59 protein-coding genes, 1 tRNA gene and 1 pseudogene (2 of these 61 running past the window's edge) are annotated in these 55142 nt (G+C 63.0%); 30 read left to right on the forward strand and 31 right to left on the reverse strand.

Translation table 11 applies throughout. The annotated features are described in order from the left end of the window. From AC1DUR_RS13360 to AC1DUR_RS13375, 4 genes are all read left to right on the forward strand, one after another. Nucleotide 1: a 1-nt sliver of a cytochrome oxidase small assembly protein gene (locus AC1DUR_RS13360; RefSeq protein WP_232291500.1), read on the forward strand. The gene continues 110 nt to the left of window position 1, outside the view; a 1-nt sliver of its 111-nt coding sequence is all that appears in the window; its start codon lies off the left edge, out of view; the stop codon is cut by the window's left edge — 1 of its three bases falls inside, at nt 1. Nucleotides 2-34: 33 nt separating this feature from the next. Then, on the forward strand, nt 35-646 hold the full coding sequence (locus AC1DUR_RS13365; protein WP_477719459.1) for a cytochrome c oxidase assembly protein: 612 nt from the start codon (nt 35-37) through the stop codon (nt 644-646). Continuing rightward, nucleotides 643-852, forward strand: a complete 210-nt coding sequence (locus tag AC1DUR_RS13370; RefSeq protein ID WP_477719460.1) for a DUF2970 domain-containing protein — start codon at nt 643-645, stop codon at nt 850-852. The genes AC1DUR_RS13365 and AC1DUR_RS13370 overlap by 4 nt, the downstream gene beginning before the upstream one ends. A gap of 76 nt (nt 853-928) precedes the next feature. Next, complete coding sequence (locus tag AC1DUR_RS13375; RefSeq protein ID WP_477719461.1) at nt 929-1810, forward strand: cytochrome c oxidase subunit 3; 882 nt, start codon at nt 929-931, stop codon at nt 1808-1810. Nucleotides 1811-1974: 164 nt separating this feature from the next. Here AC1DUR_RS13375 and AC1DUR_RS13380 read toward each other — a convergent pair whose 3' ends face one another. Next, nucleotides 1975-2196: a twin transmembrane helix small protein gene (locus AC1DUR_RS13380; protein ID WP_477719462.1), complete on the reverse strand. Its 222-nt coding sequence runs from the start codon at nt 2194-2196 to the stop codon at nt 1975-1977. A gap of 18 nt (nt 2197-2214) precedes the next feature. Between AC1DUR_RS13380 and AC1DUR_RS13385 the strand changes: the two genes are divergently transcribed. From AC1DUR_RS13385 to AC1DUR_RS13405, 5 genes are all read left to right on the forward strand, one after another. Next, the gene (locus AC1DUR_RS13385) at nt 2215-2955 is read left to right on the forward strand and encodes an SURF1 family protein (protein ID WP_477719463.1); all 741 of its coding nucleotides are present in this window, start codon (nt 2215-2217) and stop codon (nt 2953-2955) included. Nucleotides 2956-3059: 104 nt separating this feature from the next. Further along, nucleotides 3060-3692 (forward strand): hypothetical protein, encoded by a 633-nt coding sequence (locus AC1DUR_RS13390; protein WP_477719544.1) that lies wholly within the window; start codon nt 3060-3062, stop codon nt 3690-3692. A gap of 178 nt (nt 3693-3870) precedes the next feature. Beyond that, on the forward strand, nt 3871-5022 hold the full coding sequence (locus AC1DUR_RS13395; protein ID WP_477719464.1) for a COX15/CtaA family protein: 1152 nt from the start codon (nt 3871-3873) through the stop codon (nt 5020-5022). Further along, nucleotides 5019-5933, forward strand: coding sequence for a heme o synthase (gene cyoE, locus AC1DUR_RS13400; protein WP_477719465.1), 915 nt, complete (start codon nt 5019-5021; stop codon nt 5931-5933). Before AC1DUR_RS13395 ends, cyoE begins: the two co-directional genes overlap by 4 nt. Continuing rightward, nucleotides 5930-6559, forward strand: a complete 630-nt coding sequence (locus AC1DUR_RS13405) for an SCO family protein (protein ID WP_477719466.1) — start codon at nt 5930-5932, stop codon at nt 6557-6559. Before cyoE ends, AC1DUR_RS13405 begins: the two co-directional genes overlap by 4 nt. A 128-nt stretch (nt 6560-6687) precedes the next feature. Here the strand turns inward: AC1DUR_RS13405 and rpoH are convergent, their stop codons facing one another. Next, nucleotides 6688-7629: an RNA polymerase sigma factor RpoH gene (gene rpoH / locus AC1DUR_RS13410; RefSeq protein ID WP_477719545.1), complete on the reverse strand. Its 942-nt coding sequence runs from the start codon at nt 7627-7629 to the stop codon at nt 6688-6690. 497 nt (nt 7630-8126) lie between these two features. Between rpoH and AC1DUR_RS13415 the strand changes: the two genes are divergently transcribed. From AC1DUR_RS13415 to AC1DUR_RS13450, 8 genes are all read left to right on the forward strand, one after another. Continuing rightward, the gene (locus tag AC1DUR_RS13415) at nt 8127-9101 is read left to right on the forward strand and encodes a type IV toxin-antitoxin system AbiEi family antitoxin (RefSeq protein ID WP_477719467.1); all 975 of its coding nucleotides are present in this window, start codon (nt 8127-8129) and stop codon (nt 9099-9101) included. Then, a complete protein-coding gene (locus AC1DUR_RS13420; protein WP_477719468.1) occupies nt 9064-9924 on the forward strand; it encodes a nucleotidyl transferase AbiEii/AbiGii toxin family protein in 861 nt (286 codons plus the stop codon). Before AC1DUR_RS13415 ends, AC1DUR_RS13420 begins: the two co-directional genes overlap by 38 nt. 142 nt (nt 9925-10066) lie before the next feature. Further along, complete coding sequence (locus AC1DUR_RS13425; RefSeq protein WP_477721665.1) at nt 10067-10273, forward strand: hypothetical protein; 207 nt, start codon at nt 10067-10069, stop codon at nt 10271-10273. Between the two features lie 217 nt (nt 10274-10490). Beyond that, on the forward strand, nt 10491-11564 hold the full coding sequence (locus AC1DUR_RS13430; RefSeq protein WP_477719470.1) for an ABC transporter ATP-binding protein: 1074 nt from the start codon (nt 10491-10493) through the stop codon (nt 11562-11564). Between the two features lie 59 nt (nt 11565-11623). Continuing rightward, nucleotides 11624-12952 carry an ABC transporter substrate-binding protein gene (locus AC1DUR_RS13435; protein ID WP_477719471.1) on the forward strand — a complete coding sequence of 443 codons (1329 nt, stop codon included), beginning with the start codon at nt 11624-11626 and terminating at the stop codon, nt 12950-12952. Nucleotides 12953-13084: 132 nt separating this feature from the next. After that, on the forward strand, nt 13085-13987 hold the full coding sequence (locus tag AC1DUR_RS13440) for a carbohydrate ABC transporter permease (protein WP_477719472.1): 903 nt from the start codon (nt 13085-13087) through the stop codon (nt 13985-13987). Further along, a complete protein-coding gene (locus AC1DUR_RS13445) occupies nt 13984-14859 on the forward strand; it encodes a carbohydrate ABC transporter permease (RefSeq protein WP_477719473.1) in 876 nt (291 codons plus the stop codon). The genes AC1DUR_RS13440 and AC1DUR_RS13445 overlap by 4 nt, the downstream gene beginning before the upstream one ends. A 272-nt stretch (nt 14860-15131) precedes the next feature. Further along, nucleotides 15132-15263: a hypothetical protein gene (locus AC1DUR_RS13450; protein WP_477719474.1), complete on the forward strand. Its 132-nt coding sequence runs from the start codon at nt 15132-15134 to the stop codon at nt 15261-15263. A 566-nt stretch (nt 15264-15829) separates the two neighbouring features. Here AC1DUR_RS13450 and AC1DUR_RS13455 read toward each other — a convergent pair. The 11 genes from AC1DUR_RS13455 to AC1DUR_RS13505 all read right to left on the reverse strand — a co-directional run bounded on the left by AC1DUR_RS13455 (nt 15830) and on the right by AC1DUR_RS13505 (nt 26769). Further along, entirely contained in the window at nt 15830-16447 is a 618-nt protein-coding gene (locus tag AC1DUR_RS13455) for a hypothetical protein (RefSeq protein ID WP_477719475.1), read from the reverse strand. Then, on the reverse strand, nt 16444-17133 hold the full coding sequence (locus AC1DUR_RS13460) for an SCO family protein (RefSeq protein ID WP_477719476.1): 690 nt from the start codon (nt 17131-17133) through the stop codon (nt 16444-16446). The genes AC1DUR_RS13455 and AC1DUR_RS13460 overlap by 4 nt, the downstream gene beginning before the upstream one ends. Continuing rightward, entirely contained in the window at nt 17133-17747 is a 615-nt protein-coding gene (locus AC1DUR_RS13465; RefSeq protein ID WP_477719477.1) for a c-type cytochrome, read from the reverse strand. Before AC1DUR_RS13465 ends, AC1DUR_RS13460 begins: the two co-directional genes overlap by 1 nt. A gap of 19 nt (nt 17748-17766) precedes the next feature. Beyond that, entirely contained in the window at nt 17767-18366 is a 600-nt protein-coding gene (locus AC1DUR_RS13470; RefSeq protein ID WP_477719478.1) for a cbb3-type cytochrome c oxidase subunit II, read from the reverse strand. Next, a complete protein-coding gene (locus AC1DUR_RS13475) occupies nt 18356-19999 on the reverse strand; it encodes a cbb3-type cytochrome c oxidase subunit I (protein ID WP_477719479.1) in 1644 nt (547 codons plus the stop codon). The genes AC1DUR_RS13470 and AC1DUR_RS13475 overlap by 11 nt, the downstream gene beginning before the upstream one ends. A gap of 320 nt (nt 20000-20319) precedes the next feature. Then, entirely contained in the window at nt 20320-21090 is a 771-nt protein-coding gene (locus AC1DUR_RS13480) for an ABC transporter ATP-binding protein (RefSeq protein ID WP_477719546.1), read from the reverse strand. Between the two features lie 2 nt (nt 21091-21092). Further along, nucleotides 21093-21968 carry an ABC transporter ATP-binding protein gene (locus tag AC1DUR_RS13485; protein WP_477719480.1) on the reverse strand — a complete coding sequence of 292 codons (876 nt, stop codon included), beginning with the start codon at nt 21966-21968 and terminating at the stop codon, nt 21093-21095. Between the two features lie 11 nt (nt 21969-21979). After that, entirely contained in the window at nt 21980-22879 is a 900-nt protein-coding gene (locus tag AC1DUR_RS13490) for an ABC transporter permease (RefSeq protein WP_477719481.1), read from the reverse strand. Next, nucleotides 22876-23907: an ABC transporter permease gene (locus AC1DUR_RS13495; protein WP_477719482.1), complete on the reverse strand. Its 1032-nt coding sequence runs from the start codon at nt 23905-23907 to the stop codon at nt 22876-22878. Before AC1DUR_RS13495 ends, AC1DUR_RS13490 begins: the two co-directional genes overlap by 4 nt. A gap of 42 nt (nt 23908-23949) precedes the next feature. Beyond that, nucleotides 23950-25557 carry an ABC transporter substrate-binding protein gene (locus AC1DUR_RS13500; protein WP_477719483.1) on the reverse strand — a complete coding sequence of 536 codons (1608 nt, stop codon included), beginning with the start codon at nt 25555-25557 and terminating at the stop codon, nt 23950-23952. A 57-nt stretch (nt 25558-25614) separates the two neighbouring features. Beyond that, nucleotides 25615-26769 (reverse strand): mandelate racemase family protein, encoded by a 1155-nt coding sequence (locus AC1DUR_RS13505; RefSeq protein WP_477719484.1) that lies wholly within the window; start codon nt 26767-26769, stop codon nt 25615-25617. A gap of 185 nt (nt 26770-26954) precedes the next feature. Here AC1DUR_RS13505 and AC1DUR_RS13510 point away from each other — a divergent pair, with 185 nt between their 5' ends. Both AC1DUR_RS13510 and AC1DUR_RS13515 read left to right on the forward strand, forming a co-directional pair. Then, on the forward strand, nt 26955-27734 hold the full coding sequence (locus tag AC1DUR_RS13510) for a FadR/GntR family transcriptional regulator (protein ID WP_477719485.1): 780 nt from the start codon (nt 26955-26957) through the stop codon (nt 27732-27734). Between the two features lie 235 nt (nt 27735-27969). Beyond that, nucleotides 27970-29025 (forward strand): porin, encoded by a 1056-nt coding sequence (locus tag AC1DUR_RS13515; RefSeq protein ID WP_477719486.1) that lies wholly within the window; start codon nt 27970-27972, stop codon nt 29023-29025. 44 nt (nt 29026-29069) lie between these two features. Here the strand turns inward: AC1DUR_RS13515 and AC1DUR_RS13520 are convergent, their stop codons facing one another. The 8 genes from AC1DUR_RS13520 to AC1DUR_RS13555 all read right to left on the reverse strand — a co-directional run bounded on the left by AC1DUR_RS13520 (nt 29070) and on the right by AC1DUR_RS13555 (nt 35765). Further along, the gene (locus tag AC1DUR_RS13520; RefSeq protein ID WP_477719487.1) at nt 29070-30068 is read right to left on the reverse strand and encodes a D-2-hydroxyacid dehydrogenase family protein; all 999 of its coding nucleotides are present in this window, start codon (nt 30066-30068) and stop codon (nt 29070-29072) included. Further along, complete coding sequence (locus AC1DUR_RS13525) at nt 30065-31456, reverse strand: MmgE/PrpD family protein (RefSeq protein WP_477719488.1); 1392 nt, start codon at nt 31454-31456, stop codon at nt 30065-30067. Before AC1DUR_RS13525 ends, AC1DUR_RS13520 begins: the two co-directional genes overlap by 4 nt. A 114-nt stretch (nt 31457-31570) precedes the next feature. Then, a complete protein-coding gene (locus tag AC1DUR_RS13530; protein ID WP_477719489.1) occupies nt 31571-32542 on the reverse strand; it encodes a Bug family tripartite tricarboxylate transporter substrate binding protein in 972 nt (323 codons plus the stop codon). A gap of 38 nt (nt 32543-32580) precedes the next feature. Continuing rightward, a complete protein-coding gene (locus tag AC1DUR_RS13535; RefSeq protein WP_477719490.1) occupies nt 32581-33312 on the reverse strand; it encodes a GntR family transcriptional regulator in 732 nt (243 codons plus the stop codon). Nucleotides 33313-33656: 344 nt separating this feature from the next. Then, entirely contained in the window at nt 33657-33956 is a 300-nt protein-coding gene (locus AC1DUR_RS13540; RefSeq protein WP_477719491.1) for a hypothetical protein, read from the reverse strand. A 113-nt stretch (nt 33957-34069) separates the two neighbouring features. After that, nucleotides 34070-34537, reverse strand: a complete 468-nt coding sequence (locus AC1DUR_RS13545; protein WP_477719492.1) for an Mpo1 family 2-hydroxy fatty acid dioxygenase — start codon at nt 34535-34537, stop codon at nt 34070-34072. 366 nt (nt 34538-34903) lie between these two features. Then, nucleotides 34904-35203, reverse strand: a complete 300-nt coding sequence (locus AC1DUR_RS13550) for a hypothetical protein (RefSeq protein ID WP_477719493.1) — start codon at nt 35201-35203, stop codon at nt 34904-34906. A 154-nt stretch (nt 35204-35357) separates the two neighbouring features. After that, entirely contained in the window at nt 35358-35765 is a 408-nt protein-coding gene (locus AC1DUR_RS13555) for a hypothetical protein (protein ID WP_477719494.1), read from the reverse strand. Nucleotides 35766-36129: 364 nt separating this feature from the next. On the opposite strand from AC1DUR_RS13555, the gene AC1DUR_RS13560 reads away from it, so the two are divergent. The 4 genes from AC1DUR_RS13560 to AC1DUR_RS13575 all read left to right on the forward strand — a co-directional run bounded on the left by AC1DUR_RS13560 (nt 36130) and on the right by AC1DUR_RS13575 (nt 40008). Beyond that, on the forward strand, nt 36130-37287 hold the full coding sequence (locus tag AC1DUR_RS13560) for a helix-turn-helix transcriptional regulator (protein WP_477719495.1): 1158 nt from the start codon (nt 36130-36132) through the stop codon (nt 37285-37287). 326 nt (nt 37288-37613) lie between these two features. Next, on the forward strand, nt 37614-38528 hold the full coding sequence (locus tag AC1DUR_RS13565) for an RNA polymerase sigma-70 factor (RefSeq protein ID WP_477719547.1): 915 nt from the start codon (nt 37614-37616) through the stop codon (nt 38526-38528). Nucleotides 38529-38564: 36 nt separating this feature from the next. After that, nucleotides 38565-39023 carry a carboxymuconolactone decarboxylase family protein gene (locus AC1DUR_RS13570; protein ID WP_477719496.1) on the forward strand — a complete coding sequence of 153 codons (459 nt, stop codon included), beginning with the start codon at nt 38565-38567 and terminating at the stop codon, nt 39021-39023. A 229-nt stretch (nt 39024-39252) separates the two neighbouring features. Continuing rightward, nucleotides 39253-40008, forward strand: a complete 756-nt coding sequence (locus AC1DUR_RS13575; RefSeq protein ID WP_477719497.1) for an SDR family oxidoreductase — start codon at nt 39253-39255, stop codon at nt 40006-40008. A 62-nt stretch (nt 40009-40070) separates the two neighbouring features. On the opposite strand, the pseudogene AC1DUR_RS13580 reads toward AC1DUR_RS13575, so the two are convergent. The 3 genes and pseudogenes from AC1DUR_RS13580 to ftsY form a co-directional block, all read right to left on the reverse strand. Then, nucleotides 40071-40205, reverse strand: a pseudogene (locus tag AC1DUR_RS13580) (pseudouridine-5'-phosphate glycosidase); the annotation flags it as partial. A 77-nt stretch (nt 40206-40282) separates the two neighbouring features. Continuing rightward, complete coding sequence (locus AC1DUR_RS13585; protein ID WP_477719498.1) at nt 40283-40921, reverse strand: LysE family translocator; 639 nt, start codon at nt 40919-40921, stop codon at nt 40283-40285. Between the two features lie 213 nt (nt 40922-41134). Beyond that, the gene (gene ftsY / locus AC1DUR_RS13590; RefSeq protein ID WP_477719499.1) at nt 41135-42268 is read right to left on the reverse strand and encodes a signal recognition particle-docking protein FtsY; all 1134 of its coding nucleotides are present in this window, start codon (nt 42266-42268) and stop codon (nt 41135-41137) included. Nucleotides 42269-42296: 28 nt separating this feature from the next. On the opposite strand from ftsY, the gene AC1DUR_RS13595 reads away from it, so the two are divergent. The 5 genes from AC1DUR_RS13595 (at nt 42297) to AC1DUR_RS13615 (ending at nt 46828) form a co-directional block, all read left to right on the forward strand. Further along, on the forward strand, nt 42297-43802 hold the full coding sequence (locus AC1DUR_RS13595; protein ID WP_477719500.1) for a M16 family metallopeptidase: 1506 nt from the start codon (nt 42297-42299) through the stop codon (nt 43800-43802). A gap of 35 nt (nt 43803-43837) precedes the next feature. Next, on the forward strand, nt 43838-45298 hold the full coding sequence (locus tag AC1DUR_RS13600; RefSeq protein WP_477719501.1) for a M16 family metallopeptidase: 1461 nt from the start codon (nt 43838-43840) through the stop codon (nt 45296-45298). Next, nucleotides 45295-45948, forward strand: coding sequence for a 16S rRNA (guanine(966)-N(2))-methyltransferase RsmD (rsmD, locus tag AC1DUR_RS13605; protein ID WP_477719502.1), 654 nt, complete (start codon nt 45295-45297; stop codon nt 45946-45948). The genes AC1DUR_RS13600 and rsmD overlap by 4 nt, the downstream gene beginning before the upstream one ends. Nucleotides 45949-46037: 89 nt before the next feature. Beyond that, complete coding sequence (gene coaD / locus AC1DUR_RS13610) at nt 46038-46556, forward strand: pantetheine-phosphate adenylyltransferase (RefSeq protein ID WP_477719503.1); 519 nt, start codon at nt 46038-46040, stop codon at nt 46554-46556. A gap of 2 nt (nt 46557-46558) precedes the next feature. Continuing rightward, complete coding sequence (locus AC1DUR_RS13615; RefSeq protein WP_477719504.1) at nt 46559-46828, forward strand: YfhL family 4Fe-4S dicluster ferredoxin; 270 nt, start codon at nt 46559-46561, stop codon at nt 46826-46828. A gap of 151 nt (nt 46829-46979) precedes the next feature. Here the strand turns inward: AC1DUR_RS13615 and pth are convergent, their stop codons facing one another. From pth to AC1DUR_RS13650, 7 genes are all read right to left on the reverse strand, one after another. Then, a complete protein-coding gene (gene pth / locus AC1DUR_RS13620) occupies nt 46980-47594 on the reverse strand; it encodes an aminoacyl-tRNA hydrolase (RefSeq protein ID WP_477719505.1) in 615 nt (204 codons plus the stop codon). 143 nt (nt 47595-47737) lie between these two features. Further along, nucleotides 47738-48421 (reverse strand): 50S ribosomal protein L25/general stress protein Ctc, encoded by a 684-nt coding sequence (locus tag AC1DUR_RS13625; RefSeq protein WP_477719506.1) that lies wholly within the window; start codon nt 48419-48421, stop codon nt 47738-47740. 96 nt (nt 48422-48517) lie between these two features. After that, nucleotides 48518-49492, reverse strand: a complete 975-nt coding sequence (locus AC1DUR_RS13630; RefSeq protein ID WP_477719507.1) for a ribose-phosphate pyrophosphokinase — start codon at nt 49490-49492, stop codon at nt 48518-48520. A 263-nt stretch (nt 49493-49755) separates the two neighbouring features. Further along, nucleotides 49756-49832: transfer RNA gene (locus tag AC1DUR_RS13635), tRNA-Gln, on the reverse strand. A gap of 124 nt (nt 49833-49956) precedes the next feature. Beyond that, on the reverse strand, nt 49957-50883 hold the full coding sequence (gene ispE / locus AC1DUR_RS13640; protein ID WP_477719548.1) for a 4-(cytidine 5'-diphospho)-2-C-methyl-D-erythritol kinase: 927 nt from the start codon (nt 50881-50883) through the stop codon (nt 49957-49959). 108 nt (nt 50884-50991) lie between these two features. Continuing rightward, the gene (locus AC1DUR_RS13645; protein ID WP_477719508.1) at nt 50992-51516 is read right to left on the reverse strand and encodes a lipoprotein insertase outer membrane protein LolB; all 525 of its coding nucleotides are present in this window, start codon (nt 51514-51516) and stop codon (nt 50992-50994) included. A gap of 16 nt (nt 51517-51532) precedes the next feature. Next, nucleotides 51533-53308, reverse strand: a complete 1776-nt coding sequence (locus tag AC1DUR_RS13650; protein ID WP_477719509.1) for a tetratricopeptide repeat protein — start codon at nt 53306-53308, stop codon at nt 51533-51535. A 96-nt stretch (nt 53309-53404) separates the two neighbouring features. Between AC1DUR_RS13650 and mutM the strand changes: the two genes are divergently transcribed. Continuing rightward, nucleotides 53405-54220, forward strand: coding sequence for a bifunctional DNA-formamidopyrimidine glycosylase/DNA-(apurinic or apyrimidinic site) lyase (mutM, locus tag AC1DUR_RS13655; RefSeq protein ID WP_477719510.1), 816 nt, complete (start codon nt 53405-53407; stop codon nt 54218-54220). Nucleotides 54221-54296: 76 nt separating this feature from the next. Continuing rightward, nucleotides 54297-55142 carry the 5' end (the start) of a dynamin family protein gene (locus AC1DUR_RS13660; protein WP_477719511.1) on the forward strand. Its footprint extends 1134 nt past the window's final position, so the window shows 846 of its 1980 coding nt (coding positions 1-846); its start codon is at nt 54297-54299; its stop codon lies beyond the right edge, outside the window.

The following is a 55142-nucleotide window of genomic DNA, read 5'->3' on the forward strand; positions in this document are numbered from 1 at the left end:
AGCCAGTCAACGCTAGTCAACAGGCACAACTTTGATGCGGCTCAAGAGCGAGAATTTCAAGATGGTGGGCAAGCTGGGCGTTATCGTGCTCGGCATGTTCGCTTTCGGCTATGCGCTGGTGCCCATCTACAAGGCCATTTGCGAGATGACCGGCATCAATGTGCTGGCCCTGTCTGACCGGCAAATTCCCGGTGCCACATCGCAGCTGCCGGCCAACACGCAGGTGGACCGCACCCGGACCATCACGGTGGAGTTTGATGCCAACTCGCGTGGCCCCTGGCATTTCAAGCCGGCCCAGAACACGCTGCAGGTGCACCCTGGTGAATTGACCACGGTGATGTACGAGTTTCAGAATGTGCAGGACCGCACCATGTCGGCCCAGGCCATTCCCAGCTATGCCCCGGCCCAGGCGGCCGCTCATTTCAACAAGCTGGAGTGTTTCTGCTTTAGCCAGTACACGCTGGCGCCCGGCGAGAAGAAGCAGTGGCCTGTGGCTTTCGTGATCGATCCCAAGTTGTCCAGGGACGTCAGCACCATCACGCTGTCGTACACCTTTTTCGAAGTAGGCGGCAAGACGCCCGCTGCGCCCGCTACCTCCGGCGCAGCCACGGCTGCGGCGGTACCCGGCGTGCGGGCTGGTGCATGAGCATGGCCGCCGGTTCTTCGAAAAAATCCATCTGGCGCACGGCCAAAGCGGTCGCGTGGTCTTTTGTGGGCTTGCGGGCGCGCGGTGACTATGAAGAGGACATCAAGAATTTGAGCCCTGTCCACATCATTGTGGTGGGCCTGGTGGGTGTTTTTGTATTTGTGGCGGCCTTGGTGCTGCTGGTGAACTGGGTGGTTGCGCGCTAGGGCCTTGGCGCGCAGCAAGCCTTCACGGTTTTGAATCAGAAAATTATTGGAAATTCGAGAGAACAGGAGTCGAGCGATGTCATCAGCAACCCATGCGGGAACCCCCCACTACTTTGTGCCCAGCCCTTCCCGGCATCCGGTAATGGCGTCCATTGGCCTGTTTTTTGTGATCCTTGGCGCCAGCCAGTGGGTCAATGGCGCAGGTTGGGGCGCCTGGTCGGTAGCCTTCGGCCTGGTGTGGTGGCTTGGCACCCTTTTCCAGTGGTTCCGTGACGCCATTGCCGAAAGTGAAAGCGGTCTGTACGGCCGCAAGATCGACCTGTCATTCCGCTGGAGCATGAGCTGGTTCATTTTTTCCGAAGTGATGTTCTTCGGTGCCTTCTTCACGGCGCTCTGGTGGGCCCGCGCGCATTCCGTGCCGGCCCTCGGCAGCCTGGACAACGCGCTGCTGTGGCCTGACTTCAAGGCTGTCTGGCCCAGCATTGCAGCCGGCGCCACCGCTTCGCCTGCCGACATCATCGAGCCGTTCACCACCATGACGCCGTTCTGGTTGCCCACCATCAACACCGCGCTGCTGCTGAGCTCGGGTGTGACGCTGACCATTGCCCACCACGCCCTGCGTGACAACCTTCGCGGCCGGACCATTGCCTTCATGTGGATGACCGTACTGCTGGGTATCGTGTTCCTGTGTGTCCAGGGCTACGAGTACGCGCACGCCTATTCCGAGTTGAACCTCAAACTCACATCGGGCGTGTATGGCTCCACCTTTTACATGCTGACCGGTTTTCACGGCTTTCACGTGTTTGTCGGCATGCTGATGCTGCTGTTCATCACCCTGCGCCTGCAAAAAGGCCATTTCACCCCCGAGAAGCATTTCGGCTTCGAAGGCGCCGCCTGGTACTGGCACTTTGTGGACGTGGTCTGGCTGGGCCTCTACATCCTCGTTTACTGGCTGTAAGGCGCCACTTTCAGAGGGTGGTGTGCGGGCCCTTCGGGGGCCGCACGGAACGTGAAGTACGTGACGTCCTCTGGCCGGCTGCGGAAGGTGCGGTAGATGCGACAATCACAACCAAGTAAAAACAAAGGCCGCTGAATGCGGCCTTTGTTTTTGAGCGCCAAGTTTTATTTGCCGACCGGTATGCCGGTAGGTTGTATGTAGCCCAGTTTCCACGCGATCAGAATGCACACAAACAGCAAGACCGAAAACCCGACACGGAACGCCAGGGCGCGCGCCATGTTGCTGGTTTTGCGCTTGCCGTCGGTGCCGTCCTTGAGCATGAAAAAGAGCGCGGAGCCAAGGCTGGCGATGATGGCGATAAATGCCAGTGCAACAAGATAAGTCATGACCCGGATTATCTGCCCATGACTTCCGCTTTGCACTCGCCCCGCTTCTGGCTGCTCACGCTGGCGGCGCTGCTGGCGGCGGGGGTGACCTTTTCCCTGGGCCAGTGGCAGTTGCGCCGCGCTGCCCAGAAAGAAGCGCTCCACGCGTCCATTGAAGCAAAAAACAGCCTGCCCCCCCTGGATAACCGGGCATTTGGTGCTGCTAAAGAGATAGCCAATGAAATGCACCGGCGGGTATCGATTCAAGGGACGTGGCTGCCTGCGCATACGATTTACCTGGACAACCGTCCCATGGGTGGCAAAACCGGCTTCTGGGTGCTGACGCCGCTGGCATTGCAAGGCAGCAGCCAGGTGGTGCTGGTGCAGCGTGGCTGGGTGCCGCGCGATTTCACCCGCCGCACGCGGCTGCCGGAAGTCTCGACGCCGGCGGGACTGGTGACCGTGGAGGGCCGCATTGCCCCGCCACCGTCCAAGCTTTACGAGTTCAAGGGCGAGGATGTGGGCCGCATCCGGCAAAATCTGGATCTGGATGCTTTTCGCGCTGAAACCGGTCTGCCGCTGCCCGGTGTCGCGTTGCTGCAGACCGGTGTACCCAGTGAGGGTTTGCTGCGCGAATGGGCGGCACCCAACCTGGGGGTGGAAAAACACTACGGCTACGCTTTCCAGTGGTTTGCGCTGTGCGGGCTGGTGGTCATCCTTTATGTCTGGTTTCAAGTGATTCATCCCTTACGCGCCCAACGCCGCGCCCAACTGCCGTGACAAACGCCGTGACAAACGACAAATCCGAATATTCCTCACCACACGCCGCCACCCCTGCGGCGTCCGCAGCGCAAGACCAGCCGCTGGGCCTGACGGTGCACGCGATGCCGATGCTGGACGCATCGCACGCGCGGGCCCCCGGTACCGTTGCCGGCCGCTGGAAAATGCTGGCGGTGCTGCTGGTGTGCGCCGCTCCGGTGATCGCGTCCTATCTCACCTACTATGTGATCCGGCCTGAGGGTCGCCGCAATTTTGGCGAACTGATCGATCCGCAGCGGCCGCTGCCGCCCATCGCCACGCAGGCCCTGGACGGACAGAAGGGCGAGTTGCCGGCCCTGAAGGACCAGTGGCTGCTGATCACGGTCGCGGGTGGAGCCTGCGACACGCGCTGCGAGAGCAACCTGTATTTCCAGCGGCAGCTGCGCGAATCGCTGGGCAAGGAAAAAGAGCGGCTGGACCGTGTCTGGCTGGTCAACGACGAGGCGGCCGTGCGCGAGGCCCTGCGGCCTGCGCTGGCCGCGTCCACCGTGCTGCGTGTGGCGCCGCAGGAATTGGCGAAGTGGCTGGAACCCGCCGCGGGCCAGCGCCTGCAGGATCATCTTTACCTCGTCGATCCGCTGGGCAACTGGATGATGCGCTTTCCGGCGGACATGGACGTGGCGGCTGCGGCCAAAGCCAAGCGTGACCTGGAACGTTTGCTGCGCGCCTCCGGCAGCTGGGACAAGGAAGGCAGGTGAGTATGGCCCCCACGTTCGCCCACTGCGTGTGGCTCTCTGCCCCCCGAGGGGGCGCTGCGCCTGCGGCCCGGCGGAGCCGGTTCCGCGGCCCCTGCTGGTTTAGAACCTCTGCGATTACTCACGGCGTTTGCTGGCTTAGAACTCTATCGCGCATGGCGATGGCTGGCTCTCTTTAAACATGGCTGCACAAAACCTCTACGACCTGAGTCCGGCCCTGCGCCTGATGATCATGGGGCTGGCCGTGGCGCTCGGCCCGTTGGCCTGGGTCTGGTTGCACCACAAGCATGCACCGGTTACCCGGCGCCTGCGCGTGCTGACACTGGTCACCCTGTTTCTGACCTTCGACCTGGTGATTTTTGGCGCCTTCACCCGGCTGACAGATTCCGGCCTGGGTTGCCCTGATTGGCCGGGCTGCTACGGCAGTGCCAGCCCGGTCGGTGCGCAGGTGCATATCGAGGCCGCGCAGAGCGCCATGCCCACGGGCCCGGTCACGCATTCCAAGGCGTGGATAGAAATGGTTCACCGTTACCTGGCCACGGGCGTGGGCGTGCTGATCCTCACGCTCACCGTCGTCAGCTGGCTGGAACGCGAGCGGGCACACATCTCGCCAGGCTGGCCCACGGTGACATTGCTGTGGGTCTGTCTGCAAGGCGCGTTCGGTGCGCTCACCGTCACGATGAAACTGTTTCCAGCCATCGTCACACTGCACCTGCTCGGCGGCCTGATTTTGCTGGGGCTGCTGCGCGCGCAGTCGGTGCGTTATGCGCAGGCGCAGGGGTCCTCCCTGATCGCCGAGCTGAGCGCGGGCACCCGGCTTTTTGTCTTTGCCGCGTTCGCCTTGCTGTGGCTGCAGATTGCCCTGGGGGGCTGGGTCAGCACCAACTACGCGGTGCTTGCCTGCACCGACTTTCCGAGTTGCCAGAGCTCGCTGTGGCCGGCGATGGATTTCAGCCAGGGCTTTACGCTGTGGCGCGAACTGGGCGCCGGCCATGATGGCGGCAATATCAGCTTTCAGGCACTCACCGCCATCCATTACGTGCACCGTCTGGCCGCCTATGCGGTGTTTGCCGCGCTGATGCTGCTGGCCGCCAGGCTTTACCGCGTGCCCACCCTGCGTCCCGACGCGCGCTGGCTGGGCGGCCTCACCCTGCTGCAGGTGGCCACAGGCCTGAGCAACGTCGTGCTGGGCTGGCCGCTGGTGGCTGCGGTGGCGCACACCGGCGGCGCCGCGGCGCTGGTGGTGGTGCTGACCGGCATCGTTTTTTCCAGCCGCAGCATCCCCAGCCCCGTCCATGCGTCAAAATGGAAAGCTTCGAGATTGTCCGCATGAACCCCAGCAACCCTGCCGCTTCGGCCCCCCATTCCCGCACACCATCCAGGTTCGCCCAGTTCTACGCGCTGACCAAGCCACGCGTGGTGCAGCTCATTGTGTTTTGCGCGCTAATCGGCATGGTGCTGGCCGTCCCCCATGTCCCGACCTGGCCCGAGCTGAGGCTGGCACTGATCGCCTGTGCCGGCATATGGCTGGTGGCGGGGGCGGCTGCGGCCTTCAACTGCCTGGTCGAGCAGCGGATTGACGCCAAAATGCGGCGCACGGCCTGGCGCCCCACGGCCAAGGGCGAACTCAGCAACCCCCTGACCCTGGCCTTCTCCGCAGCCCTGTGCGCTGCGGGCTCGGTGATTCTGTATGTGTGGGTCAATCCGCTCACCATGTGGCTGACTTTTGCCACCTTTGTCGGCTATGCGGTGGTCTACACCGTGATCCTCAAGCCGCTCACACCGCAAAACATCGTGATCGGGGGCGCCTCGGGTGCCATGCCGCCGGTGCTGGGCTGGGCGGCCATGACGGGCACCGTGGGCCCGGAAGCGCTCATCCTCTTCCTGATCATTTTCCTCTGGACCCCCCCGCACTTCTGGGCGCTGGCGCTGTACCGCGTCGAGGACTACCGCAAGTCCGGCCTGCCCATGCTGCCCGTCACGCATGGCAACGAGTTCACGCGGCTGCAGGTGTTTTTGTACACGTTGGTGCTGTTTGCCGCCTGCCTCATGCCCTTTGTTTTCAAGATGAGCGGCTGGCTCTATCTCGTGGTGGCGGTCGTGCTCAGCGTGGGCTTCAGCTGGCATGGCTGGCGCCTGTGGCGCAGCTACTCCGACGCACTGGCGCGCAAGACCTTCCGCTTTTCATTGATCCATCTCTCGGTGTTATTCGCAGCCCTGCTGCTGGACCATTACCTCGTATGAAACCTGTCACCCTGCCACCCAGCCGCCGGCTCGCCCTTCAAACCATCGCCGGTACCGGCTTGCTGGCAATCACGGCAGGCCTCTTGACGGCCTGCGCGCCCGACAAGCCCCAGTTCAAGAGCATTGACCTGACCGGCGCCGACTACGCGCAGGGCTTTGCGCTCGCCGACCATAACGGCCAGGTACGCACGCTGAAAGACTTTGCCGGCAAGGTGGTGGTGGTATTTTTTGGCTACACCCAATGCCCCGATGTGTGCCCGACCTCCATGGCCGAACTGGCCCAGATCAAGCAGCTGCTGGGCCCCGATGGCGACAAGCTGCAGGCCATCTTCATCACGGTGGACCCCGAGCGGGACACGGCCGAATTGCTCAAGGCCTACATGACCAATTTCGACCCGACCTTCCTGGCGCTGCGGCCCACCATGGCCCAGCTGCCCGAAGTCGCCAGGGACTTCAAGGTTTATTACAAAAAGGTCGATGGCAAGACGCCTGCCAGCTACACCATGGACCATTCCGCGGGCAGCTACGTTTTTGACGGCAAGGGCCGCATCCGGCTGTACAACCGCTATGGTGGCGGCCCCGAGGCACTGGCGTCCGATATCCGCCTGCTGCTCAAAAACACCTGATCAGCGCCGCGCAGCGGCCATAAAAAGGCCCGCACCTGATTACGGGGAGCGGGCCTGGTTGCACGTTAGCGTGCCGAGGTGGAACTCAGGGGAGGGCGCACCATGCTTTTGGTGCGCGACTCCCTGGCTCAGGCGTAAGCCGCCAGCACCTTTTTCATTTTCTTCATCGCCGAGACTTCAATCTGGCGAATCCGTTCGGCACTGACCTGGTACTCGTCCGCCAGATCGTGCAGGGTCATGCCGCCTGAGCCATCATCGTTGACCTTGAGCCAGCGCTCTTCCACAATGCGGCGCGAACGCGGATCCAGCTCTTCCAGCGCGGCGCTGATGCCGTCACTGGCCAGGTTGTCACGCTGGCGTGATTCGATCAGGGCGGTCGGTTCCTGCGTGGCATCGGCCAGGTAGGCAATCGGTCCAAAAGCGTCTTCGCCGTCGTCGCTGGGGCTCGGGTCCAACAGTACGTCGCCGCCCGACATGCGCTGCTCCATCTCGATGACTTCCTCGCGCTTGACGTTCAGCGTCTTGGCCATCGAGTCAATCTGGCCTTCGGTCAGCGTGTCGCGGTGCGTCGCCACATCGGCGTCGCCCTTGAAACCCTGTTTCATCGAGCGCAGGTTGAAGAACAGCTTGCGCTGGGCCTTGGTGGTGGCCACCTTGACCATGCGCCAGTTTTTCAGGATGTACTCGTGAATCTCGGCCTTGATCCAGTGCATGGCATAGCTCACCAGCCGCACGTTCTGTTCCGGGTCAAAGCGCTTGACTGCCTTCATCAGGCCGATATTGCCCTCCTGGATCAGGTCGCCATGCGGCAGCCCGTAACCCAGGTACTTGCGGGAAATCGACACCACCAGGCGCAAGTGAGAGAGCACTAACTTACCAGCGGCCTCAAGATCGTTGTGTTCTTTGAGTTTTTTGGCAAATTCCTGCTCCTGCTCCAGGGTGAGCATGGGCAGACGGTTGACCGCCGAAATGTAGGCGTCCAGATTGCCCAGCGGGGGAACCAGCGACCAGGGATTGACGGCAGCCACGGCACCGGCGCGGGGCGCGGAAACCGCAAGGGCGCCCGTCAGGGCCTGGGGGGACAGAGCATGTGACACAGTCGAACTCCTTTTCTAGGACGAAATATTAGCACTCCATTAGAGAGAGTGCTAAGCAATAGGTTCAATGCCGCCGATAGCATAAGGCTAACCCGTGCTAACCCTTGGTTTTCACTCAGTTGTAGGTATGACCCCCCAGCGTCGACTTGGTTCTGGGGGTTTGGTTACCCGTTTGTAAAGGCGGGTCGGCGTTCATTGCCAGGGCCTCGGGTGATGGATTGCGCTGCCTCAGTCAAGCAGGCCGCCGCGCTTCGGGAAGCGGCCCAGTTAGTGGTATTGGGGGTCAACCTGGAGTCGCCCGTTCACTTTTTGTGAACATTTAATTAAATTGAACAAAAGCGGAATTTTGTTTAAAATTCGCTCTCGTTCATAAAATGTGAACGTCTTTAAATTATGAACAAATGGGCGATCCCAAACTTCTAATCGAGCGTGCAACGGCTGAGTTAAGGCGGTTGGGCCTTGACGTGGTCATGGTGGATCCGCCCCAGGATACAACGCGGTTTCTGGCGGATGCATGGCTGCGTATTGGCAAGGGCGGAGAACATATGGACTATGTGGTCGAAGCCAAAAGCAGGCTGACGCCCGCGACCCATGGGGCGGCAACCATGCAACTCCAGCACGCCGCAGCTGCGACCGGGCTCGCCCCTTTGCTGGTGACGGAATACCTCACGCCGCCCATGGCTGAAAAGCTACGTGGGCAAAAGCAGCAGTTTGCGGATACGGCAGGCAATGCCTACCTGGAAGGCCCCGGCCTGCTGGTCTATGTGACAGGATGCAAGTTGCAGGACAGCAATTTGGCCCCCAACGCTGGCAAGGCGTACACCCTGACGGGCTTGAAGGTGATGTTTGCGCTGCTTGGCAACCCTGAGCTTGCCAACGCGCCACACCGTGCCATCGCAGCAGCAGCGGGCGTAGCGCTGGGTGCGATTCCGGCCGTGCTGGCCGACTTGCAGCAGACTGGCCATTTGCTGGTGCTGCCAAAGCACCGGCGCCTCAACGCCACCAAACGGTTGCTTGACGAATGGGCGCTGAACTATGCGCGCAGGCTGCGGGCCAAGACCTTGCAGGCGACCTATCTTGCGAAAGACTTTGACGCCTGGCAACAGTGGCCGCTGGATGCCCAGGCCTTGTGGGGTGGTGAGCCAGCGGCGAATCTGCTGGTTGACTATCTGGTGCCGGGTGTGCTCACGATTTATGCCGACAGGCTTCCGCCAAAACTGCTGGTGGAGCAACGCATGACAATTGTTCGCGGCGCGCAGGCGGGCGACCGTGTGCTTGAGTGGCGAAAACCGTTCTGGGGAAATATGCCAGCCACAACGCGGCCAGACACGGTGCATCCCGTGCTTGTGTATGCCGATTTACTCGCAACAGGCGATGCCCGCTGCATCGAAACCGCACAGCTGGTTTATGACGAACACCTTGCTCGACTTCTCCCTGCGGCCTGAGCTGGCCCTGCACGCCCGGGTGGTGGCTGACGTGGAGCCAGCCGCAGCGGCCATGAGCATTGCGCCGCTCATTGCTGGCGCCTTTGCGCGCGACCTGCATCTGCAATACGGGCACGGCATCAACATACAGCGTCAAACAGAAGATATCGACTTCGCATTGGCCGTGCCGGACTGGGCAGCTTTTGCAGTTTTGCATGAGCGTCTGATCGCAAGCGGCGCATTTGCGGGTTCAACTACGGCGGCGCATCGGCTGCGGCATCACAGCGGCTGGCCGGTCGATCTGGTACCGTTCGGCGGGGTTGAATCCCCTGAACGAAAGATTGCCTGGCCACCACGTCACGAGTTCGCCATGGACGTGTTTGGTTTTCGTGAGGCACTGGCAACTGCGCACGTCGTCTTGTTGCCAGGCAATGTGCGGACGCGAGTGGTGTCGCTTCCCGCGCTCGCCTTGCTCAAAATTGTTTGCTGGCAAGACCGGCACTACGCCTCCCCGCGCAAGGATGCACACGATCTGCAGATGATCCTGCGCCACTACCTGATTGCCGGCAATGAGTCACGACTCTGGGATGAATTTGTTGGCTGGACACAGGACGATGATTTTGACTACGAGCTTGCCGGTCCACCCATGCTGGGCCACGATATTCGCCGCATGCTCGATAAACATGGTCTTGATCAAGTGACCCATGTGCTGCTGCCGCAAACGGACACTGGCAAGCCGGGCCTCTTGCCCAACGAGATGAATTCCACCGACCCGGACCGCGCACTTGCCTGGCTAAATGCGTTGCTGCGCGGCCTGATGGACACAGAGATACCCAAGCCATGAACTCCGCCATCATTGTCCAGAAACCCTGGAACTACTGCAACGTGCTGCGCGACGACGGCATGAGCTATGACGACTAGGTCGAGCAGCTCACTTACCTGCTGTTCCTCACAAGTTTCAGGACCCGGCCAAGCTGCGCCGCCTGGTGGTGGACCTGATCGGTTGTGAAAACTGGTCGGCCAGCCTGGACATTTTCTGGCTCAAGGACGACAGTCTGGTCGACAGCGACAACCTGCCGCCGCCCGACGTGATTGCCCAGGAAATCGTCGATGATCTGGAAGCGGCTCGGGAGGAGTTCAGGTTGATTGCCGGTGGCTTGGGGAGCGATCTTGCGGTGGAGGTCGGTGGTTAGTTTGCTATTATTTTAATAGCTTATTAAGCAGGTTCTGTATGGGGTAGAGTCCTATTTTGCTCTCAGTTCCAGCCCGGCGCGCGTCCTAGTGGTTAGCCCCAATGGTGGGCGCGGCGGGCGATGCTGATACTGACACGGCATTGTGAGTTCGCCGTGTGCGGCGCGGGCACAACACGACAGGGGCGGCTCTTGCCCGGAACCTTCAGGAACGCTGTGTATGGCCGGTGTCACGATCAGGGCAGTCAAGAAGAACTTCGGCGAAGTCCCCATCCTTCATGGCGTGGACATCGAGATCCAGGACGGTTCGTTTACTGTGCTGGTCGGCCCCTCGGGCTGCGGCAAGTCGACGCTGCTGCGCATGATTGCCGGGCTGGAACAAATCAGCGGCGGCGAGATCCGCATTGGCGACAAGCGCGTCAACGACTTACCGCCGAAGGCGCGCGATATCGCGATGGTGTTCCAGAACTACGCGCTGTACCCGCACATGACGGTGCGCGAGAACATGGCGTTCTCGCTCGAACTGGCCAAGCAGGACAAGGCCACGGTCGCCAGCAAGGTCGCACGCGCCGCCGAGATCCTGGCGCTCGGTGCGCTGCTGGATCGCTACCCGCGCCAGCTGTCGGGCGGCCAACGGCAACGCGTCGCGATGGGGCGCGCGATCGTGCGCGATCCGCAGGTGTTCCTGTTCGATGAACCGCTCTCGAATCTCGACGCCAAGCTGCGTGTCGCAATGCGCAGCGAGATCAAGGAACTGCACCTGCGCCTGAAGACCACCTCGATCTACGTCACTCACGACCAGATCGAGGCGATGACGATGGGCGACAAGATTGTCGTGATGCGCGACGGTCGCATCGAGCAGACCGGCAGCCCGTTGGATCTGTATGACCATCCGGCCAACCAGTTCGTCGCCGGCTTCATCGGCTCACCGGCGATGAACTTCCTGCCCGGCACGCTGAAGCGCGCCGGCGGCAGCGCGCGCATCGAGCTGGGTGACGGCACCCAGCTCGACGCACCGCCGCGCTCGGGCGGCGCGGACGGCCAGCCGGTGATCTTCGGCACCCGGCCCGAGCATTTGACGCTCGCTGACGCCGGCGGCATTCCGGCCCATGTGGTCGTGATGGAGCCCACCGGGATGGACACCTTCATCGCCTGCCGACACGGGGGCGTGGACCTCTCGGCGGTGTTCCGCGAGCGACACGACTTCGCACCTGGCAGCACCATCCATCTGCTGCCCGACCCGCAACGCGCGCACCTGTTCGATGCGAGCACCGGCCAGCGCCTCGCAGCCTGACTGCGCTCGATGCCTTTTCCCCGCCTCAACACTCGACTTATCACGGAAGGAGACTCACGATGAACCCGTTCAATCGCAGAAAATTCCTCGAAGGCTCGGCCGGCGTCGCCGCCGCGGCCACGATCGGCACCGGTGCCGCCGTCTGGGCGCCCGCAGTGCATGCGCAGGCGCTCACCTACAAACCCGAGAAGGGTGCCAAGCTGCGCGTGCTGCGCTGGAGTCGCTTCGTGCAGGGCGACATCGACGCCTACATGGTCAACGTCAAGAAGTTCACCGAGAAGACCGGTATCGAGGTGCGGGTCGACAACGAAGGCTGGGAAGATGTGCGGCCCAAGGCCGCCGTGGCCGCAAACACCGGCGCCGGGCCCGACATCATCCTGTCGACCAACGACGACGCGAACCTGTACCCCGAGAAGCTGCTCGACGTGACCGACCTGTGCACCTACCTCGGAAAGAAGTACGGCGGCTGGTATCCGGCCTGCGAGGCCTACCTGCGGCCCGACGGCAAGAAGTGGATCGGCGTGGCACTCGGTGCCGCCGGCGCGATGCTGGTCTACCGCCAGAGCCATGTGAAGGCGGCCGGCTTCGACAGCTTCCCGAAAGACACGACCGCTTTCCTGAGCCTGCTCAAGGCGCTGCACGCCAAGGGCACGCCGGCCGGCATGGCACTCGGCAACGCCACCGGCGACGGCCTGTGGACCAACTGGCTGATCTGGTCGCATGGCGGCAAGCTGGTCGACAAGGACAACAAGGTCGTGATCGACAGCCCCGAAACCATCAAGGCGCTCGAGTACGGGAAGGAGATGTACGCGAACTTCGTTCCCGGCACGCTGTCGTGGCTTGACCCGAACAACAACAAGGCCTTCCTCGACAGCCAGATCAGCCTGACCAACAACGGCATCTCGATCTACTACGCGACCAAGAACGCGACCGACCAGAAGGTCAAGGATCTCAAGGAAGACGTCTACCACGCCCAGTACCCGATCGGCCCGGTGGGGGTGCCGACCGAGTCGCACCTGTTCTTCAACCAGATGATCATGAAGTACACCAAGTACCCGCAGGCCGCAAAGGAGTTCCTGCGCTTCATGATGGAGCAGGAACAGTTCGACCCATGGCTCACGGCGGCCGGCGGCTACATCGCCCCGCCGCTGGCGGCGTACACGAAGTCGGCGATCTGGACCTCGGACCCGAAGCACACTCCGTACCGCGATTGCGTGAAGAACCTGCGCCCGGCAGGCTACGCCGGCAAGCTCGGTTACGCGTCGGCGGGTGCCGCCGCCGACTTCATCGTCGTCAACATGGTGGCCGAAGCAGCGAGCGGATCGAAGACGCCGAAGGAAGCGGCGGAACGGGCGCAGAAGCGCGCCGAACGTTATTACAAAGTCTGATAGTGCCGACACCTTTGGTGCGGCACTATCTCGCTGCGTTTGATCGTCACGCCGCCTGGACGGCGGGCGTGACGTTCAACCTGGCGCCGCGATGCTTGCGCATCGCCGGTCGCGCACGCTGGACTACCACCGATGCTTGAGAAACTTCAGAACAGTCGCAACGCGCTCGGGCTCATCTTCATGTTGCCCGCTGCGGTGCTGCTGCTGCTGTTCCTGACGTATCCGCTCGGGCTGGGCGTGTGGCTCGGATTCACCGACGCCAAGGTCGGCCGGCCTGGCGAGTGGATCGGCATCGAGAACTACGTCTTCCTGGCCACCGACAGCGTCACGCAACTGGCGCTGTTCAATACGCTGTTCTACACAACCATTGCGAGCGTGGCGAAGTTCTTTCTCGGCTTGTGGCTGGCGCTGCTGCTGAACAAGAACATCCGTTTCAAGTCCTTCTTCCGGGCCGTGATCCTGCTGCCCTACATCGTGCCGACGGCTTTGTCGGCGATCGCCTTCTGGTGGTTGTTCGACGCGCAGTTTTCCATCATCAGCTGGGTGCTGGTGAAGATGGGCGTGATCGACAAGTACATCGACTTCCTCGGCAGCCCGTGGAACGCGCGCTTCTCGGTGATCGCGGCCAACGTGTGGCGCGGCGTTCCCTTCGTCGCGATCACGCTGCTGGCGGGCCTGCAGACGATCTCGCCGTCGTACTACGAGGCGTCGGCGATCGACGGCGCCACGCCGTGGCAGCAGTTCCGCCACGTCACGCTGCCGCTGCTGACGCCCATCATCGCGGTGGTGATGACCTTCTCGGTGCTGTTCACCTTCACCGACTTCCAGCTGATCTACGTGATCACGCGCGGCGGCCCGCTCAACGCTACCCACCTGATGGCCACGCTGTCGTTCCAGCGCGCGATCTCGGGCGGCGCGCTCGGCGAGGGCGCGGCGATCTCGATCGCGATGGTGCCGTTCTTGCTGGCCGCCATCATGTTCAGCTACTTCGGCCTGCAGCGCCGCGCGTGGCAACAGGGCGGGGCCGACAAATGAGCCAGGACACGAGCACCGACACGGTCGGGATGAGCTTTCTCGACTCCACGCCGCGCAAGCTGGTCAGGGTCTACCTGCCGCTGTGCATTTTTCTGTTCGTGCTGCTGTTCCCGTTTTACTGGATGGGCATCACCGCGTTCAAGCCCAACAACGAGCTGCTCTCGCGCGACGGCAACCCGTTCTGGATCGTGGCGCCCACGCTCGCACACGTGAAGAAGCTGCTGTTCGACACCGCCTACCCGCAGTGGATGTGGAACACGGTGCTCGTCTCGGTCGTCTCCACCTTTTTCTCGCTCGCCGCGTCGGTGCTGGCCGCCTACGCGATCGAGCGGCTGCGTTTTTCGGGCGCCAGGCATGTGGGGCTGGCCATCTTCCTGGCGTACCTGGTTCCACCGTCGATCCTGTTCATTCCGCTGGCTTCGGTGGTGTTTCAGCTCGGCCTGTTCGATACGCGGCTGGCGCTGATCCTGACCTACCCGACCTTCCTGATCCCGTTCTGCACCTGGCTGCTGATGGGCTACTTCAGGACCATCCCGTTCGAGCTGGAGGAGTGCGCGCTGATCGACGGTGCGACACGCTGGCAGATCCTCGTCAAGATCGTGTTGCCGCTCGCGGTGCCGGGCTTGATCTCGGCCGGCATCTTCGCGTTCACGCTGTCATGGAACGAGTTCATTTACGCGCTGACCTTCGTCTCGTCGAGCGAGATCAAGACGTTGCCGGTAGGCGTGGTCACCGAGCTGGTCGAAGGCGATGTGTACCACTGGGGCTCGCTGATGGCGGGCGCGCTGTTCGGGTCGCTGCCGGTCGCATTCATCTACTCATTCTTCGTCGAGTATTACGTCTCGGGGATGACGGGCTCCGTGAAGGAGTGATCGGTGGGGTCAATGCTTCACCGCAGAGAAACGGAGTTTTCGCCAAGACATGGGAGGTAGCGTACAAGATCTCATTCGAGTTGCAGGCCGCACCAACGGCGTGAGGAATTGCCAAGGCGAGTCCGGCGTGTGGCTCCAGGTGCGGGTGTGTCAGCCCAGGACACATCGTCCGCCGCGACAGACAATCCTACCGGCCACACCCGCAAAACCTGGCTGAGTTTGCACTGCAAGGTGCCAAATACGCGTTTTTGGCGGAAAGGCTGGAGCCCAGCGTGCCCACCCGCCACAGCGCACCGGCTTTTGCGGCGGTGTTTGCACCGGGGTCGGACGACTACGTCTGGCCCCCTAAGGGCGCCGTGCGCGGCACAGGTTTGCCGCCCCTGTACCCCGCGGTGAGGGTGTAAAGAACAAAAATTCCACTGAACTGTGGAAAACGCCGCGTCTCTAACGCCTATGAACCAATCCATCAAAGGCGCGGCGAAACGCCTTACCTTTTCGCTGGTTGTCGTGTCCGCCCTGGGTGGATGCGCGGTTTATGGGCCTGCCGACCCTGGACCCTATGCGTACGGAACGTATGCCACCGGCCAACCCGTTTATGTGGCGCCTCCCGTTTACGCCAATCCCTACCCTTATCCTTACCTCTACCCCTATCCCTACTACTATGACCCTTTGTACATAGGCCCGGCTGTATCCTTCAACTTCGGTTTTAGCTCATGGAGCGGTCATCGCAGTCATGATCGGGGATTTCGGGGTGGGCATGGCGGCTTTCGGGGGAGTCACGGCGGTGGTTCCAGGCGCGGTGACCGGTAATTTCCTGATGCCTCGTGGCTGAAAACGTGGAAGCAATACGGGCCCGGCTGGGCTGGCGGTAGTGGCGTTGGCTGCCGGGATGGTCATCCCCCTGGTTCAGATTTTGGCGCACGAGATAGCGTCCTGTGCTCGCCCCGTAGAACCGGTAGAACCGTAGAAGCTAGTGCACAGCCTTTGGAGAGGCAGGCGTGTGCGGCCGCGTCAGGCGCCAGCTAACCTGCGCCAGCCAGAGCGCCGCCAGGGCACTGGCTACCCAGATCAGGGCTGCGCCGACAAACTGTTGTTCATCCAGCCGATAGGCATTGCACACGCGCGCAGGCGCCTCCTCGTAGAGCGTGCCTGCAATGGCCATCATCGGCAGCGTGTTGCCCAGAAAGAAGCCCTGCACCACGGTGCCCGCAGCCCGCCAGGACAAACGCAGCGCGGCGCCACACAGCAGCAAGGCGGCCAACTTGAGGGCGTCAATACGCGCATCCACCAGCACCAGATCGAGCAGACGCGGCACCATGGCCAGCGCCAGCACCAGCGCGGCAAAAACCAGCCCGGCCATACCGTGCGCGTTGCAGGCATCCAGGCGTTGGCGCCACGTGGGTGAAAGGCCCGCGGCCAGCAGGCCGCCCACCACGATCAGGGCGGGAAACTGCAGCAGCATGTGCGTGGCCATGCCTGACTCCAGCGCGCGCCGGAGCGGTGGCAGCAGCAGGGCAGCCAGCAGCAGCCCGCCAAGGAGGACCTGGTGGCGCGCCAGCCATCGGCCAACGGTGTGCGGCGCGCTCATCCGGTGCTTCCTTCGGCCTTTGCTGTGTGGGCTTGTGTGGCCGCAAGGTGCTGCGCCCAGGCCAGCGCGGTGTCCATGTCGGTGTAGTCAAAGATGCGCACGAGGCGGCCCCTGCCATCGACCACCAGCAGTGCCGCGTTGTGCTCAAAGCCGCCCATGCCATCCGGAATCACCACCACCTGAAAGCGCTCCAGCAAAAGACGCAGCCCCGTTTCATCACGCGCCGTGGCAAAACGCCAGATATGCGGGTCGGCCTGGAGGCGGCCGGCATACGCTGCCAGCGCGGCGGACTGGTCGTGCGCCGGGTCAAAACTGAGGGACAGCAGCTTGACGCCAGCTGGTCCCTTTACGCTCTTTGCGCTCGCCGGGGGGGTGCGTTGGCCTTCCTGGATGTTGGCCTGCAGCTGCTGAAAAGTGCTGCCCAATGCCAGGCAAACCGTCTGGCAGCGGGTGTAGACAAAATCGACGATGGTGACGCCGCCGCCCTCCGAGAGCAGCAACGGCAATGACGTGTCAGCCATGTCGGGCCCGTGCAGCGGGGTGGCGGGCGCGGGCACCGGCGCGAGCGCCACTTCGAGCCGGCGCGCGCCTTCGGCCGTCCAGATTTGAAAATCATGCGTGAGCCAGGCGCCTGCCGCATAAGCGAGCAGTGCGAAAAGCGCGCTCAATACGGTCGTGCGTCCCATCATTGCGCCGGAGGCAAGGCCTTGAGTTCAGCGCCGCTGGCAAAGGGCGCACTGCGGCGCGTGTCCTTGCGTTCGGCGGCGAACTGCTCTGGCGTGATGGCTGCAGCCTTGTTTGACCATTCCGATCGAATGGTGCTGGCAATGGCGGCCAGCTCGGCATCGCTCAGCTGCTTGAACGAAGGCATCATGCCCTTGTAGGTGGTGCCGGCCACCTCGATCTCGCCAGTGATGCCGTGCAGCAGGATGTTGACCACCACGCGCGGCTCTCCCTGCACCCATTCAGAGCCATCCAGCGGCGGAAACACGCCGGGCAGGCCCTTGCCGGTGGCCTGGTGGCAGGACGCGCAGTTGCCCGTGTAAAGCGCCTTGCCGTCTACCGCCTGGCCTGCACCCGGTGCGCCCGGTGCCTTGGCCGTGAGGTCGGCCACGGTGCGCCGGTCACCCAGCTCGGCGTTGCCAAACGGGTCGGAGAAAAATATATACCCGGCACCCAGGAGCACCATCACCAGCGTCACAGCCGCTGCCAGCAGGGGCATGGGTTGCACCTGCTCGGAGGGGTCTCCCGTTTCGCGTTGTTGCGCCGCCGGGTGTTGCCGTGGGTCAGGGGTCACCATGAAAATCTCCTCGGGTGCATCATGGAGCTGCCGGTACTGCCGGTGCCGGCAGGATGGGGTAGGTGTGGTTCAGCGCCTGCAGGTACTTGACCAGGTCCAGGGCCTCCGGCCGGGCCACCACGACCTTGCCAAAGGGCGCGTAGACGGGCGGCAGCGTCACTACCTGGTCGCCTTCCTCGGCCGCATCCTTGACCAGAAACATGTAGGGATACGACGGCATGATGGAGTCGGGCACATAGGCGCGCGGCTGGTACAGGTGGCCCAGATGCCAGTCCTTGCTGGGCTGGCGCGCGCCGATGTTGAAGAGGTCCGGCCCGGTGCGCATGCTGCCCAGCAGGTGCGGCTTGTCATACACATAATCGGCCGGCACCGAGGGGCGGCCCCAGCCGCGCGTGTGGTCGGGCGCCAGATTGCGGTCGCGCGGCTGCTGGCTGTGGCAATACACGCAGCCGTTGGCGATGTACACCTCTCGGCCGCGCAGCTGCTGGTCGGTATAGGGCTTGAGGCCCGCCGGTGGCTTGACGTCGCGTACCTGGATATACGGCATCACGACCAGCGCCGCGGTGGCAACGGCCAGTGCGACCATTGCGCCAGCGGCCAGTTTGACTTCATTTTCCATGCGCGGCCTCCCGGGGTTGCATGAACAGTGCCGCACCGGTCCGGTCAGGGCCGAAACGCAGCGCCATCGCCAGGAAGTGGCCCACAAACACCAGATGTCCCAGGCTCATCACCAGCCCGCCGACGCTTCTGGACTTGAGCCAGGGCAGGGTCACGGCGACCGATTCCCCGAAAGGCCGGGCCGCGTCAAGCATGGCCGTGCCCTGAAGCCAGCCGCCGATCGTCAGGCCAACGAAGTAGATGCTGATGCCCAAGGCGGCCAGCCAGAAGTGCAGCGTGATCAGCCAGGGGTAGGGCCACTCCCACTCCAGCACGCGCGGCATCATGAAGTAAATTGCCCCAAAAAACACCATCGTCACGAAGGCGTACATGCCCAGGTGCGCGTGTGCCACCGTGAAGTGGGTAAAGTGCGTCACCGCGTTGATGCTGCGCAGCGCCTCGAACGAGCCCTGCACGGAAGAGGCCAGGTACATCAGCCCGCCAAACATCATGAAGCGCAGCGTCGGCGAGTAACGCGCCAGGTGCATTTGCCCTTTGAGCGTGCCTTTCATGTTGATGGTGAAAGCCAGTACCGGGATGATCATCATCACGCTTTGCACAATCGACAGCGTGGTCAGCCAGCCGGGCACCGGCCCGCCGATCAAATGGTGGCCGCCCACTTGTCCGTAAAAGAAGGCCAGTGTCCAGAAGCCCAGCAGCGACAGGTTGTAGGACACCACGGGCCGGCCAATGATTTTGGGCAGGAAGTAATAAATGGCCCCCACGGCCACCGGCGTAAACCACAAGCCCAATGCGTTGTGGCCATACCACCAGTTGGTGGTCGCCTGCTGCACGCCGGTGTGCACGCCGGGGAGGTTGGCAACGCCAAACAGCACGGCAATCCACAGCAGGGCCGCCGTGAAGTACCAGACGCTCACATACAGATGCTCGATCCGGCGGTTGACGAGCGTGTAGAGCGCAGGCAGGATCACCAAGGCAAAGCCGACGAAGATGAAGATGTCGATCTGCCACGGAATTTCAAGAAACTCCATGCCGTCAGACCAGCCCACCGCAATCGCGCCAATGCCGGCGGCAATGCCGGTGTTGATCAAAGAGCCGCCCATCATGGCCCAGATGCCGCCATGCAGTCGCGTGCGCAGCATGCGTGGCAGCAGCCACAGAATCACCGCCAGTGCGGCATTGGACGACCAGCCATAGATCACCGCGTTGAGGTGAACCGTGCGAATGCGTCCGAAGGTCAGCCAGGCCTGCTGCACCAGCCAGTCGGGCTCATGCAGCTTGTAGGAGGCGATCAATCCGGCGACCGAGCCCACCAGCAACCACAGGCAGGCAAACGCGATGAACATGAACACGGGGAATGCGCTGGAGCGATCGGCCTCGACGCGGTCGCTGACTTCGCCCTCGGCGGCCGTCGCGAATTCCGCAGCCGGCGGCGCGGCGGCCTGCATGGCGCCGTGCGCCCTGTCGTCGAGGGAGGGGTCGTCGATGCGGCCGATCTCGCCGCGCGCAAAAATCACCGAGGCCGCGCCCGGGTTTTCCACCAGCAGGCCTTTGCGCAGCGACCAGATGAAGGCAAACAAGCCAATGACGGACAACAGGAAAGCGCCCAGCAGGCTCAAAATTGCACTGTCCATCATGGCCTCCGTGTGGTCAGAGGAGGGCGGTTCATCAGGGTTTTGTTAGGCATCGTTTCCTCCTGATCTTTGTGAGGGCGGGCCGTAAAAAGTCTGGCATGCCCGGGGCCTGTCGACCATCGTGCGCCACGCGTCCTCAGTGCCCGTAAAACATGCCCCTGGCCAGCGGCACGATAGCTACCATATGACCGAACACGCTGAAATGCAAGCGCTGCGAACGCGCACCGCACAGCAAGCCGCGCGGCGCGACCGCATGGCGGTGATGAAATGCCCAGGCAGGCTGGGCGCCCGCACTATCCTGATCGTCGCGCCAGGCCGTATCAAGCCGTATCAGCCATGTCCCGGCTGTAGGCCCGGCTCGCATCCACCAGCATCCGGGTGTAAGGGTGTTGCGCCGCGTTGTTGCACAGTGCCTCGGTTGTCAGCGTTTCCACGATGCGGCCCTGCTGCATCACGGCCACCTCGTCGCACAGGTGGGCCACCACACCCAGGTCGTGCGTCACCAGCAGGTAGGTCAGTCCTTCGCGTTCGCGCAGGTCGGCCAGCAGGTTGAGAATTTCAGCCTGCACCGATACATCCAGCGCCGAGGTGGGCTCGTCGAGCAGCAGTACGCGTGGCTCCAGAATCAGGGCGCGCGCAATGGCGACGCGCTGGCGCTGCCCGCCCGACAGCTGGTGGGGATAGCGAAAACGAAAACTGCTGTTGAGCCCCACCTTCCCCAGTATCGCCTCGACGCGTTCGCGTTCCTCCGCCATGCCGCGTGTCAGGCCGTGAATCCGCAAAGGCTCGGCCAGCACGGTGTGAATGGTGTGCCGTGGGTGCAGTGAGCCGTAGGGGTCCTGAAACACCATCTGCACTTCGCGGCAGCGTGCGCGGTCAAGCTTGTGATCCAGCCTGCGGCCCGCAATCTGCAGGCTGCCGCTCCAATGCCTGTACTGGCCGGCCAGGCAGCGCAAAACCGTGGTTTTCCCGGAGCCGGATTCACCCACCAGTCCAAATGCCTGGCCCGCCTTCACCTGCAGGTGCACGTCGCTCAGGACCTTCACCGCGCCCGCTGCGAAAGCAAGGGTGAGTGCGTTGATGTTGATCATGGTCATGCGTTTGCTCCGGAAGTGAGCCAGGCCGGGTCACGCTGCAGCACGGGCAGGCGCGGGCGGCGCTGCTCCAGTCTGGGCAGGGCGCTGAGCAGGCCGCGGGTATAGGGGTGTTCGGCGTGGTCCAGGTCGGCGGCGGCAATGGACTCCACCACGCGTCCGGCATACATCACCAGCACCCGGTCGCAAAAATGGCGCACCAGGTTCAGGTCATGGCTGATGAACACCAGCCCTAACCCGCGCTGGCCGACCAGGTCGTCCAGCACGGCCAGCACCTGCAGCCGTACCGACACGTCCAGTGCCGAGGTGGGTTCGTCGGCAATCAGGATCTCGGGCTCGGTGATCAGCATCATCGCAATCATGATGCGCTGGCCCATGCCGCCCGACACTTCATGCGGGTAAAGATTGAACACGCGTTGCGGTTCGCGGATGCGCACGGCCTCCAGCATGGCCAGGGTGCGTTCACAGGCTTCGGCGCGCGGCACCTTGTTGTGCGCCAGGTAGGCTTCGGCGATCTGCTGGCCGACGCGCACCACCGGGTTCAGCGAGTACTTCGGGTCTTGCATGATCATGGACATGCGCTTGCCGCGGATGGACTGCATGGTCTTGGGGCTGGCGCCCAGCAGGTCGATGCCGTCGAAGGCCAGCTTGCGCGCTTCGATCTGTGCGCTGCGCGGGTGCAGCTTGAGCAGGGCCCGGCCGACCGTGGACTTGCCCGAGCCCGATTCACCCACGATGGCCAGCTTTTCGCGCGACATGGTGAAGGACACGCCACGCACCGCGTGCATGGGGCCGTCGGGCGTGGCGAAGCGGATGTGCAGATCTTCGACCTGCAGCTGGTGCATCAGGGATGCGGAGGGAGAGGCGTTGTGCATGGCGGGTGTCCTCATTCGTTGCGGGGGTCGAGCACATCGCGCAAGCCATCGCCCAACAGGTTGAAGGCCAGGCTCACCAGCATGATGGCGGCACCCGGCATGGCGACGAGCCACCAGCACTCCATCATGTAGCGCCTGCCGGATGAAATCATCGCGCCCCATTCGGGAAGCGGCGGCTGCGCGCCCAGGCCCAGAAAGCCCAGGCCGGCGGCGGTCAGGATCACGCTGGCCATGTTCATGGTCAGGCGCACCACCACGGACGACAGCAGCATAGGCGCGATGTAGCGCACCAGAATGCGGGTGGAAGATGCGCCCTGCAACTGGGCCGCCACTACAAAATCGGCATGGCGCAGGGACAGGGTTTCGGCCCGTGCCAGCCGTGCAATCGGTGGCCATGCAGTCAGCGCAATCGCAATGACCGCGTGGTCCAGCCCCGGCCCCAGGGCCGCCACAAAGGCCAGCGCCAGGACCAGGCTGGGGAAGGAGATGAAGATGTCGGTGATGCGCATGAAGAGGTTGTCGACCCAGCCGCCAAAGTAGCCCGACATGCTGCCCACCGCCAGACCCACCGGACCGACGATCACCGTCACCAGGGCAATGATGTAGAGCGAGATGCGCGAGCCATGCACCAGGCGGCTGAACACGTCGCGGCCGTATTCATCGGTGCCAAACCAGTGGGCGGCGGAAGGGGCTTTGAGCGACTGGGCCAGATTCTGGTCGAGCGGACTGTGCGGGGCGATCCAGGGCGCGAGCAAGGCCACGAGCAGCAGCATCAGCACCACCAGCAGGCCGGCTACCGTCATGGGGTTGTGCAGCAGCCGCAGCAGGCCCTGGCGCAGGCTGTGGTGCAGCGCCTGGGCGGTGGATTGCGGGGTGTCGCTGAACATGGGGGTCAGGGTATGGGAAGTCATCCGCGTGTTCTCGGGTCAAAGACGTGGTACAGGGCATCAGAGAGCAGGTTCAGCGTGACGAAGATGATTCCCACCACCAGCACGCAGCCCATGACGGCGTTCATGTCACCCAGCAGCAGGCTGCTGGTCAGGTATTGGCCAAAGCCTGGCCAGGCAAAGACGGTTTCGATCAATACCGCGCCTTCCAGCAGGCCGCCGTAAGCCAGGGCCACAATCGTCAGCAGCTGGACCAGGATGTTGCGGAAGGCGTGGTGCCAGACCACGCTGCGCTCAGGCAGGCCCTTGACGCGGGCCGTAGTGATGTATTCCTGCGACAGCTGGGCCAGCATGAAGCTGCGTGTCATGCGGCTGATGTAGGCCATCGAGTGCAGGCCCAGAATGCAGGCCGGCAGCGTGACGTGCTTGATGGCGCTGCGAAACACTTCCCATTCGCCGGCCAGCGCCGCGTCGATCAGCAGCAGGCCGCTGCGCGGGGCCACCAGCCCGTCAAACGCCAGGTCGACCCGGCCTGCACCACCGGCCCAGCCCAGCCAGGCGTAAAACACCAGCAAGCCCATCATGCCGAACCAGAACACCGGGGTGGAATAGCCAAACAGGCTGATGACCCGCACCACATGGTCGGCCAGGCGGCCCCGCTGGGTGGCGGCATACACGCCCAGCGGAATACCCAGGCCGGTCCCCAGCAGGATGGCGGCGGTGGCCAGTTCCACCGTGGCGGGCAGCACGCGGGCCAGGTCTTCGGTGACCGTGTGCCCGGTCAGCAAGGCGTTGCCCAGGTTGCCTTGCAGCAGGTCGCGCAGGTAGTAGGCAAACTGCACCGGCAGCGGCCGGTCCAGACCCAGTTGCAAAAACACCTGGTCGTAGGTGGAGCGGTCGGCGTCGGGCCCGACGATGGACAGCACCGGGTCCAGCGGCATCACGCGGCCGATCACAAAGGTCAGCAGCAGCAGGCCCAGCAGGGTCAGCAGCACGCTCAGCAGGCGCTGGCCCAGGGCCCACAGAGCGGGGGTGGTCAAGGGTGAGGACAAGGGAAGTTCTCCATGCAGAGGTAAAACGGTGGCGCTTCGGAATCAGCGTTGCTTGAAGACATCGCGCAGCCGGGTGGTGGCTGATGGATGGCCCTGGTAGTTGCGCACGTCCTTGCGCAGCACCACGGTGTCCACCATTTGCGACACCGGCTGGATGGCGCCTACCTGGGTGTCGTACAGTTTTTGGGCCTCCTGGTAGGTCGCCGTCTGTTTGGTCTCGTCAAGCTGCACCTCGGCTTTTTCGATCAACTGGTTCAATTCCGGGTTGAAGAAAGAAGTGCGCCAGCCCTGGAAGTTGGTGAGCTTGGCGGCATCGCTGTTGTCGGGGTTGTAGGCCAGGGCGCGCAGGCTGGAGTGCGGATGTGGCTCGACCCCACCGCCGCCGCGCCCCACCAGGATTTCGAAATTGCGCTCACGCATGGCACCGTATACCTGGTTGCCGGTGCCCGAGAGCACGCTGGCCTCGATACCGGCTTTGGCCAGGGTGGCCTGCAGGCTGGTGGCGATGTTAATAAAGGGCGGGTCCGCCAGCACGCGAATGGTGGTCTTGAATCCGTTCGGATAGCCCGCTTCTGCCAGCAGCTTTTTCGCGGTGGCCACATCCAGCTTGTAGCCCGGGCTGGGCAGCGTCGCGGCCAGGCCCATCTGCACCGGGCGCTGGTGCGCCACGCCGTAGTTGGGCATCACGGTGGCATTGATGCCGTCGTAGTCAATCAGGTTGCGGATTGCCAGGCGCACGCGTTTGTCGGCAAATTTCGGGTCTTTCATGCTGACGGCCACGTAATACAGTGTGCCGCGCCGCACCGGTTGTACCACCACATCGGCGTTTTTCTTCATGGCCTCGACGTCGGGCACCGACATGCCCGAAGCCACGTCCAGGTCGCCCCGATCCACCATCAGGCGCAGCGACTGCGACTCGGTCATATGCCGCATGATGACGCGCTTGAGCTTGGCCGGGCCGCGCCAATAGCCATCAAAGCGGTTCATCAGCAAGGTGTCTTTGGCGCGCCATTCGGCCAGCGCGAAGGCGCCGGAGCCGGCCGCATGGGTGGTCAGCCAGGCGGCCCCCAGGTCACCGTTTTTATCGTTCTCCAGAACCTTCTTGCGGTCCAGCACCACGGCGCTGACCGAGGTGGCCAGGGTGTAGAGCACCATCTTCGGGTCGGTCGCCTCGGGCAGGTCGATCACGAGCGTCTGGGCATCGGTGGCGCGGATGGCCTTGTCCACATTCTGGGCTGAAAAGCCATAACTTTTCCAGGGCGAAGCCATTGCCAGATTGAGTTTGAGCACCCGCTGCAGCGACCAGGCGGCGTCCTCCGCCGTCAGCACATTGCCCGACTGGAACTTGACCCCCTTGCGCAGCACCAGGCTGATGCTGCGCCCGTCGGGCGATACCTTCCAGCTCTCGGCCAGGCCCGGCAACATCTTGCTGGTGTTCTGCGGGTCCAGCTCAATCAGGTAGTCGTACAGGTTGGCGGCTATTTCCACCACATCGTTGCCCGTGGCGGCTGCCGGGTCGAGTGACAGCAGGTTGTTCATGCTGAACCCGATCACCAGCTGGTCGTCCGGGGTTTTGGCCTGGGCCGCTGCGCCCAGCGCGCACAGTGCCAGGGCTAATGCGCACTTGCGCAGCAGCTTCGAATGTTTCATGGGGTGTCTCCTCAAGGTGGATCGGCAAAGGCTGCGGCGTAATCGCCTTAATAAGCCTTAATAGTTCAGGCGGGTATGGGCTTCGATGTAGGCGAAATTGATATCTTCGCCCAGGCCCGGCAGCTGAGACAGGTGCACGTCGCCGTTGGCATCCATCGGGTCGGCCAGCTTGTTCAGGTAGGCGGGTACCTCGTCATAGTCCAGAAAGGGATGTAGCAGCCCGCGTTCATACCAGCGGCAGTTTTTGATGGCGGCGCATACGGCCAGGTTGGCGGCTCCGTTGCCGTGTACCTCGCAGTTCATGCCAAAAGCCTCGGCCAGGTGCGCCACTTTCAGCGTAGGCGAAATACCGCCAACGCCCGGTACCCCGGCGCGCAGGATGTCGCAGGCCCCGGCCATGACCCAGTCGGCCCGGCTGTGGTGCTTGCCTGACAGGCTTTCCGGCCCGACGATAGGGATGTCGAGCTGGGAAGCCAGCCAGGCATAGGACGCCATGCTCTGCTCGTTCATCATTTCCTCGAACCAGGTGAAGTTGAGTTTCTCCAGCGCGCGGCCAATCGTCAAGGCATCGGTGCGGCTGTAGTTGTGGTAGCCGTCCAGCATCAGCGGAATGTGGGGGCCAACGGCCTCGCGCACGGCAGCGCAGGCCTTGATGTCCATGCCGGGGTCGGGCGCAAAGGATACCGGCGGCATCCAGGTGTGCAGCTTGATGGCCTTGTAGCCGCGTGCCACCAGTTTTTCGGCAAAGCGGGCGTATTCGTCGGGCGTGGACAGTCCGCCTTTCAATTCGTCGCCGCACATGGTGCTGCCGTAGGCGGGCACCTTGTCGCGGTAGCCGCCGATCAGCCGGTACACCGGCTGCCCCAATGCGCGACCGGCCAGATCCCACAGCGCCTGGTCGACGGCAGCCAGCGCACGGTCGGTCAATTGCCCGGCGCTACCGCGCTGCCAGTGCTCCAGCGACTGCCACAGCTGTTCGCGTTGAAACGGGTTCTGTCCCACCACCACCTTGCGTACAAAGGCTTCCAGCACATGGGGACGAATGACTTCGGGCGGCGCAAAGGCATAACCACAATGGCCTTCATCGGTGGTGATGGTGAGCAGGGCCATCTTGCCCAAGCCCTCGGGACCGGGGTGGGAGTGACCGGCACTGTCTGCCGAGCGGTGGGTGGGATAGGTGAATTCGGTGCCGCGCACATTTTCAATTTTCATGGATGTCTTTCTAAATCATCAGTCGTCAGACTTCATTGAATTTTAGATAACACGTCAGACGAGTTGTGTTGGTGTAAACCCTAAATTTAGGCGGATTTTTGTGGGGGTCGTGATTTGACATCAGTCGTCAGGTGGGATGCCAAGCCACTGTATAGTGGATGGCTAGCCATCACTCTCAGGACGCCATGAGCACCCCATTACAAGAGCATCCCGCACGGGCCAAGAGCCAGCCGCAGCGTGTGGTGGATGGCGTTTTTGAGCGCATCCATGGCGGGGCATTGAAGCCTGGTGACCGTGTTCCGCCCGAGCCCGTGCTGATGCGTGAATTCGGGGTGAGTCGGACCGTGGTGCGCGAGGCGATGTCCCGGCTCCAGGCCAGCGGTCTGGTCGAGACGCGGCAGGGTGTGGGTACCTTTGTGCTGGTGTCGCCGACGGTCGAGCCGCTTCTGTCGATCGGTTCGCGCAACGTGCAGGTGCGCCAGAAACTGGCCATGCTCGAACTGCGTATCAGCCTGGAGTCCGAGGCCGCCAGCCTGGCTGCGGTGCGCCGCCGCGACGAGCACCTGGTTGCGATGCGGGCGGCTCTGGATGCGTTCGACGCCCAGCGCCGCGCGGGTGCCAGCACCACCGAATACGACTTCCAGTTCCATGCGCAAATCGCTGCTGCCACGGGCAACGAGTACTTCGAGGAGGTGCTGCGCAGTTTGGGCAACGCGACGATTCCGCGCCACTTGCATGATGCGCAGCAGGAGGCGACTGAGCCGGGCGTCGGCAAACCCGTGCCCGCAGCGCGTTTTGGTGAAGCGCAGCCCATGCTGGAGAGTGGCAAGGCAATCACGCAGCGCGAGCATGAGGCTATCTATGACGCCATTCACCGTGGAGACGCGGCTGCAGCACGCGCCGCGATGTTCATGCACCTGAGCAACAGTCGCGAGCGCCTGCGTAGCACCGTCGCGGCGGACTGAAGGTATTCGCCGGATCGGTTGCATCGACTGTTTTGGTTTTGTTGTGTCTTGGCGCCAGGCTGCCTGCGCGTGACGCGCCACGCGGCGAAAACAGTCGGCGAGTCGCGCTGAAATCATCAGTCAAGGGTTTTTACGGATGTTTTGCGGTCGGTGAATTTGTACCATCTGATCAGTCGTCTGACGACTGACGTTAAATTCATCAAAAATCCCGCTTAACTCTCCAAGGATCCGTTTCATGAAGCAACCCTTACTCGCCGCGCTTATTCTCGGCACTTTCGCCAGTGCGGCCACGGCCCAATCCAGCGTGACCTTGTACGGCATCGTCGACGCTTGGGTGGGCCAAACCAGAAACAAGGTCGGGGCCGCCCCGGCAGGGACCACTGGCGCGATTGAAAGCGGTGGCGCCCAAGCCAGTCGCTGGGGCTTGCGGGGCTCGGAAGATCTTGGTGGTGGCCTTCGCGCCAACTTTGTGCTTGAACAAGCCATCAGCATTGACACTGGCACGATCACCAAGGTGTCGGGTTCCGACATTGGCTTTAACCGCACAGCCTACGTCGGCCTGACGGGCGCGTTCGGCGAGCTGCGTTTGGGCCGCATGCTGGGTGCTTTCGACGCATTGCGTGGCTCCACCAACCATCTCTATGATTCTTCGGGCTTTGCCTCAACCGGGCAGGTCTGGGGTGCCGGGACCACCGCGGCAAACGGCCTGGCCGCCGTCACCGGCAGCGACTACCTGGCCCGCGGAAACAACACCCTGTATTACGCCACGCCGATGCTGGGTGCGTTCAGTGGCTCGGTCAGCCTGAGTGCTGACGAAGGCGCGGCCACGGCCACCAGTGGGCCGCGCACGATGGGTGCACATGTCAAGTACGAAGCGGGCCCTGCCCGCATCGGTTACGCCTACCAGACCGAAAGGTACACAACCGGCAGCAACAAGTTCCATCTGATCGCCGGCAACTATGACTTTGGCCCTGTCAGGTTTGTCGGCGCCCTGCAGCGGCAAACCGACGAACGGATCGCCGGGCATCAAAAATCGAACGAGTGGGAGGTCGGCCTGGACGCGCCCTTCGGCGCTGCGACCGTTGCGGTAGGCTACGCCAGCGCAGTGACCAAAAACGCCGCTGACCGCAAAGTCGTGGATGCCCATGGGCTGAGCCTGATGGGCACCTATGACTTGTCAAAGCGCACACGTTTGTACACCGCGTACCGCAAGCTCAAGGCTGAACGCGCAGATGGCAGCACCACGCTGGACTCTGCACGGCTAGGTGCGGGAATAACGCACCGCTTTTAGGCCCCTGATTTGATTTAATAGTATCCAGGGTGGCGCTGCTGGCCTCAGGCAACGTCACCCATCAATCGGACCAGCGGCTGGCGGTTCAGCCAGGCCTGCAGGCATTCCGTGACCCCGGTTGCAAATCGCTGGTACACCGGCTCCGTGACAAAACCGAGATGGGGCGTGAGCAGCACATTGGGCAGCCGGCGCAGCGCATCGTCCATCGGCAGCGGTTCCACATCAAACACATCCAGCGCGGCAAAGCCGGGCTGCCCCTGCTCAAGCGCCTGGACCAGCGCCGCGGCATCCACCAGCGCCGAGCGCGAGGTGTTGACGAGCAGGCTGCCAGGCTGCATCAGTTTCAGCCGCTGTGCATTCAGCAGGTGGTGCGTCGCCGGCGTTGGCACGAGGTGCAGGCTGACGACTTTGGCACTGCTCAGCAGTTCTTCCAGCGTGACCGCGCTGGCGCCGTGCTGCGCGGCGCGCTCGGGCGTCATGCGCGGGCTCCAGGTGATGACCTTCATGCCCAGCGCCTGGCCGACCTTGGCCACGCGCCCGCCGATTTCTCCCAGGCCGATCAGGCCCAGCGTCTGGCCATGCAGCACGCCCGCCAGGGGCTCGGGCTTGTCCGCGCGCCACTGGCCGCGGCGCAGCAGGGCGGTTTGTTGTTCGAGCTGGCGCGTGGCGGCCAGGATCAGCGACCAGGTCATCTCGCAGGTGCTGTCTTTGGACGGGCCCCATTCGGTGTGGCTGACGGGAATGTCGCGCGCTGCCAGCGCGGCCAGGTCGAGGGTGGTGTTGCGTGTGCCGGTAAACACCAGGTAGCGCAATTTGGGCAGCCTGGCCACCAGCGTGGCGTCAAACGGCGTGCGGTCCCGTACGAGCACCACGGCGTCGGCATCTTTCAGTGCGTTAATCAGGGCCTCGCCGCGCAGCGGCAGGTGGTGCACCATCACATCGGCTTGCGCATCAATCTTGCGCCAGTCGCCAAGCCGGCGCAGTGCCTGCTCGGCATCGCCGACGATGACGATTTTTGGCCTGGCGTGTGCCGGTGCGGTCATCGGCTTTCCGGCGTGGCGAGTGCAATGACGGCGGCCACGCTGGCCTGGGTGCCCAGAGTCCAGCAGGCGTTGATCAGTTCGCTGGTCCGGCCTGCGCCCAGGATCGGGTCAGACAGGTCCTGGAATTTCGCTTCCAGCAGAACGTCCGTCATCGGATTTTGCAGCGAGCCAATCGCGTGCTCGACAAACACATGCACGCGGCGGCCATCCTTGAGTACCGCCGTCACGTCGGCGCTGGCCTCATCAATGGAGTCGTCGACCGTGGCAACCACCTTGCGGCGCAGCGCCACCATGTCGGCGCGGTTGACGATCTCGTCGGAGAACTCCTCTTCAGCCGCGCGGCCAAAAGTCAGCCCGGCGGCACAGCCGTGGTAGACGCTGAACTTGGCCTGCAGGCCGTCGGCGGGTTCTTTTTTGCCGGTGAGTTCCAGCACCAGCGAGTGCACCTTGAGCTCGATACGCTCGATCTGCTCGGCGGTGACGCCTTCTTTGGAAAATCTTTCGCGCAATTGGGCGCAGGCATCAATGCTGGGGTGAATCACGATGCCGCAGGCAAAGGGCTTGTAGCTGTTGAACGAAATCTCGAAACGTTGGCCCAGCTCATGGGTGATCTCGTTCCAGTCGTTCTTGGTCGAGACGGTCTGCATCATGCCGCGCGGCGCCTCAAGGGCCTTGGGGCTGGCAGTGAAGCCCTGGCTGGCCAGCAAGGCAGACATCAGTCCGGCGCGTGCGGCGCCGCCGGGGTGAAAGGGCTTGGTCATGGTGCCAAACTGTTCGCGCATGCCGACGGGCTGCGAGGCCGCAATACCCAGCGCCATCGCGGTCTTCTGCACATCCAGCTTGAGCAGGCGCGCGCAGGCCGCCGCGGCGCCCAGCGTGCCGGTGGAGCCGGTGATGTGCCAGCCGCGGTCGTAATGCTCGGGGTACATGGCGTTGCCGACGCGGCAGGACACGTCTATGCCCAGCACCAGCGCGTCGATCACCTCGCGGCCCGAGCTGCCCGTGTGCTCGGCCAGCGCCAGCACGGCAGAGGCTACCGGGCCGGCGGGGTGGATGATGGTTTTGAGGTGGGTGTCGTCGAAGTCAAAGGTGTGCGAGGTGATGCCGTTGAGCAGCGCTGCGCTGCCCATGTCGACCTTTTCGGTCCGGCCCAGCACGCTCGCCTGCGCGGCGGGCTGCAGCAGCCTCACGGCGGCCAGTGCCGCATCGGCGGCTTCATGGTGGGCCGCACCCACGGCGCAGCCCAGCCAGTTCATGAAGGTGCGGTGCGCTTCGTGGTCCACCGCATCGCTCCATCCGCGTGACGGATGGGTGGCAACGAACTGCGCGAGGATTTGCGTGACGGGAGGAGCGTTGTGGTCGGCGGCGACCTGGGTATTGCGGGCCATAAATCTCTTGGTGCAGGTGTTCCTGCAAATGTTGTTGATGCCGGATGCGGCGGTATGTGGCGGGTCGGCCTGCGCCGCAAAGGAGCGGCACAGACGCACGGAAGGGGCAAGGCGTTAGCTGTCCAGCTGGATGTTCCTCTCCTTGGCGAGCCTGGTCCAGCGGGCAATGTCGATTTGCATGAAAGAGCCGAAAAACTCGGGCGTCATCTGCACCAGCTCAATGGCTTCGGTGGAGAGTTTTACCTTCATCTCGGGTTGTGCCAGCACCTGCGCCAGCGATGTGCTCAGGGTTTTCACGATGGCTTCGGGCATCTTCGCCGGGCCAACCACGCCGTACCACTGGATGGCATCGAAGCCCTTGAAACCCGACTCTTCCAGGGTGGGGACGTCCTTGAGCAAGGGGTGGCGCTTTCTTCCGGTCACGGCAAGCGCCCTCATGCGTTCGCCCTTCAGGTAAGGCAGCGCGGCGGCGAGCCCCGGGAACATGACCTGGGTTTGCCCGCCGATCAGGTCGGTGATGGCCGGTGCGATGCCGCGGTAGGGGATGTGCACCATGAAGGAATTGCTGGCCTGTTTGAAGAGCTCGGCCGTCAGGTGCGTCAGCGAGCCGGGTCCTGCCGAGCCATAGCTCACCTTGCCGGGGTTCTTCTTCAGGTACTCGATGAGTTCCTTGACGTTTTTAACCGGCAGGCTGTTGTTCACCACCAGCACATTGGGGGTGGCGCCAATCATGCCGATGGGCGTGAAGTCCTTGATCGGGTCGTAAGGCAGCTTGCGCGTGGCGGGGCTGGTGCCGTGGGTCGCGACATAACCCTGCATGAGTGTGTAGCCGTCGGGCACGGAGCGTGCCGTGGTCTGGCAGGCAATGACGCCGCCGCCGCCGCCCTGGTTGTCAACGATGAAACTCTGGTTGAGCACCTTGCCCCAGCGCTCGGTGACGGTGCGGCCAACCAGGTCGCTGCCGCCGCCGGCCGCCACCGGAACGATGTAGCGGATGGGTTTGGACGGGTAGGCCGTCTGGGCCAGTGCCAGGCTGGGGGCGTAGATCAGGGCAGGGGCGGCCTGCAATAGGGTGCGTCGTTTCATGGGGGGGCGTCTCCGGGTGGCGATTAAAAATCAGGGGGCTATTTGGTTTTTATTTGGCTAGTTGGTTGGATGGCTTTGGGCGGCTCAGCGTCAACCAGGCGTATGTAGGCATCGCCCACGTGGCGCGCCATCAGCGCCTCGCAGCGCGCGGCATCGGCGTCGCGCAGGGCCTGCACGATCTCGACGTGTTCGGCAATCGAAGCCTGCACGCCCACGTTCTGTGACAGATTTTTCAGGCGCGACAGATGCAGCTTCTGCACGATGCCGCGGTAAGTCTCGGACAGCTGCCGATTGCCGGAAGCTTCCACAATGGCCCAATGAAAACGGAGGTTTTCGGCGTAGTAGCGCTGCACGTCGTGCTGCCCGGCGGCCTCCCGCATGGTGTCGACCGAAGCCGTCAGCAGCGCCAGCAGGTTCTCGCGTTTTTCGGTGGCCAGGCCGGCGGCGCAGCGCCCGGCAAAGCCATCCAGCAGTCCGCGCATCTGGTACAGGTCACGAATTTCAGCCGCATCGAGCTGGCGAACAAAGACGCCCGAGTGTTTGCGCGACACGACCAGCCCCGAGCTTTCCAGCTCGCGCAAGGCCTCGCGCACCGGCACCCGCGATACCTGCAGCCGGCTGGCCACATCGGGCTCATTGATGCGCTGGCCCGGTGCGAGCACACCCTTGAGAATCAGCGCCAGCATGTCGTCGCGCACCAGCTTCGCCAGCGAGGTGTCGCGGACGTCATTGAAGCGGTCGGCAGAAGATTCGGTGAACCAGGGAAGCATGGTGGCAATTAGTTGGATTCATTATATCGTATACGAAAATCAGCCAAGTCAGGAGTTTCCGGCAAATCGTTCTCCTCCGGCTGTTTCATTCGCTGCCTGAAAGCGAGGCAGGGACGGGGAGGGAGATAAGGAGGAGTGGGACAGTCGCCGTGCGGGACTCGGCTTCTGGTGGCATGGCAGCGAGGTGCCGAACGCCGTGAGGACCAGATGCGCAGCCCTTGCCAGGTAATGCCGCGAAAAAACGCCTCGACCCTCCTCAACCCTGAATCTGGGCAGGGGTGGGATGGCGTTGGTGGTGGGCCCTTAAAGCCCTAAAAACCGTAAAGAAGGCCCCGACGCTGCACTCAGGGCAGGCGTCTGTCACCGCGAATTTCACGCGCCTCGACGTCCACTACATCGTCTGCGGGCCTCGCAGCACCGTCGCGGGCAGCACCGCCGGGCCACATGCCCTGCGGAGAAAACCGCTGAAAGCGGCCAAACACCATGGCGGGCGAGGGTTTGCGACCCGTGACCAGCGATTTGAGCAGGCTCAGGGCCACAACGATCAAGGCTGCCAGCAATAGGCTGACGGCGAAGATGGCTGCAAACAGGCCCAGGGCCAGTTTCAGGAAAAAACGCAAAATTTGGCTGACTAGACTGGGCACGCGAAATCCTTTAAACCCGCAAACAGAAAGCATGAGGTGAAGGCGAAGCTGCCGTTTTCAAGTCATGCGCGCAGCGCGGGAGGGGGTAGCACGGTGGGACTGAAACACGGCCCTCACCAGTGTATGCCCAGCTTGCCGAACAGCTTGCTCAGCACAAACAGCGGGCCAACCCAGAGATATTGAATATCCTCGAAAAAAGAGGGTTTTTTCCCTTCTATTTTATGGCCGATAAATTGCAGAACCCAAGCCCCTACGAAGATGGCGATGGAAATCTGCAACACCTGCGTCCCCATGGCCAACACCAGCGCAAGGGTTGCCAGCGACCACAGCACCATGGTAAGGAGAAACACCACCGAAAGCCGCGCGTAATACACCATGCTTGCGGCAATGAAGGCATAAGCCACATAGGGATGCAGCGCAAACAGCATGCCGACGAGGCTCAGCATGATCAAGGGAATGGCGATGAAGTGGATCACCTCGTTGCGCGGATTCTGGTGGCTCTCGCCATAGTGGGCGAGCAACTGGTCTACCCGGCGCGGCTGGGTAGCTGCAGATTCAGCAGGGTTGGTGGTGCTTGTCATGAAGGCGCTCCGGTTGGCAGGTGTTTTCAGACTTTAAACCACGCACCCGTTTGTGCAAGTCGCTGAAGGCACACCGGGCTCAGGTGTTTTTCTCCCGGTGAAGGCAAGCCCGCCCAGTCGCCCGTGCCGCCCGTGAAGTGCTGGGTTGAGCTCATGAAAGCTCATGACGAATGCCATTCAATTTTTGACTTCTTGACGCTGGACAAGCAATGGTTCCCAATCCAGTCGAGCACTACCGCTATTGGACTTATGTAGCCGAGCATCCGTCTCTGCCCGAGTGATCGCAACAACGCTGGAAGTGGGTGCGGGAAACGGGCCACGCAGCCATGCCCGGCCCAGGTGGCTGCCCATTGGCAATGGCGCGCACTACATCCCGTAGGCGGCGATGGACGCTCCGGGCAAGTCGGAGTCGTGCGCGGTGCTGTGTTGATTCACCACCGTGTGATCGAGCCGTTCAAGGAGCAACAGCGTTGCGGCATATATTTTGGTCTCAGCACTGGTCGGGGCAGCTACGGTTGTGCCAACGTCGGTCACGCCTGAACTGCAGGAGGCAACGAACAGTCCGCCGAGAATCACGGCGCCGATCAAGCCGCCAGTTCTCAGCGCGATGGAAGCGATAAGCCGGCGCTGCCGTTCGCCGTCTCCGGCATGGGGTTTCTTCGTCATATGCAGCTCCTGGTAAGAAGTGTCATGGTGAAGCCGTTCGCACCTCGTGAATGCGGTATTGGCATTGCCGCCGCGATGCGCACAGTGCATCCTGGTCAGGTTGAGAGCTTAGGCAATCACCGGAGCCGCCGCGTCATCGGAAGCGATGATGCAGCTACTGCTGTCGCCGGGTGCCGTCCAGGGCTGCCGCTAGCAGCGACTGTGCAGCGCCGACGTCCGCCTTGAGTCTGTCAATCTGACCCTGCACGCGCGATGCGTTGGCACTTAGAGCGGCCTTGTCGCCCTCGTTGCCCGTGGCCTGCATGTCGTCGTTGAGCTTTTTGACACGGGCGGTCAACGCTTCGATTTGCAGACGCCTGCCGTCAATGGTGGTCGCTGCCGCCTTCTCGTTGGCCGCTGCGCTGGACAATGCACCGAACGCCGCGCCGCCCAGCAAGAGCGCCGCGACGAGCGGGCTAGCTGTCAAATACACGCCCAGCACCTTCACCGACGCCACGTTACCGGCGTAGTTGCCACCGATTGTCATGGCCGTGGCAGCAGCCGGGATTGATTTGGTTGTCATATGCAGCTCCTAGGGCGAAGTGTTGCGGTAAAGCCGTTCGCACCTCGTGAATGCGGCATTGGCATTGCCGCGATGCGCACAAGGCGTCCTGGTCAGGTTGTGAGCGTAGGCAATCACCTGAGCCGCCGCGTCATCGGAAGCGATGATTCGGCTGCTTCGGCTGCCGCTATTGCGAGCGGAAATATGACCATGGCGCTGGCGACCTTTTTCTGTTACGGTCAATGCAGCATCAAAAGAAAAGGTGCAGGTTTCTCACGGGCCCGACGGCGCCCGAAAGCCTGCTCTGCACGCAAGCGCGGGCAGCATCCTCACGAAAGGTTCATGGCATGGCTCCTCGACATCCTCGACACAGGAAGGTTTCTCCGTGATCGGCCTGGAGGGGGTTTCCGCTCAGGAGCTATCCGACCTGATAGGTGCAATCTATGACTGTGCGCTCGATCCGCAGCGCTGGCCGGCCACTTGCCGAAAGGTTGCAGATCTCTGCGAAAGCACAGCGGGCGGAATATGCGTTCATGATCTGCGGCATGTGCAAAATGACCAGCTGTTCGTATTCGGATATCAGCCAGAATTCCTGGGCAAGTTGGGAAGTCACTACGCGGAAAGTCCCATGGCCGTTGCGGATGTCGTCTCGAATATCGGCGACGTCAGCGCCCTCTCCATGGAGCGTTACCAGTTGCTCGAAAGCCGGTTCTTTCGAGAGGTGCTAAAGCCGTTTGGACTACTGGACATGATCTGGTTTCCCGCGTTGCGGACCGGAGGGCGCATGGCTTCCATGCATGCCTCCCGGAGCGAGACGGCCCCGCATTTCCAGCAGCGTGATGTCAGTCTGTTCAAGCTTCTTTCTCCGCATGTATGCCGTGCACTCGCCATCTCCGATGTGCTCGATATCAGGGCGCTCAGGTCGGAGATGCTGGAAAAGACGCTGGATGGACTTGTTGCCGGTGTTTTCCTCACGGCGCGCGATGGTCATGTCGTTTATATGAACCAGGCTGCCGAACGCCAGATCAAAACCGGCAATTCGATTCGTCTCGTCAACAATCGGATTTCTCCCACCGATTCTGCGGCTCGCGCTGCACTGTCGAAGGCGATTGAAGAGGCGGCGCGCGACGACGCCGAAATGGGTATGAGCAAACATTCCGTGGCGATTCCAGACAGAGTCGGCGGCGGCTACGTTGCGACCCTTCTGCCGATTGAGAGCGGCCAGCGCCGCGGCATTCTTGCACCGTTTGCGGCATCGGTCGCAGTGTTCACGCAGGATCCCGTTCAGGCGCCACTCATGCCGGGTGAGGCCTTCGCCAGGCTGCACGGGCTCACTGGCGGCGAACTGCGCGTGCTGCTGGCGCTTTCCCAGGGGCTGGGCGGCATGGAGGTGGCCGACATACTCGGCATCGGCGAGTCGACTATTCGCACCCACCTGAAGCACATGTTCTCCAAGACAGGCACGTCCAGGCAGGCCGACCTCCTGCGCCTGCTGCATAACTCGGCGCCGCCGATTCGTACCCTGTCAACGACTGCCCATTGAGTCCAGGGAGTCTGGCCTCAACGGGCTGCACAGTCGACCTGCGGCCCGGCTCAAGGCGTCTACTTGGCCCACCTTTATTGCGTGCTACGCAAAAACAGATACCACGCACCGCGACCCACAACGGGATATGCAGACCCACGTAAAGCAGGTCGCGCAGTGACCGGGCGAGAGGACCGCACCTTGTGCCCGCTGCCGGCGCCGCGAGATGGCTGACCCATGCTGCCATTGCACAGACCGGCAGGAGAGCGTAAAAAAGGGGTCTTTTCGACTCGCACCTGAAATGGCGTCGCTGTCACAAAACGGTGGTGTCAAACGTCTGGGTAGCTATGAACGACGCCACCGACACATTCAACCGCCTCCGCCCTCGCTTGCAGGGTATTGCCTACCGCATGCTGGGCTCCTCGGCCGAGGCCGAAGAAGTCGTCCAGGATGCGTGGCTGCGATGGCACGAGGCCGACCAGGATCGTCTGGACAACACGGAGGCCTGGCTCGTTTCCATCACCACGCGACTGGCCATCGACAGACTGCGCACAGCCAAGGTCCAGCGCGAGCACTATGTCGGCACATGGCTGCCGGAGCCCCTGCTCTCCGATTCCCCCGTCTCGCCGGAGCAGGTGCTGGAGCGAGCCGACGACGTCTCGGTGGCCTTCCTCGCACTGCTGGAGCGCCTTGCTCCCGAGGCCCGTGCGGCCTATTTGCTGCGCGAAGTGTTCGATGCCGACTATGGTGAAGTGGCCGAGGCCCTGGGCAAGACCGAGCCCGCCTGCAGGCAGCTTGTTCACCGCGCCAAGGTGCAGCTACAGGACCAGCGGCCGCGGTACACCGTCCCTCGAGAGACCCAGCTGCGGCTGCTGCGGGGGTTCGCTGATGCCGCCGTGCGCGGCGAGTTCGCCGCGCTCAAAACCATGCTCGCCGACGACGCGCAGCTGATCGGCGATGGCGGCGGCAAGGTGCCCAGCTTTGGGGTGCCGCTGGTGGGCGGGCAGCGCATCGCACAGCTGTATCTCGCCACCAGCCTTCGCTACCCCGGCCTGGTCCGATTCGAAGTGGCTGTGCTCAACGGTCAATGGGGCTTGCTGCGCTTCATCGATGGCGCCCTGGAGTCGGCGCAGACGCTCGAAACGGATGGGGAGCGCATCGTGCGCATTCACGCGCAGCGCAACCCGGACAAGCTCGCCCGCATCGCCCAGGCATTGGGCCGCGATCTCAATGTCACAAGTCAGCCCTCTCAAACGTCTTGAGCATGTGTATCCCAACCATGACTCAAAGGTAAAACCATGAACGAGCCCCGCCTCCACTGGACCGACATCTCTCCCAAGGCCTACCAGGCCATGGCCGGCGTCAGCGCCACCACCGCCAAGTCTTCGCTCGGCCCCGTCCTGATGGAACTCGTGCAGACGCGCGTGTCCCAGCTCAATGGCTGCGCCTTCTGCCTGGACATGCATGCGCGCGATCTGCGCAAGCATGGCGAGACCTGGCAGCGCATCAATAGCCTGTCGACCTGGCGTGAAACCGGCCTGTACAGCCAGCGAGAGCGCGCCGCGCTGAACTGGGCCGAGACCACGACCCGGCTGGTCGAGTACCACGGCAGCCGGGATGCCGACTTCGACGCACTGAAGAGCCAGTTCAGTGACCAGGAGATCGTCGAGCTCTGCTGGACGATCGCACAGATCAACACCTGGAATCGCATGGCCATCGGCATGCAGGTTCCGGTGCTTGAAAAGCCCATCCAATGAGCGCCCACCCTCTGAACGGAAGGACAAACCCATCGACCCGGAGCGATGCTTTGTTCTTCGCTCGCTGAACGACATCCAGTATGCAAGGAACGATGGCTTTCTTCAGCGATGGGCACAGCAGATTTCACCCCGCGCTGTCACAAGCCGTCATCGTCAAACGTCTTGTGTTGTATGGATGGTTGCAGGGCGCCGCCGTCTTTAATTTCCCCCACGTAATGAAGGACTTGACATGAAAGTTGTGATCATCGGAGGCAGTGGCCTCATCGGCAAGAAACTTGCGGCCTTGCTTCAGCAGGCCGGGCATGAAGTGGTGGCGGCATCGCCGTCGTCGGGCGTCAACGCGGTGACGGGAGAAGGACTCTCCCAGGCGCTGGCCGGTGCGGAGGTCGTGGTTGACGTGTCCAACTCGCCGTCGTTCGAAGACGAGGCGGTGATGAATTTCTTCAAGTCGTCGACCCGGAACCTGCTCGCCACCGAACTCGCCGCGGGCGTGCGCCATCATGTGGCGCTGTCGGTTGTGGGATCCGAGCGCGTGCCCGAAAGCGGCTACTTCCGTGCCAAGGTGGCCCAGGAGTCAATCATCAAGGGCTCCACGGTGCCGTACACGATTGTCCGGGCCACCCAATTCTTCGAGTTCCTGGAATCCATTGCCTATGTGAGCACCCAGGACCAGACGGTGCGTGCGTCGTCGGCCCGGTTGCAGCCGATAGCGGCTGATGATGTCGCTGCCGCGCTGGCGAAGGTTGCCACCGAGGCACCGCTGAACGACACCTGTGAAATCGCAGGGCCCCAGTCATTCCGTCTCGACGAGCTGCTGCGACGCACCTTGCAAGCCAGCCAGGACCCGCGAGAAGTCGTCAGGGATGACGACGCGCTGTATTTTGGAACGCGCCTCGATGACAAGTCCTTGACGCCCGGCGCCCATGCGCGGATCGGCACGACCTCGCTGGAAAGCTGGCTGGCAAACAACGCGGCCGCGAAATAGATCGGAGATCGGATTTTCTCGACGAGAAAGCCAGGTTCGCACATGGTGATTCCTGGACCCATCCGAACCTTCTCTGGGTAGGGCATGCCGTGAGCGATGATGGTCGATTCCAGCGCCACGAGCGGTCGGCCGGCGGCCTGTGCAGCCGCCACAGGCGCGCTGCGGATCGGCCAGGAACGGGCATCGTGTTCGTGCAGCGCCGCGACCGGGGGCTTCTCCCAGGCAGGTATCTTCGCGTTCGAACGGCGAGACCGCATCGGCGACGTAGCAATGGCTAGCGCGTGGGACGCGTGCCCATGGCCGTGAGCACACCCAAGGCGATGAAGGATGTACCCGCGAGCCGGTTGCCCCAGACGGCGTGCCGGGCCGCCCGGTGCAGGCGCGGTGCGACGAGGCTTGCGGTCAGCACGTAGATGAGGTCGGTGCAGCCGGCGATACCGATGAAGACCCCACCGAGCGCCAGGGTCTGCATCAGCGGGCTGGCGTGCGCGTCCATGAACTGCGGCAGAAAGGCGGCAAAAAACAAGGTGGTTTTCGGGTTCAATAGCGCCACCATGAAGCCGTCGCGAAAGACACGCCGCAGGGGCTGCACCGGTGCCTGCAACGCCGCATTTGCGATGGCCGGCATCGCCCGCCACATCCGAATGCCGAGGTACACGAGGTAGGCGGCACCGGCCCATTTCACCACGGTGAAGGCGACCGATGAAACAGCGAACAAAGCAGCCAGCCCGAGCGCGGCGCCCACGGCGTTGGAGAGGTTGCCCAGTGCCACGCCCAGCACGGAAGCGAGACCGCAGGAGCGCCCCTGTGCCAGAGTGCGGGCCACGATATAGACGACGGCGGGGCCGGGCGTGAGAGCCAGCACCAGGCTGGCGCCCACGAAAGCCAGGAGCAACGGGGTGTCAGGAAGCATAGGAACTCCAGATTCTTGGAGCAACAAGTGTCGCCGCGCCATCGCTGCTTGTAAAGAATCCTCTGGCCGGGTCACAAGGTCGGACATGCGCGGCAAGAGTGGCTGCTACGGGCCCGTCGGGCCAGCCACTGGTGGTCTGTAAATGGCCGGTTTGATCCGTTTGATCAGCTTGATCCGTTTGATTTTTTAGCTGTCGCTGGCCATGAAATGCCTTTAACTCAGCAGCGCCTGTGCAAACTCCCTGGCGCTGAAGGTTTCCAGGTCTTCCAGCTTTTCACCCACGCCAATAAAGTAAACCGGCACCGGGCGCAGGTCGGGGTGGACCCCCTGGCGCTCCCGGGCCCACAGTGCGATGGCGGCCAGTACACCGCCCTTGGCCGTGCCGTCCAGCTTGGTCACGACCAGGCCGGTGAGCTGCAACGCTTCGTCAAAGGCCTTGACCTGGCTCAAGGCGTTCTGGCCCGTGTTGCCGTCAATCACCAGTAGCACTTCATGCGGCGCGGTGGTGTCAGCTTTTTGCACCACACGCTTGATCTTGCGTAGCTCTTCCATCAGGTGCAGCTGTGTCGGCAGGCGGCCCGCCGTGTCGACTAGCACCACATCCTTGCCGCGCGCCTTGCCGGCGCTCACGGCGTCAAAGCTCACAGCCGCCGGGTCGCCGCCTGCCTGGCTGATGATTTCTACCGTGTTGCGGTCGGCCCAGATGCTGAGCTGCTCGCGCGCCGCCGCACGAAAGGTGTCGGCAGCCGCCAGCAGCACCGAGGCACCTTCAGCGGCCAGGTGACGCGTGAGCTTGCCGATCGAGGTGGTTTTGCCTGCGCCATTGACGCCTGTGACCATGATCACCGTGGGCTGGTATTTCCCGATCACCAGGGCTTGTTCCAGCGGCTTGAGCAGTTGCGCCAGTGCGTCGACCAGCGCGTTTTTAACCGCGACAGGGTGTGTCATGCCGCCATCCTTGACCCGGCGCTTGACTTCGGCGAGCAGGTATTCCGTGGCCTTCACGCCGGCATCGGCCATCAGCAGGGCGGTTTCAAGGTCCTCGTACAGCTCGTCGTCAATGCGGCTGCCGGTAAAAACGGTGGAAATGCTGGAGCCGGTTTTACGCAGGCCCGCCTGAAGCTTGCTGAGCCAGCGCTGGCGCTCCGGCGCCACGGCATCGGGCACAGGAATGGCAATCGGCGTGACCAGCGCGCTGCCAATCAGCCCGCCCGTGCTGCCGGGCTGGTTGAGCGGGGCCGTGGGCAGCGCGGGGGCGGGATCGGCTGGGGTCGCGGTAGCCGCAGGGGATGCCTGGGGCGCAGGCGGTGCGGGGGGAGGGGATTTTTTCTTGAAAAAACTGAACATTGGGTATGCTTGTGAGTCGCACCATTCTATGAAACCCCCCGGGCCAGCCCTTTTGAAGCTTTCAGTACCCCTCCCCCAGCGCATTGTTTCCCTGATTTCCGCGTCTTTCCTGCCCGTTGTACTGGCCGCCTGCGTCAGCACGGCAGCCTGTGCGCAGACGCAAGCCCCGGCTGTGGAGCAATTCACGCTGGCCAACGGCCTGACGGTCATTGTCAAGCCGGACCACCGCGCGCCTACCGTTGCGCACATGCTCTGGGTGCGCGTCGGGTCCATGGACGAAGTGGATGGCACCTCGGGCGTCGCTCATGCGGTGGAGCACATGATGTTCAAGGGCACGGCCACGGTGAAGCCCGGCGAATTTTCCAGGCGGGTGGCGGCGCTGGGCGGGCGTGACAATGCGTTCACCAGCCGCGACGGCACCGGCTACCACCAGCAGATTCCCGCGGAGAAACTTGAAGATGTGATGCGGCTGGAAGCCGACCGTTTTGCCGGCAACCAGTGGCCGGACGACGAGTTCACGCGCGAGATCGAGGTGATCAAGGAGGAACGCCGCCTGCGCACCGAGGAGTCGCCGCGCGCGATGCTGCTGGAGCAGGCGACGGCCATCACCTTCATGGCTTCCCCTTATCGCCGCCCCATCGTGGGGTGGATGAGCGATCTGGACGCCATGACCCCGGCCGATGTGCGTGATTTTTACCGGCGCTGGTATGTGCCGGCCAATGCGGCCGTCGTGGTGGCCGGTGATGTGGAGGTGGCCCAGGTCCGTCGGCTGGCCGAAAAATACTACGGCGGCATTCCGGCGCGCCCGGTGCCCGTGCGCAAACCGCGCGGTGAGCCCGAGCAGGCCGGCATGCGGCGCCTGGACTTCAAGGCCCCCGCGAGCCAGGCCTATGTCAACCTGGTCTTCAAGGTGCCCAAGCTCGAGGCGGCGGATCTGGCGGACCCGGCCGGCGCCGCATTGCCTGCACCGGCGCCCCCGCCTGCGGCCGGCCGGGATGCGCTGGCCCTGACCGTGCTGGCCGCGATTCTGGACGGTTACAGTGGTGCGCGCCTGGATCGGGCGCTCGTGCAGGGCGAAGGGCGCGTGGCCGACAGTGCGGGCGCATCCAATGGCCTGCTGGGCCGCGGGCCGCAGCTGTTCACCCTCGATGGCGTCCCTGCAGAAGGCAAAACCACCGCGCAGGTGGCGGACGCCTTGCGCCAGCAGGTGGCCCTCATTGCGCGCGACGGTGTCAGCGAGGCAGAACTGCAGCGCGTCAAGACCCAGTGGGTTGCCAGCGAAACCTACAAGCTCGACTCGGTGTTCAGCCAGGCGCGCGAGCTCGGCTCCAACTGGATGCAGGGCTTTCCGCTGGATGCCGCAACGCGCCTGATCGCCAGGCTGCGTACCGTCAGCCGTGGTGAAGTGCAGGCCGTGGCAGCCAAATATTTCGGCGACGAGCAACTGACCAGCGCCGTCCTGCTGCCGCAGCCCGTGGACCCGAACTCCCGGCGCCGGCAGCCGCGCGGCCCGGCTGCCGGCACCCGGCATTGAGTCTGGCCACGAACCGAAAAAATACGATTGTTGCCATGATGATTGCCACTCTAAAAACCGCTGCCAGGACCAGGGTCCCCCGCATCCTTTTATCGGGGGCGGCAGGCTTGCTGGCGCTTTGCTGTCAGTCCGGCGTGCTGGCCGCCATTCCCGTCCAGCACTGGACCCAGCCCAGCGGTGCCAGGGTCTACCTGGTGGAAAGCCCGGCCATTGCGATGGTGGATGTGCAGATTGATTTCGACGCCGGCAGCCGGCGCGACCCGCCTGACAAGGCGGGGCTGGCCGGTGTGACGGCGGGCATGCTGGACAAGGGTGTGCGCGGGAATGACACTCGCGCCGCAAGGCCGTCCCAAGGCGCGAGCGCGCCCTCGGGGGGCAGCGGCGCACACGCAGTGGCCAGCGTGGGGGCCTTTGAACCGCCCATGGACGAAAACGCGCTGAGCGAAGCCTGGGCTGATCTGGGCGCGCAATTCGGGGCCGGCGCCAGTTCGGATCGCATGGGATTTTCACTGCGCTCGCTGACCGAGCCCGAGCTGCTGGACAAGGCCGTGGCACTCGCTGCACGCGAAATTGCCGAGCCGTCTTTCCCCGAGGCGATCTGGCAGCGTGAGCGCCAGCGCATGCAGGCGGGGCTCAAGGAGTCCTACACCCGCCCCGCCAGCGTGATTGGCCGCGCCTATGCCCAGGCGGTGTATGGCAGCCACCCCTACGGCTACCAGGTGACGGAAGCCAGTCTGGCCAGCATCAGCGTGGCTGACATGCGGGCGGCCCACGCGGCCGGCGTGGTGGCCTGCCGCGCGCGCATCAGCATGGTGGGCGCCGTCACGCGGGCGCAGGCGGATGCCATCGCCGCGCGGCTGCTCGCGCGCCTGCCGCAAGTGCCCTGCGCCAGCCTGCCGCCTGCACTGGTTGTGGCCGAAGTGGCGCCGCTGGCCGAGGCGCAGGAGAAGCGCATTCCCTTCGATTCGGCACAGGCCCATGTTCTGATCGGCCAGCCCGGCTTCAAGCGGGCCGACCCGGACTATTTCGCGCTGACCGTGGGGAATTACATCCTGGGCGGTGGCGGCTTCGTGTCGCGCCTGTCCAGCGAGGTGCGGGAAAAGCGCGGCCTGACCTACGGGGTCTCCAGCTACTTCTCGCCCGGCCTGCATGCCGGCAGTTTCACCGTGGGCCTGCAAACCCGGCCCGATCAGGCCGCGCAGGCCGTGCAAATCGTGCGCCAGGTGGTGAATGACTTCGTGGCCAACGGGCCTACCGAGGCCGAACTTCAGGCCGCCAAGGCCAATCTGATCGGCGGCTTCGCGCTGCGCATTGACAGCAACCGCAAACTGCTCGACAACATTGCCAGCATCGCCTGGAACAACCTTCCGCTCGATTACCTGGATACCTGGACGCAGCAGGTCGACAAGGTGACGGTGGCCGACATCAAGGCGGCTTTTGCCCGCAAATTACAACCCGAAAAGATGATTACCGTGATTCTGGGAGCCGCGCCATGAAATACACCGCACTGGCAACTGAAAAGAAAACTGAAAAGAAAACTGAAAAAAAGCCCGCCAGGTCGGGCAAGGTGGTAGCGCGCAAAGCCAAACCTCCTGGCGAAATTCGCATCATTGGTGGGCAGTACAAACGCACCAAACTTCCGGTGCCCGACAAGCCCGGCCTGCGTCCCACCCCCGATCGCGTGCGCGAAACCCTGTTTAACTGGCTGGGCCAGGACCTGACCGGCTGGCGCTGCGTTGATGTGTTTGCCGGCACCGGCGTACTGGGATTTGAAGCGGCCTCGCGAGGCGCGACAGATGTGCTGCTGTGCGAGCAGGACCTCGGGCTGGTGTTGCGGCTCAAGGCCCTGCAAACGCAATTGCAGGCCGGCATGGTGCGGATCGAGCGAGGCGACGGCGTGGGCCTGCTGCGGCGGCTGCCCGCGGCCAGCATGCAGCTGGTGCTGCTGGACCCGCCGTTTGAGTCCGAACTGTTTGAGCCCGCGCTGAAAGCCGCCGTGCAGGTGTTGGGGCCTACCGGCCTTGTCTACCTGGAGGCACCCCGGCACTGGCTCGATGAGGAACTGCAGCCGCTGGGCCTGCGGGTACACCGCAGCGGCAAGGCGGGTGCGGTGCATTTCCATTTGCTGGTGCGCATCGACAGTTGAGGCGCCGGCTGGCCGCCAGGGCAGGGCGGCTGCGGCCCTGTTCGGCTTGGGGTTACCCGCGCCCGAGGCCGGCGGGGCATAATTCCCCCATGCCCGCCACCCCGCCGCCAACGCCACGCATTGCTGTTTATTCCGGCACGTTTGACCCTTTCACGCTCGGCCATGACGACGTGGTGCGCCGTGCCGGCAAGCTGTTTGACCGGCTCATCATTGCGGTCGCGGCGGCCCACCACAAGAAGACCCTGTTCTCGCTGCAGGACCGTGTGGAGCAGGTACAGGCGGCCACCCGCGACATCGTCGGCGTGAGGGTGCTGGCCTTTGAGGGGCTGATCATGGATTTTTGCGTTGCGCACAGCGCCTGCGCCGTGGTGCGGGGCGTTCGCAACGTGACGGATTTTGATTACGAAGCGCAAATGGGCGCCATGAACCGCAAGCTCCAGCCGCAGGTGGAAACCGTCTTTTTGCTGCCCGATGCGGCGCTGCAATGCATCAGCAGCACGCTGGTGCGCGAGATCAGCAAGCTGGGCGGTGATGTCCGCCAGATGGTGAGTCCGGCGGTGGCAGCGGCGCTGGGTGCTGCGCATGCGGCTGGATCGAAAGGAGGCTGAACATGGCCTTGATGATTACCGACGAGTGCATCAACTGCGACGTGTGCGAGCCTGAATGTCCCAACCAGGCGATTTACCTGGGCAAGGAAATCTACGAAATCGACCCGCACAAATGCACGGAATGCGTTGGTCATTTTGACGAACCACAGTGCGTGCAGGTCTGCCCGGTGGCCTGCATCCCGGTCAATCCGCAGCATGTTGAAACCCGGGAAACGCTTTGGCAAAAGTACCAGCGCCTGCAGGCCGTCATTCCGGTAGTGGTGGCCCGGTAGTTCAGGCGATTGCCGGGCAGCGCGGGAAAGCGCGCCGGATCATCAGCAAAACCTGCCTTGAGCGGTTAAAACGCGGCCGTTATCAGGAATCAGCTATTAGGTATCAGCTATCAAAATAATAGCTACTTCCCCGTGATGCTCAGCGTGACGCTCAGTCTTCCGGGTCAGTCTTGCGCGGTGGCTTGGGCCGTGGTGGCTGGCTGGTGTGAATCAGCATGGTGGCTTTTTCCATCTCGCCTGCCAGCAGGGCTGGCACGGCTTTGAGGGCGCGGTCAATGCATTCTTCAATGGACACGCGGTGTTCCTGCGATGGTTTTTTCAGCACCCAGTTGATGACCTCGGCCTTCACGCCCGGGTGCCCCACCCCGATGCGCAGGCGCCAGTAGTCGTCGGTGCCGAGCTGGGCATGAATGTCGCGCAGGCCGTTATGGCCCGCGTGGCTGCCGCCAAACTTGAGCTTGACCTGCCCGGGCACGATGTCGAGTTCGTCGTGCGCCACCAGCACCTCTTCGGGCGAGATCTTGAAAAACCGGGCCAGCGCGGCCACGGATTTGCCCGAGACGTTCATGAAGGTCAGGGGCTTGAGCAGCCACACGGTTTTCCCGTTCAGGGTGGTGCGCGCGACCTGGCCGTGGTAACTCTTGTCCAGGCTGAGCGGCGCCTTCAATTCGCGCGAGAGCGCGTCTATCCACCAGAAGCCGGCATTGTGGCGCGTAGCCTCGTATTCGGCGCCCGGGTTGCCCAGGCCAACAAAGAGTTTGATCATGCTGTGTGTAAGGGGAGAAAGCGGTGCGGCCCGCAACCGGGATTATCGGTGCAGCAGAGCGTGGCCCTCAAGAAAAACGGCCCTTGGCCTCCGGGGAGGACAAGGGCCGCTGACCTTTTCAGGCCAATACCGCTGGCTGGGAATTACTTCTTGGCAGCAGGTTTGGCGCCAGCCTTGGCTTCTTTGGCGGCAGCAGCCTTGGCTGCTTTAGGGTCCACAGGCACGGCAGCCGCCGCTGCGGCAGCGGCATCAGCCTCGGCCTCTTCCGAGACGGCAGACACGGACACCAGCACCGGGTTGTCCTGGCCGCCTTTGGCGACGAACTTCACGCCTTTGGGCAGCGTGATGTCCTTGACGTGCAGCGAGGTGCCTTTTTTCAGGCCGCTCAGATTGATGTCGATGAATTCCGGCAGATCCTTGGGCAGGCAAGAGATGCTCAGCTCGGTCAGCACGTGGTTGACCAGGCAGTTCTCGACCTTGACAGCCGGGGACTCTTCTTCGCCGCTGTAGTGCAGTGGCACTTTCATGGTCAGGCGGGTCCTCGCGTCAACGCGCTGGAAGTCGATGTGCAGGACCTGTTGCTTGAACGGGTGCATTTGCAGATCGCGCAGCAAAACCTTCTCGGTCTTGTCGCCCATTTCCATCTCGAGGACGGAGGCGTGGAAAGCTTCTTTCTTGATGGCGTGCCACAGTGCGTTGTGATCGAGTTCGATCAGCGACGGTTCACCGGTGCCACCGTAAACAATACCGGGCGTGCGGCCGGTGATGCGGAGACGGCGGCTCGCACCCGTGCCCTGCTTTGCGCGCTCAAAAGCGACGAATTTCATAATCTTCTCCATTAAAGGGCAGGCCGCGACCAGCTCACCCCGACATAAAAAGGCTGCCCAACCCCAAGGGTTGCGCAGCCACCTTTTTGTTTCGGATCAGAACAGGTTGTCCTGGTCCGAAAACAAACTCATGACCGACTCTCCCCTGGCAATGCGCTGGATCGTCTCGGCGATCAGCGGCGCCACGGAGAGCTGGCGAATCTTTTTGCAGCCTTGCGCGTTCTGGCTCAATGGAATGGTGTTGGTGATCACCACCTCATCCAGCGCGTCACCCTGGGTGATACGTCCAATGGCCGGGCCCGAAAAAATCGGGTGCGTGCAATACGCGTAAACCTTTTTGGCGCCACGCTCCTTGAGCACCTCGGCGGCCTTGACCAGCGTGCCGGCCGTGTCGATCATGTCGTCCATGATCACGCAGTTGCGGCCTTCGATATCGCCGATCACGTGCATCACTTCCGACACGTTGGCCTTGGGACGGCGCTTGTCGATGATGGCCATGTCGCAGCCGAGCTGCTTGGCCAGCGCACGGGCGCGCACCACGCCGCCCACGTCAGGCGAGACCACCATCAGGTCGGCGTAATTCTTCTGGCGCAAATCACCCAGCAGCACCGGCGAGGCATAAATGTTGTCCACCGGAATATCGAAAAAGCCCTGGATCTGGTCGGCATGCAGGTCCATCGTCAGGACGCGCGACACGCCCACGGCCTGCAGCATGTTGGCCACCACTTTGGCAGTGATCGGCACGCGCGCCGAACGCGGGCGGCGATCCTGCCGGGCATAGCCGAAATAAGGAATCACTGCGGCGATGCGCTCGGCCGACGCCCGTTTGAGCGCATCGACCATGATGAGCAGTTCCATCAGGTTGTCGTTGGTCGGCGCACAGGTCGACTGCACCACAAACACGTCACGGGCCCGCACGTTTTGCTGGATTTCAACGGTGACTTCACCGTCGGAAAAACGCCCCACATGGGCAGCGCCCAGTGAAATGCCCAGGTGCTGGGCGATCTCGGAGGCCATGCTGGGGTTGGCATTGCCGGTGAAAACCATGAAGTCGGGATGGTGCGTTTGCATGTGAGGCCCAGCTGAAATCGAACTTGAAGAGGACTTGAACGCGGCGGAAATTTTTATCGAATCAACTTGCGCACGGCAACAATACGCACCGGGGAAACACGTTGCTACAGGAACTTGGCAGTGAGCACCGGTTGCCTGTGTCTCCAAAAACACACAGACCCGCCAAGCGGGCCTGTAGTCAAGCGGAACCTAAGGGGTTCCGTCAGTCATGCAGACCCGCACCGGGCGGATCTGCGACCCGCCTTCATGGCAGATCAGAAATTTGGCAGGGGTGGAAGGATTCGAACCTGCGAATGCCGGAATCAAAATCCGGTGCCTTAACCAGCTTGGCGACACCCCTACACAGGACAACTGTTGCCTTTGAAGCGTAGTCTGAAACCAGACAACGCAACTTGCCAACAACCGACCTATAACCTGTTGACTCATGGTCGCTTGAAAACACATTCCCAAGAGCGGTTATTTTATTACCAACCGGCCAGGGGATGCGCTTGCAAATTGCTGCACTTGCGAATTTTCCAGTCGCCAGGGTGTCCCGGCAAATCTGTCAGATCTACATCGTGCGGCAGTAGCGCAAACACAGCACTTCCCGAGCCGGTCATTCGTCCCTCAAGGTGTTGCGCTGACAGCCAATCGAGTGATTGGCCAATCGGCGGACACAGTGCCTGGGCAACCGGCTGCAAGTCGTTGCGACCAAATCCGAAGACCTGACCTTCTGCATTTGCAGCAAAGCCTTGGATTGTAGCAGTTTCTGTATCGCGTTTGAGTTCCGGTGCACTGAAAATAGCGGGCGTGGAGAGCCCGGCTGAAGGCTTGACCACCACAAACCGCGCCGCCGGCAGTGCGATGGGGGTGATTTTCTCGCCAATCCCTTCGACCCAGGCGTGTCCGCCCGAGAGGAAAAAAGGCACGTCCGCGCCCAGCGACAGGGCCAGCGCGCGCAACTCCGTGGCAGGCAACGTCACACCCCAGAGGCGTTGCAGCGCCAGCAGGCAACTCGCCGCGTCGGACGAGCCGCCTCCCATGCCCGCCTGCGAGGGTATGCGTTTTTCCAGGCCAATGTGAACCCCCAGGGAGGTGCCGCAAGCTACCTGCAGGGCCCTGGCCGCCCGTACGACCAGATCTTCGGCGGGCAGCGGTTCGGGTGTGCTGCCGGGATGGCCCGGATCGCCCAGGTCGGCGCGGCTGATCTGGCCATCTGTGCGCAACTCAAAGTGCAGGGTGTCGCACCAGTCGATCAGCATGAAGGCCGACTGCAGCAGGTGGTAGCCATCGGCCCGCCGGCCCGTGATGTGCAAAAACAGGTTGAGCTTGGCGGGGGCGGGAACGTCGTAAATGGCTTTGAGCGGGCGCGCGTAAGCCGAAGAACGGGAGGCACTGGCGGGGCGTGTCACGTCTGAAAAATCCGTTTGATCCATTAAGCCGTTTGATCCGTTTGATCCGTGAATCCGTTGGCAATCCGCTGGCAATTCGTTAGCGCTGAGCAGACCCGGCGCCGGACCTTATTGATCCAGCACGACACGAAGGTCGGCCGGTGGTGTGGGCTGGGCTCTTTTGGCCGAAATGCGGCCCTCGCTGTGGCGGGACAAATCGGCAGACCAGCCGTTGACGCTGGCGTGGTCCCCCTGCAACCAGCCAAACAGCGCAGCCAGCGGCAAGGCCGCGCCCGTGGCCTGCTCCGTCAGGGCATCGATCGATGGATAGTGTTGCAGCTTCTCGTTGCCTGAATCCAGGATGGCTTCACCGGGTGACCAGCGCAGTACACCGAGGACATTGCCCAGCGGACTGATGAGTGTCAGCTCGCCACGCTCCGGCTGGCCCTTGAGCTCGAAACTGGCCGAAAAAGACTGTGCGGGTTCGCTGTGCACCTGCAGGCTGAGACGGCCGGCCCAGAAACCGTTTTTGGAGTCACTTATGCCTTTTGTTCCCGGAGGATGAGCGCATCCTGCTATCAAAAAAGTAGCGGAAAAAGTAGCAATCAGGCAGCCTGAAAAAAGGGCTGAACGCAGGCGGGTGAGGAGCAACAAGGGCAGGGATCCGGGGTTACAGCTTCACACGCAGGCGCTTGAGGGTTTCCTGCAGGGTCTCGTTGTCGGGGTTCAGCAGCAAGCCTTCCTTCCAGATTGCCGTCGCCCGTTCGCGCTGGCCCATGCTCCACAGGACCTCCCCGTAGTGCGCGGCAATTTCCGCGTCGGGTTTGGCCTTGTAGGCAGCCTCGAAAATGCGAAGCGCTTCGGTCTTGTTGCCCATGCGGTATTCAACCCAACCCAGGCTGTCCTTGATGAAGGGATCGGACGGCGCGAACCCGAGCGCTTTCTGGATCAGTTCGCGGGCTTCCGGCAGGCGAACGCCGCGCTCTGCCAGCGAATAACCGAGCGCGTTGTAAGCGTGGTGGTAATCGGGCTTGAGCTGGATGACCTTGCGCAGCAGGCGCTCCATCTCGCCCAGCGATGCAAGTTTCTCGGCCATCATGGCCTGGTCGTACAGCAGTTCAGGTTCATCGGGCGTCTTGGTCAGGGCCTGCGCCAGCACATCATGGGCAAGCCGGTATTGCTTGAGGTCGCGAAGCAGTCCGACTTCGGCATTGAGTTTGAGCCGTGCATCGGCGGGGTTGCGTTCCGGCAGCTGGCGGATCAGCTGCCGGCCCTCTTCGAGCTTGCCCTGGCTTGCCAGAATGGAGGCGCGGCGGGTTTGCGCCGCCGTCAGTTCAGAGGCATCCTCGATTTTGTTCAGCCAGTTTTCTGCGGCCGCGAAGTCCTTGCGTTTTTCAGCCACTTGCGACAGCGAGAGATAGGCTTGGGCCAGGCCGCGATTGCGGTCAGCCTCCGCGGCCTGCTGCTCCGCCAGTGCGACATAGCGTTGCAGTGAGGCCTGCGCCTGCGCGAGCTGGTTGTCCTGCAGTTGCAAAGAGCCCAGCACCAGCCAGCTTTCCGGGAAGTCGGGTTTTTCACGGGTCACCACCTGCAACTGGGTCGCCGCTTCTGCATAGCGCTGTGCATCCAGCAGGGCCCGCGCATACGCCATGCGGAATTCGGGCAGGGCCTTGGCGTTGCCTTCAAGGTATTTCTTGACCAGGTCTTCCGCCTCGGCCAGTTTGGGGTCCATCAGTTCCAGCGCCAACATGGCCGGGCCTTCAGCACGAGCGTCGGCGGCCTGGCCGCGTTTGGCCGCGTCGAGTGCGCCGTTGCTGTCGTCTGCGGCCAGCCGCATGCGGCCCACGGTGGCCCAGGCGGCGCCGGCGGTGGCGGGATTGTTCAGGTAGGTCTCCAGGCCCTCCTGCACCACGGTGCTGGACAGTGTTTTGTCAGTGACGCGGGCATAGGCGCGCGGCACTACGGCCAGGACCGCATTGCGCTCGGCCTCCGGCGCCAGGCCGATCTCGGTTTTCAGGGGGGCTGCTGTTTCGGCAATGCGGTTCAGTGCGATCAGGATTTGCAGCACATAGCGGTTGGCTTCGCGCGAGGCAGGCTGGGCCTGCTTCCAGGCCTGCGCGGCCTGCAGCGCGGCGTCGCCGGAGCGCGACTGCAGGGCAATTTCGGTAGCTCTCTGGTAGAGCAGGGCCTCTCCCGTTTTGCGGGCTGCGTCCAGCATCAGCGCGAAACCCGCGGCGGGCTCTCCATCCTGCGTGGTGATTTCACCCACAAGCAGCTGGTAAAACAGTGCGCTATCGAGCGGTGAGGAGGGCGGCGCTGCGTCCTGCGCTGCTTTGGCTTCGGCGAGCCCGGAAGGTGCGGCGGGCGCGGGCGCTTGGGTCTGCGCCAGCACCAAGGGGGCGGCGAGGTAGAGGCAGCCGAGGACACGGCTAAGTCTTTTCTTCATCAACCCATGATAATTGAAGCTCCGCGGATGCGTTTTCCCTCTTGTCCTCAGGGTCTGTCCCGCGGGTTGATGTTTGTTACCGCCTGACTGTGAGCCATGCCTGAACTGCCCGAAGTTGAAGTCACCCGCCTGAGTTTTGCAGACCGCATTGCGGGCGCCCGCATCGAGGCGGTATCCATGGGAAAACCGCTGCGCTGGCCGCTGGGCTGCAGTGCGCAGCGTCTCGTGGGCCTGCAGGTGCTGGCTGTGCGCCGCCGCGGCAAGTATCTCCTGGTCGACCTGAGCGATGGGTTGCTGCTGATTCACCTTGGCATGTCCGGCAGCGTGAGCTTTGGCTCGGGCCTTTCCTTGCCTGGCAAGCATGATCACTTTGACATGGTGACCAGCCTTGGAACCTTGCGCCTGAACGACCCGCGCCGTTTCGGCGCCGTGGTGTATGCCGGAGACGAGCACGACGCCGTGGCCCACAAGCTCCTGGGCCGGCTGGGTGTCGAGCCGCTCAGTGACGCGTTCGACGCGGCGGTGTTCCATCAGGCGCTCAAGCCCAGGCAGACCGCCATCAAGCAGGTCTTGTTGGGCGGCGAGGCCGTGGTGGGGGTGGGCAATATTTACGCATCGGAGGTGCTGTTTCTGGCCGGTATCCGGCCTACCACCAAGGCGTCCCGCATCAGCAAACCGCGTGCAGCGTTGCTTCACCGCGCCATTCGGCAGGTATTGACACAGGCCGTTACAAAAGGGGGAAGTACCCTCAGGGACTTTTCCAACGCCCAGGGCGAGGCGGGTCATTTTCAGCTTGACGCCATGGTGTACGACCGTGCCGGCATGCCCTGCAAGGTGTGCGGATCGCCCATCAAAAGTATTCGGCAGGGCCAGCGATCGACTTTTTATTGCGCCAGTTGCCAGAAACCGTGAGCGTTCCACAGAGGAAGCCCATGGTTGTTTCGGGTGGGCGATGCTATATTGACCGCTCACATCCACACAGTTGACTATGTCTTTTAACGAAAAATTTGATCAGCACGGCGTATGGCGACGCGGATTTGCCCTGCGACTGAAGCTGCTTGCCGAGTGGATGAAAGACCATGACCTGCTCGACGCCGCGGTGGAAGAGCGGTTGCACAGGCTGGAGTCGCAGGTGCGCTCCGACAAGGTCATGGTGGCCTTTGTGGCGGAGTTTTCGCGTGGCAAATCCGAGCTGATCAATGCCATCTTCTTTGCCGGCTATGGCCGCCGCATCATGCCGGCGAGCGCCGGCCGCACCACCATGTGCCCGACCGAGCTGGGCTATGACGCGGATGTGCCGCCCTGCCTGCGCCTGTTGCCGATCGAGACGCGCCTGCAGACCCAGGCGCTGATGGAATGGCGGATGGTGCCCGAAAAGTGGACGCGCGTTGACCTGGACGTGAACGACCCGGCCCAGCTGGCGCAGGCGCTCGAGAAGGTCGCCGAAGTCCGGCATGTCACCCAGGAAGAGGCCCGCCTGCTCGGGTTCTGGAACGACAGCACCCCCGAAGACAACCCCCTGGTAGGCGCCGATGGCCTGATCGAGGTGCCGAAGTGGCGTCATGCACTGATCAACATTGCGCATCCCCTGCTCAAGCAGGGCCTGGTCATCCTCGATACGCCGGGCTTGAATGCAATTGGCGCCGAGCCTGAGCTGACCGTCAGCCTGATTCCCCAGGCGCATGCGGTGGTGTTCATCCTCGCCGCCGATACGGGTGTGACCAAATCCGACCTTTCCATCTGGCGCGAACACCTCATCACCGAGGGCGATGCCAGCGACGCACGCCTAGTAGTGCTGAACAAGATCGACACCATGTGGGACGCCTTGAGCACA

The organism is Polaromonas sp. P4_F4 (assembly GCF_056401355.1).

Coding starts and splice junctions, on each gene's coding strand:
- AC1DUR_RS13365 (WP_477719459.1), top strand. CDS start 35: ATGCGGCTCAAGAGCGAGAATTTCAAGATGGTGGGCAAGCTGGGCGTT.
- AC1DUR_RS13370 (WP_477719460.1), top strand. CDS start 643: ATGAGCATGGCCGCCGGTTCTTCGAAAAAATCCATCTGGCGCACGGCC.
- AC1DUR_RS13375 (WP_477719461.1), top strand. CDS start 929: ATGTCATCAGCAACCCATGCGGGAACCCCCCACTACTTTGTGCCCAGC.
- AC1DUR_RS13380 (WP_477719462.1), bottom strand. CDS start 2,196: ATGACTTATCTTGTTGCACTGGCATTTATCGCCATCATCGCCAGCCTT.
- AC1DUR_RS13385 (WP_477719463.1), top strand. CDS start 2,215: ATGACTTCCGCTTTGCACTCGCCCCGCTTCTGGCTGCTCACGCTGGCG.
- AC1DUR_RS13390 (WP_477719544.1), top strand. CDS start 3,060: ATGCCGATGCTGGACGCATCGCACGCGCGGGCCCCCGGTACCGTTGCC.
- AC1DUR_RS13395 (WP_477719464.1), top strand. CDS start 3,871: ATGGCTGCACAAAACCTCTACGACCTGAGTCCGGCCCTGCGCCTGATG.
- cyoE (WP_477719465.1), top strand. CDS start 5,019: ATGAACCCCAGCAACCCTGCCGCTTCGGCCCCCCATTCCCGCACACCA.
- AC1DUR_RS13405 (WP_477719466.1), top strand. CDS start 5,930: ATGAAACCTGTCACCCTGCCACCCAGCCGCCGGCTCGCCCTTCAAACC.
- AC1DUR_RS13415 (WP_477719467.1), top strand. CDS start 8,127: ATGGTGGATCCGCCCCAGGATACAACGCGGTTTCTGGCGGATGCATGG.
- AC1DUR_RS13420 (WP_477719468.1), top strand. CDS start 9,064: ATGACGAACACCTTGCTCGACTTCTCCCTGCGGCCTGAGCTGGCCCTG.
- AC1DUR_RS13430 (WP_477719470.1), top strand. CDS start 10,491: ATGGCCGGTGTCACGATCAGGGCAGTCAAGAAGAACTTCGGCGAAGTC.
- AC1DUR_RS13435 (WP_477719471.1), top strand. CDS start 11,624: ATGAACCCGTTCAATCGCAGAAAATTCCTCGAAGGCTCGGCCGGCGTC.
- AC1DUR_RS13440 (WP_477719472.1), top strand. CDS start 13,085: ATGCTTGAGAAACTTCAGAACAGTCGCAACGCGCTCGGGCTCATCTTC.
- AC1DUR_RS13445 (WP_477719473.1), top strand. CDS start 13,984: ATGAGCCAGGACACGAGCACCGACACGGTCGGGATGAGCTTTCTCGAC.
- AC1DUR_RS13455 (WP_477719475.1), bottom strand. CDS start 16,447: ATGAGCGCGCCGCACACCGTTGGCCGATGGCTGGCGCGCCACCAGGTC.
- AC1DUR_RS13460 (WP_477719476.1), bottom strand. CDS start 17,133: ATGGGACGCACGACCGTATTGAGCGCGCTTTTCGCACTGCTCGCTTAT.
- AC1DUR_RS13465 (WP_477719477.1), bottom strand. CDS start 17,747: ATGGTGACCCCTGACCCACGGCAACACCCGGCGGCGCAACAACGCGAA.
- AC1DUR_RS13470 (WP_477719478.1), bottom strand. CDS start 18,366: ATGGAAAATGAAGTCAAACTGGCCGCTGGCGCAATGGTCGCACTGGCC.
- AC1DUR_RS13475 (WP_477719479.1), bottom strand. CDS start 19,999: ATGGACAGTGCAATTTTGAGCCTGCTGGGCGCTTTCCTGTTGTCCGTC.
- AC1DUR_RS13480 (WP_477719546.1), bottom strand. CDS start 21,090: ATGATCAACATCAACGCACTCACCCTTGCTTTCGCAGCGGGCGCGGTG.
- AC1DUR_RS13485 (WP_477719480.1), bottom strand. CDS start 21,968: ATGCACAACGCCTCTCCCTCCGCATCCCTGATGCACCAGCTGCAGGTC.
- AC1DUR_RS13490 (WP_477719481.1), bottom strand. CDS start 22,879: ATGACTTCCCATACCCTGACCCCCATGTTCAGCGACACCCCGCAATCC.
- AC1DUR_RS13500 (WP_477719483.1), bottom strand. CDS start 25,557: ATGAAACATTCGAAGCTGCTGCGCAAGTGCGCATTAGCCCTGGCACTG.
- AC1DUR_RS13505 (WP_477719484.1), bottom strand. CDS start 26,769: ATGAAAATTGAAAATGTGCGCGGCACCGAATTCACCTATCCCACCCAC.
- AC1DUR_RS13510 (WP_477719485.1), top strand. CDS start 26,955: ATGAGCACCCCATTACAAGAGCATCCCGCACGGGCCAAGAGCCAGCCG.
- AC1DUR_RS13515 (WP_477719486.1), top strand. CDS start 27,970: ATGAAGCAACCCTTACTCGCCGCGCTTATTCTCGGCACTTTCGCCAGT.
- AC1DUR_RS13520 (WP_477719487.1), bottom strand. CDS start 30,068: ATGACCGCACCGGCACACGCCAGGCCAAAAATCGTCATCGTCGGCGAT.
- AC1DUR_RS13525 (WP_477719488.1), bottom strand. CDS start 31,456: ATGGCCCGCAATACCCAGGTCGCCGCCGACCACAACGCTCCTCCCGTC.
- AC1DUR_RS13530 (WP_477719489.1), bottom strand. CDS start 32,542: ATGAAACGACGCACCCTATTGCAGGCCGCCCCTGCCCTGATCTACGCC.
- AC1DUR_RS13535 (WP_477719490.1), bottom strand. CDS start 33,312: ATGCTTCCCTGGTTCACCGAATCTTCTGCCGACCGCTTCAATGACGTC.
- AC1DUR_RS13545 (WP_477719492.1), bottom strand. CDS start 34,537: ATGACAAGCACCACCAACCCTGCTGAATCTGCAGCTACCCAGCCGCGC.
- AC1DUR_RS13550 (WP_477719493.1), bottom strand. CDS start 35,203: ATGACGAAGAAACCCCATGCCGGAGACGGCGAACGGCAGCGCCGGCTT.
- AC1DUR_RS13555 (WP_477719494.1), bottom strand. CDS start 35,765: ATGACAACCAAATCAATCCCGGCTGCTGCCACGGCCATGACAATCGGT.
- AC1DUR_RS13565 (WP_477719547.1), top strand. CDS start 37,614: ATGAACGACGCCACCGACACATTCAACCGCCTCCGCCCTCGCTTGCAG.
- AC1DUR_RS13570 (WP_477719496.1), top strand. CDS start 38,565: ATGAACGAGCCCCGCCTCCACTGGACCGACATCTCTCCCAAGGCCTAC.
- AC1DUR_RS13575 (WP_477719497.1), top strand. CDS start 39,253: ATGAAAGTTGTGATCATCGGAGGCAGTGGCCTCATCGGCAAGAAACTT.
- AC1DUR_RS13585 (WP_477719498.1), bottom strand. CDS start 40,921: ATGCTTCCTGACACCCCGTTGCTCCTGGCTTTCGTGGGCGCCAGCCTG.
- ftsY (WP_477719499.1), bottom strand. CDS start 42,268: ATGTTCAGTTTTTTCAAGAAAAAATCCCCTCCCCCCGCACCGCCTGCG.
- AC1DUR_RS13595 (WP_477719500.1), top strand. CDS start 42,297: ATGAAACCCCCCGGGCCAGCCCTTTTGAAGCTTTCAGTACCCCTCCCC.
- AC1DUR_RS13600 (WP_477719501.1), top strand. CDS start 43,838: ATGATGATTGCCACTCTAAAAACCGCTGCCAGGACCAGGGTCCCCCGC.
- rsmD (WP_477719502.1), top strand. CDS start 45,295: ATGAAATACACCGCACTGGCAACTGAAAAGAAAACTGAAAAGAAAACT.
- coaD (WP_477719503.1), top strand. CDS start 46,038: ATGCCCGCCACCCCGCCGCCAACGCCACGCATTGCTGTTTATTCCGGC.
- AC1DUR_RS13615 (WP_477719504.1), top strand. CDS start 46,559: ATGGCCTTGATGATTACCGACGAGTGCATCAACTGCGACGTGTGCGAG.
- pth (WP_477719505.1), bottom strand. CDS start 47,594: ATGATCAAACTCTTTGTTGGCCTGGGCAACCCGGGCGCCGAATACGAG.
- AC1DUR_RS13625 (WP_477719506.1), bottom strand. CDS start 48,421: ATGAAATTCGTCGCTTTTGAGCGCGCAAAGCAGGGCACGGGTGCGAGC.
- AC1DUR_RS13630 (WP_477719507.1), bottom strand. CDS start 49,492: ATGCAAACGCACCATCCCGACTTCATGGTTTTCACCGGCAATGCCAAC.
- AC1DUR_RS13650 (WP_477719509.1), bottom strand. CDS start 53,308: ATGAAGAAAAGACTTAGCCGTGTCCTCGGCTGCCTCTACCTCGCCGCC.
- mutM (WP_477719510.1), top strand. CDS start 53,405: ATGCCTGAACTGCCCGAAGTTGAAGTCACCCGCCTGAGTTTTGCAGAC.